Origin of the sequence: Nonomuraea sp. NPDC049625 (genome assembly GCF_040675285.1) — a bacterium.
Lineage (GTDB): Bacteria > Actinomycetota > Actinomycetes > Streptosporangiales > Streptosporangiaceae > Nonomuraea > Nonomuraea angiospora_A.
In genome coordinates this window covers 57,672-115,342 of sequence record NZ_JBFAOQ010000017.1, presented here as the reverse complement: position 1 = coordinate 115,342, position 57,671 = coordinate 57,672, and the positions used below count along the sequence as shown (strand labels likewise).

Genomic DNA, 57,671 nt, shown 5'->3' with positions numbered 1-57,671 from the left:
CAGGTCGGCGGCCACCAGGATCAGGTTGGTGAAGTCCGCGACGAGGTGGGCCACGTCCGGATGCACGGTCTCGTCCCGGTCGAACAGCGGCAGGTTGAGGAGGAAGCGCTTCTCGCCGCTCCACGCGGCGAGCACCTCGGCGTAGGCGGTGGCCAGCACCATGGCGGGGGTCAGCCCGTACGCGCGGGCCTGCTCCTGGATCCGCCGCCACGAGTCGAGGGACAGCCACCTCTCGCGCCGGACGAACCGGGGCCGGGCGATCCGGCCGGGCTCCACGGCGAGGGGCAGCTGGGGCGCGCCGGGGAGCTCGTCCAGGCGGCCGCGCCAGTACTCCTGGTCCCGTGCGCGCCGCGCCGCGCGTTCGGCGTCGCGGGCCGCGAGATATCGGGGGAACGAGCAGGCCAGCTCAGGGAGCGGCCGGTCCGGGTCCAGGTAGAGCATGGCCAGGTCCCGCAGCAGGATCTGCAGCCCGAGCACGTCGGCGACCAGGAAGTCCACCTCGAAGTGCACCCTGGAGCGGCCGCCCGGCAGCAGCGACAGCCGCACGTCGAAGACCTCGCCCCTGGAGGCGTCGAAGCGGCGGTGCGACAGCCGTTCCCTGACGGCCTCGGCGGCCTCCTCCCCGAGCTCCGTCAGGTCGTGCACGGTCAGGCCGGGCCAGGGGCTGGTGTCCGTGATCTGCTGGGTGCCGTCGTCGTGGAAGATCGCGCGGAGCATGCCGTGCCGGTCGATCAGCGCGCGTACGGCCCGCTCCAGCCGCGCCGGGTCGATGCCGGAGCCGTCGAACTCCAGGTACGCGTGGCAGCCGACACCGCCGATGACCTGCCCGTCGCCACGCCCGATCCAGTACGCCAGCTGGACCGGGGTGAGCGGGAACGGCGCCGCCTCGTCCACGACCGGCTCCGGCGCGGGGACCTCCACGGCCGGGGACAGTCGCGAGCTGACCAGCGACCACCAGGCCGCGAGCGTGAACTCCGTCGCCAGCTCGCTGAACGCGATGCCGGCCCCGGCGCGCCGCCACCGTCCGGCCAGCCGCATCGCGCGGAGCGAGTCGAGCCCCAGGCTGATCAGGTCGGCGTGGTCGGTGACCGCCGAGGGGTCGAGGTCGAGCTGGCCCGCGATGTCCGCGCGCATCGAGTCGAGGGTCGGCGGAGAGGTGGAAGGGGCATGGGGAACGACGGCTTTGTCCGACACGAGAGAACCCGCCTATCGAGTAGTGCCTGCATCACGCCCGCGGCCGGGTGCGGACCCGGCCGCGGGTTCGTCAGAGGTTCGCGCCGGCCGCCTGCAGCCTCCGGGCGAGGCCGGCCGGCGTCGGCTCCTCGAAGATGTCCTTGAGCTTGAGCCGGATCTGGGTCTCCCGCTTGATCTCCTGCAGCAGCTTGACCGCCAGCAGCGAGTGCCCGCCGAGCGCGAAGAAGTGGCTGTTGGGGCCGAGATCGGTGCGGTTGAGCATGACCTTCCAGAGCGCCACCAGGGAGTCGACCAGCTCGTCCCCGCTCTCGGACGGGAGTTCCTCCTCCACACTGTTCTCGGCGTCGCGCAGCTCCGTGGCCAGGCAGCGCAGGGCGGGGTAGTCGACCTTGTCGTTGCCCGTCATCGGGAACGCGTCCACGGTCACGTACTCCTGGGGGGTCGCGGCGTACGGAAGGGAGGCGCTGGCGTGCTCCCACAGCTCCGAGGTGACCTCGGGGCGCTCCGGCGCCACCACGAAGGCCCACAGGACGGCGTCGGCGCTGGGGTCGCCGACGACCACGACCGCGGCGGCCCTGACGTCCGGGTGGGTCAGCAGTACCCCCTCGACCTCGGCGAGCTCGATCCGGTTGCCGCGCAGTTTGATCTGGCGGTCGAGCCTGCCGAGGATCTCCAGCCGGCCGTCGGACGTCCACTGGGCCAGGTCGCCCGTGCGGTAGGACCGGCCGTACTGGGGGTGCTCGCCGAACCGCTCGGCGGTCAGCTCCGGGCGGTTGTGGTAGCCGATGGCCACCCCGTCGCCGGCGATGCAGAGCTCGCCCCGGGTCCCGATCGGCAGCGGGCGGCCGTCGGGGGCGGAGACGTACACCTTGGTGTTCGCGATGGGCACGCCCACGTCGACGCGGTCGGCGACCGGGTCGATGCGGCCGGAGGTGGACCAGATCGTGGTCTCCGTGGGGCCGTACACGTTGTAGAGCTCGCACCCGGTCGCGGACAGCCGTTTGGCCAGGACGGCGGGCATCGGCTCGCCGCCGCAGAGCACGCGGCGGCCGGCCAGCTGCCCGGCCACCTGGTCGATGACCAGACGCCAGGTGGTCGGCGTGGCCTGGGCGACGGTGACCTCGTAGCGTCGGAGCGCCTCCGCGAGGGGTTCGCCCTGGGTGCGGGCGTCGTCCGGCGCGACGGCCAGCCGCGCGCCCGTCGTCAGGGGCAGGAACAGCTCCAGAGCGGAGATGTCGAAGCTGAACGTGGTCAGCCAGAGCACGGTGTCCTCCGCGCTCACGGCCAACTGGTGCGCGAAGTGCGCGATCAGGTTGGCGAGGCTGTAGTGGTCGATCAGCGTGCCCTTGGGGAGCCCGGTGGAGCCGCTGGTGTAGATGAGGTACGCGCAGTCCTCCGGCCTGACGCTGCTGAACGCCGTCACCGTGCCGGAGACCGGGGTCACCGAGTCGACGGGCACGAGCGGCAGGACCGTACGGTCGCCGGAGACGACGATCCCCTCGCCCGCGAGGACCACGGCGGCGCCCGCGTCGTCGAGCTGGTAGTCGAGCCGCTGCTGCGGGTGGTCGGGTTCGAGCGGCAGGTACGCCGCCCCGGCGAGCCACACGCCGACGGCGGCCGCGGCCAGCTCGGGACCGCGCCGCGCGAGCAGCGCGACGACGTCGCCCCTGCCCACGCCGGCGGCCCGCAGCTCGTCGCGGGTGGCCTCGGCTGCGGCCCACAGGCGGCGTAACCCGACGCGGCGCTCGCCGTCGAGCACCGCGTCGGTGTCCTCCGGCGGCGCGGCGGAGACCTGGCGGGCGATCTTGTCCAGTACGGTCGCCGGCGTCACGGCGCGCTCGGTGGCGTTGGCCAGCTCGATGGCCGCCCGGTCCTGGTAGCACCAGACGGGCAGGTCCGCGAGCGGCGTGTCGGGCTGCTCCGCGAGCGTGACGAGCAGCTCGTCGAAGCGGGCCAGCAGCAGCTCCACGTCGGCCCGGTCCAGGACGTCCACGCAGAACGCGGTCCTGATCCTGATCGCCTCGGGGGTGGAGGTGACGAAGAACTCCAGGTCGAACTTGCTGAAGCCGTTCTCGATCACCACCTGCCCGGCCCGCAGCCCGCCCAGCATGAACTCGGCGGACAGGTCGGCGGGCACGTAGTTGAAGGTGTGCCGGAAGAGGTTGTTGCGCCAGCCGTCGCGCGGAACGATCTCCAGCAGGTCGTCCACCGGGTGGTCGGCGTGCGACATGGCCTCCATGAACGTGCGGCGGGTGAGCCGCGTGTACGTGCGGAAGTTGTTCGCCCATTGCACGCGGGTGCGCAGGGTGAGCACGTTGATGTGGTAGCCGAGCCGGGTGGCGGCCTCGGGCGTCCGCACGCTGATGGGCGAGCCGATGGTGAGATCGGGGCCGGCGCCGTGGGCGGCGAGCAGCACGCCGTACGCGGCCATGAGGACGACCGACTCCGGCGCCCGCAGCTCGCGCTGCATCCGCCGCGCCGCGTCGCGAGCGGCGGGGGACAGCTCCCAGTTGACCACGTCGCCCAGGAGGGTGACCTGCGAGGCTTCCGGCTGCTCGCACCACAGGTCCAGCTCGTCGGCGCGGAACCCGTCCAGCTTGTCGTGCCAGAACTCCCGGCTGCGCGGGTCGGAGGCCGGCTCCTCCCAGGCCGGCACGGTGTCGCGCGGCGGCGACTCGCCCGCCGCGAGGGCGTTGTAGGTCGCGGCGAGCTCGTTCATCAGCAGCGCGGACGACAGCCCGTCGAAGATCGAGTGGTGGATCGCCAGGCAGTAGACCTCGCCCGCCTCCTCCTCCAGGACGGCGGCGCGCACCAGGAGCTCGCCGTCCGGCCGGAACGGCCGGGCCACGAACTCCGTCAGCCACTCGCGCGTGGCTCCCCGGCCGCCCTCCTCGAAGCGCAGCTCGGCGTACTCGGGCGGCAGGACCTCCCGCGTCATGCCCTCGGCCTCGATCCCGAAGACCGTGCGCAGGATCTCGTGCCGGCGCAGGACGTGGTTGATCGCGTCCAGCATGAGGGTGCGGCTCGGCAGCCGCGCCACGCTGAACGCCACGCCCAGGTTGTTCACCCCGGTACCGGGGACCAGCTCTTCCAGCATCCACAGCGCCTGCTCCTTGCGCGAGGCGCGCTGACCCAGCATCTGCTCCATGATCATCTCTCCAGCAGCTTGGTGACGGCCCTGGCGACCTCGTCCGAGGTGAGCAGCACGTCGTGGCCCTCCTCGAACCTGAGCTCCTCGGCCACGACGGTGCGACCGGAGTCACGCAGCCGGTTCAGGCCGTTCCGCGGGTTGGACGAGCTCACCGCGATGGCGCGCAGCCACCCCTCCCAGGGGTCCAGGTGGTCGGCGTAGGTGAGGAAGGCCAGGAAGGCGCTGAACGTCTCCCACATCTCCTCGGAGTACTCCGGGTCGAACCCGGCCCTTTCGAACGCGCGGTGCCCGACCTCGCGGAAGGTGGCATACAGCTGGGCGGCGTAGCCCTCGACCGTGATCCCCTCGACCTGGAGCGTCGTGTCCATGGTCTCCCGGAGCTGGGCGACGTCCTCCTCGTTCAGGATCGAGGAGAGGATGCCGAAGACCTTGCCGAACTGGAAGTAGACGTTCTCCAGGCTCGTTGGCTCCGGGTCGAAGAGGATCAGCTCGGGCGTCGAGCCCTGCAGCTCGGCCAGCCGGTCGACGAGCTCGGTCGCGTAGACGGCGCCCACGCAGTAGCCCATGACCGCGTGGACCTTCCTGCCGCTCTCCTTGATGGGCTCCACCCAGGAACGGACATAGGCGGCACCGTCGATCCCGCAACCGGGCGCCACGGCGGGCGGGCGCACGTGCCAGAAGGTCGCGTCATAGTCAATGTTCGCCACCAGCTCGGGGAAGCCCGCCTCCGCGCGGCCGGTCTCCGTGAAGTCGACGCAGAGGACGAGGTCCGCCGAGTTGGATGCTTTGAGCGTCGTCCAAGTGGTTACCAGGGTCATGATCATTCCTTTGATCGGAGTTCTGCCTAGGAACTCCCGCCTTCAAGGGCGAGCTGAATCAGGAGGTCGGCGTCCATGCTGTCGATCTCCTCGGTCCTGCCGTTCGGCTCTCCGTCCTCCTCCGGGCCGGCTAGGCGGAACAGGCTGTCCAGCAGCCCGGCCTCACGTAGCCGTGAGATCGGGATGGTCGTCAGGAGCTGCCGCACCTCGGCGTCGCTCCGGACCGCGGCGGGCCCGGCCGTCCTGGCCGCGGCGGCCGGGAAGAGCTGCTCCAGTACGAATCGCGTCAGGTCGTGGGGAGTCGGGTAGTCGAAGATGAGCGTGGCCGGGAGCTGCAGTCCGGTGGCCGCGTTGAGCTGGTTGCGGAGTTCGACCGCGGTCAGGGAGTCGAAGCCGAGATCCTGGAACTGGCGCCCCGGCTCGATCGCCGACCCGTCGGCGAACCCGAGCACCGCCGCGACCTGGCCTCTGACGAGTTCCGCCAGGGTGTCCTGCAGCTGGTCCGGCTCCATCGTGGCCAGCCGTTCCGCCAGTCCCTGGGCCGGGCGGACACGGCGTGGCCGGGTACGGGTCCCGGCCTTGGTGAACTTCGCGGGGACCAGCGCGGCGCGGCCGGAGCGGACGCCGACGTCGAAGAGTTCCAATCCCTCCTCAGTGGTCAGGGGCTGCACGCCCGCGCGTTCCATGCGGCGCAGGTCGGTCTCCGTCAGCTCGCCCGCCATGCCGCTGGTCGTCCAGAGGCCCCAGGCGAGGGAGGTCGCCGGGAGACCCTGGGCTCTGCGGTGGTGCGCCAGGGCGTCCAGGTACGCGTTGGCGGCGGCGTAGTTGCCCTGGCCCGCGCTGCCCAGCACGCCGGCCAGCGAGGAGAACAGCACGAACGCGGTCAGATCGAGCCCTCGCGTGAGCTCGTGCAGGTGCCAGGCGGCGTCGGCCTTGGGCCGCAGCACCGCGTCCAGCCGCTCGCCCGACAGGGAGGTGATCACGCCGTCGTCCAGGACACCGGCCGTGTGCACCACCCCGGTCAGCGAGTCCGCCACCGAGGCCACCACCCCGAACAGCGCCTCGCGGTCGGCCACGTCGCAGGCCGCCACCTCCACCTCGGCACCGAGTTCCGAGAGCTCGGCGACCAGCTCGGCCGCGCCCGGCGCCTCCGGGCCGCGACGGCTCACCAGCAGCAGGCGTCTGACCTCGTGTTCGGTGACGAGATGGCGGGCCACCAATGCGCCCAGCCCGCCCGTGCCACCGGTGACCAGCACCGTGCCCTCCGGCCCGAACACCGGGTCCTGATCTTCCAGATCCGTGGCGCTGCCCAGGCGTGGCACCCATAGCTCGCCCGCCCGCACCGCGAGCTGCGACTCGCCCGACGCCAGCGCCCGGCCGATCACGTCTTCAGGTGTGTCGCCGTCCAGGTCCAGCAGCACGAACCGGCCCGGCTGCTCGGCCTGCGCGGCCCGTACCAGACCCCAGACCGCCGCCTGCGCCGCATCCGGTACGTCGTCCGCGGTCGCGGCCACCGCGCCGTGGGTGACGACGACCAGCCGGGACGAGGCCAGGCGGTCGTCGGCGAGCCACTCCTGGACCAGCTCCAGCGTCGCGTGGGTCGTGGCGTGCACGTTCTGGCCGGCGCCCGGGCACGCGACCAGGACCGCCTCCACCGGCTGAATCGAGGCCAGGTCGGGATACGTCTGCGCGCCGGTTCCGAAGTCGTCGGGACCCAGCACGGCCCACCGAGGTGCTTGCGAGCCGGCCGCGGGCGGGATCGCGATCCAGTCGAGCTGGTGCAGCGAGCTTCGGTTCTCGGTGGTGGACAGGGCACGCAGGGCCAGGGTGCCTATCTCTGCCACCGGCGCGCCGCTCTCGTCGGCGATGCTCAACGTGATGCTCGCCTCGCCAGTCGCGCTCACCTTGACGCGCAGGCCGCTCGCGCCGGCCGCGTGCAGCGACACCCCGCTCCAGGCGAACGGGAGATACGGGCGTCCTGCCTCCGGTCTCGGCACCACGTCGCCCAGCGCGGCCGCGTGCAAGGACGCGTCCAGCAAGGCCGGGTGCAAACCGAACCGGCCCGCCTCGGCGTGCGCCTGCTCCGGCAGCGTGATCTCGGCGAACACCGTGCTTCCTTGCCGCCAGGCCGCAGTCAGTCCCTGGAACAGCGGCCCGTACTCCAACCCGTCCGCGGCCAGGCCGTCATACAGCTGCTCGACATCAACCGGAGCCGCACCGGCCGGAGGCCATTGAGCGAGGTCGAACACCGGCTCCTCGGCCTGGTCGGCGAGCAGGCCTTGGGCGTGCTGCACCCACTCCGCGGCCTGGCTGCTGCGGGAATGGATGCTTATGGGGCGGGCGCCTGACTCGTCGCATGGTCCGGCGACCAGCTGGATGTGCACGCCTCCCTCGGCCGGCACCAGCAACGGCGCCTGGATGGTCAGCTCCCGCAGTTGCGGGCAGTCCAGCTCATGCCCGGCCCGCACCGCCAGCTCCACCAGCGCCGCACCCGGCACCACCACCCGGCCGTTGACCTGGTGATCGGCCAGCCAGGGCTGGGAGGTGAGGGACAGGCGGCCGGTGAAGATGACCGACGCGCCACCGGCCACCTCGGTCATCGCACTCCACATCGGATGCTCGATGGCTCCCAGCCCGGCGGCGTCCACATCACCGGACTCCAGACTGGCCGGCACCCAGTACCGCTGGTGCTGGAAGGCATAGGTGGGCAGATCGACATGCTTGGCCGGGGTCAGCACCGCTGTCCAGTCCACGGCGATGCCGTGGGTGTGCAATCGGCCGAGCGCCTCCATCAGCGCGCGGACCTCGTCGCGGTCCTTGCGGGTGGCGGGGATGAACACCCCGTCGGAGATGCTCTGCTGGGCCAGCCCGGTCAGCACCCCATCGGGGCCGACCTCCAGGAAGCAACCGGCCTCCGCAGCCGCAACCCCGTCGGCGAACCGCACCGCCTGGCGCACGTGCTCCACCCAATAGCTCGGAGTGGTCAGCTGGCCCGGCTCGGCCAGGCGGCCGGTGAGGTTGGAAACGATCGCGACCGTCGGCTCGTGGTAGGTCAGACCGGAGATGGCCTGCTCGAAGTCGGCGAGCATCGGCTCCATCAGCGGCGAGTGGAAGGCATGGGAGACCCGCAGCCTGCGTGTCCGAACGCTGACCCGCTCCTCGATCTCAGCGATTGCTTGGGCGTCGCCGGAGATCACCACGGCTGCGGGGCCGTTGACCGCTGCGATCCCGACCTGGCCCTCCAACAGGGGCAGAACCTCCGCCTCGGGTGCCGCGATCGCGAGCATCGCACCACCGGTCGGCAAGGCCTGCATCAACCGAGCCCGAGCCGCCACCAGCGCACACGCATCGGCCAGCGAGAACACTCCGGCCACATGCGCGGCGGCAATCTCCCCGATCGAATGACCGACCAGCACATCCGCGCGGATGCCGAAGGACTCCAGCAGCCGATACAGAGCCACCTCGAAGGCGAACAACGCCGGCTGCGTCATGCCCGTCTCGTTCAACACCCCATCCGGGTCGTCGAACATGACCTCACGGATCGGCAGGAGCTGGTTGATCTCTTCGAGGGTCTCGGCGAACACCGGGAACGCCTCAGCGAGCTGCCGACCCATCCCGACCCGCTGACTTCCTTGACCGGCGAACAGCAACGCCAGCCTGCCTCCAGCCGCCACCTCCGGGGAACCCTCGGCCAGCGCCCGCAACCCGGCCAGCAGCTCGTCACGGTCAGCGCCCACCACGACCGCACGCTGATCCAACACGGCCCGGCCCGTGGCCAACGACCACGCGGCATCGGCCGTCTTCAGCTCCGGCCGCTCCTCCAGCCATGACGCCAGTCGAGACGCCTGAGCCTGAAGGGCCTCGCGACTTCTCGCGGAGACCAGCCATGGCACCACCCGTGGCTCCGCGCCACCGGTCTCGATTGTCGGCGCGGGAGGCTCCTCCAGCACGACATGGGCGTTCGTACCGCTGATCCCGAACGAGGAGACCGCCGCACGACGGGCGTGCCCGTTCTGCTCCCACGGCTGCGCGTCGGTGAGCAGCCGCACCGCGCCCGCCGTCCAGTCCACGTGCGGCGACGGCTCGTCCGCATGCAAGGTCTGCGGCAGCACCCCGTTCCGCATGGCCATGACCATTTTGATCACGCCACCCACACCGGCTGCAGCCTGCGTGTGACCGATGTTGGACTTCAGCGAACCGAGCCACAGCGGCTGGTCCCGTTCCTGGCCGTAGGTCGCGAGGAGCGCCTGGGCCTCGATCGGGTCGCCGAGCTTGGTGCCTGTGCCGTGCGCTTCGACCACGTCCACATCGGCGGCCGACAACCCGGCGTTGGCCAGCGCCTGGCGGATCACCCGCTGCTGGGAAGGACCGTTCGGGGCTGTGATCCCGTTGCTCGCGCCGTCCTGGTTGATCGCCGACCCCTTGAGGACCGCCAGCACCTGATGACCGTTGCGCTGAGCGTCCGACAGCCGCTCCACCAGCAGCACACCGACACCCTCACCCCAGCCCGTACCATCCGCCGAGGCCGAGAACGCCTTGCACCGCCCATCCGCCGCCAGCCCCCGCTGCCGCGAAAACTCGATAAACATCCCCGGCGTCGACATCACCGTCACACCACCGGCCAGCGCCAGATCACACTCCCCCGACCGCAACGCCTGCGCAGCCCAATGCAACGCCACCAACGACGACGAGCAAGCGGTGTCCACGGTCACCGCCGGACCCTCCAACCCCAACGTGTAAGAGACCCGACCCGACACCAAACTCCCGCCACTGGTGTTCGCCGGAGTGCCCAGCCCGTAGTCGTGGTACATCACCCCGGCGAACACACCCGTCCGGCTGCCACGCAACCCCGTCGGATCGATCCCCGCCCGCTCAACCGCCTCCCAAGAGGTCTCCAGCAACAACCGCTGCTGCGGATCCATCGCCAACGCCTCACGCGGCGAAATCCCGAAGAACACAGGGTCGAACTCGGCGGCGTCGTACAGGAACCCGCCCAGGCGCGTGTAAGTCTTGCCCGGCGTGCCGGGCTCCGGCCCGTACACCCCTTCCACATCCCAGCCGCGATCGGTCGGGAAGTCTCCGATCGCGTCCCGGGCCTGCGCCACCAGCTCCCAGAGGCCCTCCGGCGAGGTCACGCCACCTGGGTACCGGCACGCCATGCCGACGATCGCGATCGGCTCGTCCGTCGCCGTCGTGGTGGCCGCCACGGCCTGCGAGGTCTGCCCGCCGACCAGCTCACCCGCCAGGAACTCCGCCACCGCCTCAGCGGTCGGGTAGTCGAAGATGAGGGTGGCCGGGAGCTGAAGTCCGGTGGCCGCGTTGAGTTGGTTGCGGAACTCGACCGCGGTCAGCGAGTCGAAGCCGAGATCCTGGAACTGGCGTTGCCGGTCGACGGCGGACCCGTCTGCGAACCCGAGTACCGTGGCCGCGCTGCCGCGGACCAGGTCTGTCAGCATCGCTCGGCGTTCGGCCGGGTCCAGCGCGGTCAGACGCTGGGCGAGGCCGTTGGCGCTGCCGGCACGACGCACCGGGGTGCGCCCGTTGGTCCGGGTTTGTACGAACCGTGCGGGGATCAGCAGCGCCTGCCCGGACGACACTGCGGTGTCGAAGAGTGCGAGCCCGTCGTCGATGGACAGCGGCTTCACGCCTGCGCGTTCCATGCGGCGTAGGTCGGACTCCTTGAGCTCGCCGGCCATACCGTCGGTGGCCCAGACACCCCAGGCCAGCGAGGTGGCCGGGAGACCCTGCGCTCTGCGGTTGTGCGCCAGCGCATCCAAATATGCGTTGGCCGCGCCGTAGTTGCCCTGGCCCGCGCTGCCCAGCACCCCGGCGACCGAGGAGAACAACACGAACGCGGTCAGATCGAGGTCCCGTGTGAGCTCGTGCAGGTGCCACGCCGCGTTGGCCTTCGGCCGCAGGACGGCGTCGATGCGCTCCGGCGTGAGGGAGGCGATGACACCGTCATCCAGAACACCTGCCGTGTGGACGACACCCGTCAGCGGGTGCTCGGCGGGGATCGAGGTGATCAGGCGGGCGAGGGCGTCTCGGTCGGCGACGTCGCAGGCGGCCACCGACACGTTCGCGCCGTGCTCGGCCAGCTCGACCACGAGTGCGGCGGCACCGGGCGCCTCCAGGCCCCGGCGGCTGACCAGCAGCAGGTTCCTGACCCCGTGCGTGATCACCAGGTGCCGGGCGACCAACGCGCCCAACCCGCCGGTGCCACCGGTGACCAGTACAGTCCCCTCGGCCTCGAACAGCGGCCCGCTGAGCTGCTCCGGCCCCGAAGCCGGGCCTGCTGCCCGCTTGAGGCGCGGGGCCAGCAGTTGACCGGCTCGGACGGCCAGTTGGGCCTCGCCCGTGGCCAGGACCTGATCGATCGTCTCTGCGCGCAGCGGCTCCGCGTCCAGATCCAGCAGCGTGAACCGGCCGGGCTGCTCGGCCTGCGCGGCCCGTACCAGACCCCACACCGCCGCCTGGGCCGGATCCGGCACATCCTCCGGACCGGCCGCCACCGCGTCACGTGTGACGACGACCAGCCGGGACGAGGTCAAGCGGTCGTCGGCGAGCCACTCCTGGACCAGCTCCAGCGTCGCGTGGGTCGTGGCGTGCACATCCTGGCCGACGGCCGGGCACGCGACCAGGACCGCCTCGGGCGGCTGAACGGAGGCCAGATCCGACCGGGTCTCGGTCCCCGTGCCCAGGTCATCGGACCCCAGCACTACCCACCGGTGCGCCTCTTGCGCCGGAGCTGTCGGGACCACCTCCCAGTCGAGCTGATGCAGCAAGCCCTGGGTCTCGGACGCGCTGAGTTCGGTGGCGGACGGAGCTCGCAGGGTGAGCGCATTGACCTCGGCCACCGGCGCGCCGCTCTCGTCGGCGATGCTCAACGTGATGCTCGCCTCGCCAGTCGCGCTCACCTTGACGCGCAGGCCGCTCGCGCCGGCCGCATGTAGCGACACCCCGCTCCAAGCGAACGGCAGATACGGCCGCCCGGCTTCCGCTCTCGGCACCACGTCACCCAACGCGGCAGCGTGCAGGGACGCGTCCAGCAAGGCCGGGTGCAAACCGAACCGGCCCGCCTCGGCGTGCGCCTGGTCCGGCAGCGTGATCTCGGCGAACACCGAGCTTCCCTGCTGCCAGGCGGCGGTCAAGCCCTGGAAGAGCGGCCCGTACTCCAGTCCGCTCGCGGTCAGGTCGTCGTACAGCTGCTCGACGTCAATCGCAGTTGCTCCGGCCGGGGGCCATTGAGCGAGGTCGAACACCGGCTCCTCGGCCTGGTCGGCGAGCAGGCCTTGCGCGTGCTGCACCCACTCCCCCGCCTGGTTGCTGCGGGAATGGATGCTCACCGGACGAGCGCCTGTCTCATCGGATGGCCCGGCGACCAGTTGGATGTGCACGCCTCCCTCGGCAGGCACCAGCAACGGCGCCTGGATGGTCAGCTCCCGCAACTGCGGGCAGTCCAGCTCATGCCCGGCCCGCACCGCCAGCTCCACCAGCGCCGCACCCGGCACCACCACCCGGCCGTTGACCTGGTGATCGGCCAGCCAGGGCTGCGTTGTCAGCGACAACCGACCCGTGAAGGTGTGAGTGTCGGAGTCCGGCGCCGAGATGGCGGCACGGAGTACGGGGTGATCGATGGCACCCAGCCCGGCGGCGTCCACATCGCCGGTGTCCTGTGCGGCGGGCACCCAGTACCGCTCCCGCTGGAAGGCGTAGGTGGGCAGGTCTACGTGCCTGGCCGGGGTCAGCACCGCCGTCCAGTCCACGGCGATGCCGTGGGTGTGCAACCGGCCGAGCGCCTCGACCAGCGCGCGAACCTCGTCCCGGTCCTTGCGGGTGGCGGGAACGAACACGCCGTCGGCGATGCTCTGCTGAGCCAGCCCCGTCAGCACCCCATCCGGGCCGACCTCCAGGAAGTGGCTCGCCCCGGCAGCTGTCACTCCGTCGGCGAACCGCACGGCCTGCCGCACGTGCTCCACCCAGTAACCAGGACGGGTGAGCTGCCCCGGCTCGGCCAGCCGACCGGTGAGGTTGGAGACGATCGCGAGAGTGGGCTCGTGGTAGGTCAGACCGGAGATGGCCTGCTCGAAGTCGGCGAGCATCGGCTCCATCAACGGCGAGTGGAAAGCGTGCGAGACCCGCAACCTGCGCGTCCGAACACTCACCCGCCCCTCGATCTCCGCGATCGCCTCGGCATCTCCGGAGACCACCACCGCAGCCGGGCCATTGACCGCCGCGATCCCCACCCGGTCTCCCAGCAGCGGCAGAACCTCCGCCTCGGGTGCCGCGATCGCGAGCATCGCACCGCCGGTCGGGAGAGCCTGCATCAACCGGGCTCGGGCCGCCACCAAGGCGCACGCATCGGCCAGCGAGAACACTCCGGCCACGTGAGCGGCTGCGATCTCGCCGATCGAATGCCCGACCAGCACATCCGCGCGGACCCCGAAGGACTCCAGCAGCCGATACAGCGCCACCTCGAAGGCGAACAACGCCGGCTGAGTCATCCCCGTCTCGTTCAACACCCCATCCGGGTCGTCGAACATGACCTCACGGATCGGCAGGAGCAGGTTGATCTCTTCGAGGGTCTCGGCGAAGACCGGGAACGCCTCAGCCAACTGCCGGCCCATGCCGACCCGCTGGCTGCCTTGACCGGCGAACAGCAACGCCAGCCTGCCCCCGGCCGCCACCTCCGGGGAACCCTCGGCCAGCGCCCGCAACCCGGCCAACAACTCGTCACGATCCGCACCCACCACGACCGCACGCTGCTCCAACACGGCCCGCCCCGTGGCCAACGACCAAGCAGCGTCCGACACCGAGAGCGACGGCCGCGCCGACAGCCACGACTCCAGTTGAGCCGCCTGAGCCTGAAGCGCCTGCGGGTCCTTGGCCGACACCAGCCACGGCACCACCGGCAACTCCGCGCCACCGGTCTCGGTTGTCGAAGCGGGAGGCTCCTCCAGCACGACATGGGCGTTCGTACCGCTGATCCCGAACGAAGAGATCGCCGCACGACGCGCATGCCCGTTCTCCTGCCACGGCCGCGCCTCGGTCAGCAGCTCAACGGCACCGGCCGACCAGTCCACATGCGGCGACGGCTCGTCCACGTGCAACGTCTGCGGCAGAACCCCGTTCCGCATGGCCATGACCATCTTGATCACGCCCGCGACGCCCGCCGCGGCCTGCGCGTGGCCGATGTTCGACTTGATCGACCCCAGCCAGAGAGGCTGGTCCCGTTCCTGGCCATAGGTGGCGAGCAGCGCCTGGGCCTCGATCGGGTCCCCCAGAGCGGTTCCGGTGCCATGTGCCTCGACCACGTCCACGTCCCCGGCCGACAGCCCGGCGTTCGCCAGCGCCTGGCGGATCACCCGCTGCTGGGAAGGGCCGTTCGGCGCGGTCAGGCCGTTGCTGGCGCCGTCCTGGTTGATTGCCGAGCCCCGAACCACCGCCAACACCCGGTGACCGTTGCGCTGGGCATCCGACAGCCGCTCCACCAGCAGCATGCCGACACCCTCACCCCAGCCGGTGCCATCAGCGGCGGCCGAGAACGCCTTGCAGCGCCCGTCCGGCGACAGGCCCCGTTGCCGGGAGAACTCGATGAAGGTGCTCGGTGTGGCCATCACGGTGACGCCGCCGGCCAGCGCCAGGTCGCATTCACCCGATCGCAGGGCCTGTACCGCCAGGTGCAGCGCCACCAGGGAGGAGGAGCATGCCGTGTCCACGGTCACGGCCGGACCTTCCAGGCCCAGGGTGTAGCTCACCCGGCCGGAGGCGATGCTGCCGGAGCTGCCGGTGCCGATGAGCCCTTCCAGCTCGCCGGGCACGGCCGAGAGCTGGGGCGCGTAGTCGTGGTACATGACCCCGGCGAACACACCCGTCCGACTCCCCCGCAACCCGTGAGGATCGATCCCCGCCCGCTCAACCGCCTCCCAAGAGGTCTCCAGCAACAACCGCTGCTGCGGATCCATCGCCAACGCCTCACGCGGCGAAATCCCGAAAAATCCCGAATCGAACTCCGCCGCGTCATACAAGAACCCGCCATGCCGCGCATACGACGTCCCACGGCTGTCCGGATCCGGGTCATACAACCTCTCCAGATCCCAACCCCGATCAACCGGGAACTCCCCAACCGCATCCCGACCCGAGAACACCAACTCCCACAAACCCTCCGGCGAGACCACACCCCCCGGATACCGGCACGCCATCCCCACAATCGCGATCGGCTCATCCACCACCGAGGCGGCGGTCACCACGGCCTGCGAGGTCTGCCCACCGCCCAACTCACTCGCCAGGAACTCCGCCACCGCCTCAGCCGTCGGGAAGTCGAACACCAACGTCGCCGGCAACCGCAGCCCGGTCGCGGCGTTGAGCTGGTTGCGGAACTCCACGGCGGTCAGCGAGTCGAAGCCCAGCTCCTGGAACCGTTTGGTCGGCTCCACCGCGTCGCCGCTCTGGAACCCGAGCGCCGTGGCCACCTGGCTTCGGACCAGTTGCAGGAGATCGGCCGGGTTCGCGCTGGTGGTGGTCGTGCTGGTACGGCGGGCAGGCACGCGGACCAGCCCGTGAAGGAGCGCGGGCAGCGTGCCCGCCTGCGCCTGGGCCTGCAGCGCCGGCATGCTCAGCGCAGCCGGGACCAGGTCGGCGCGGTCGCCGTTGACCGCAGCGTCGAACAGAGCCAGCCCGTCGGCGATGGGCAGGGGTGTGATGCCGCCGCGTTCGAGGCGGCGCAGGTCGGACTCGTCCAGCTCGCCCGCCATGCCGCCGGTGGCCCACAGGCCCCAGGCCAGCGAGGTCGCCGGAAGGCCCTGCGCTCTGCGCCGCTGGGCCAGGGCGTCCAGGTACGTGTTCGCGGCGGCGTAGTTGCCCTGGCCCGCGCTGCCCAGCACCCCGGACAGGGAGGAGAACAGCACGAAAGCGGTCAGATCGAGATCCTGCGTGAGCTCGTGCAGATGCCACGCTGCGTCGGCCTTCGGCCGCAGGACGGCGTCGATGCGCTCCGGCGTGAGGGAGGCGATGACACCGTCATCCAGAACACCTGCCGTGTGGACGACACCCGTCAGCGGGCGGTCGGCGGGAATCGAGACGATCAGGCGGGCGAGGGCCCCGCGGTCCGCCACGTCACAGGCGGCCACGTCCACCTCGGCGCCCAGGTCGGAGAGCTCGGACACCAGCTCGGCCGCGCCCGGCGCCTCCAGACCGCGACGGCTGACCAGCAGCAGGTGCCTGACCCCGTGCGCCACCACCAGATGCCGAGCCACCAACGCGCCCAACCCGCCGGTGCCACCGGTGACCAGCACGGTCCCCTCGGACCCGAACTGCTCTGGTCCCGAAAGCGGCCCCGAAACCGGCCCTGCTGCCCGCTTGAGGCGCGGGGTCAGCAGCCGGCCGGCCCGTACCACCACCTGGGGCTCACCGGTGGCCAGCGCCTGGGAGACCGGCTCCGTCGAGTCGTCGTCCACGTCCAGGAGCAGGAACCGGTCCGGCTGCTCGGCCTGCGCGGCGCGTACCAGACCCCACACCGCCGCCTGCGCCGGGTCCGGCACGTCGTCCGGGGTCGCCGCGACCGCGCCGTGCGTGACGACCACCACGCGCGCGGGCGTCTCCTGCACCGCCGCCAGCGCGGCATGGGTGGCGTGCCTGATCGCCTCCGGGGTTCCCGCCTCGGTCACGGGTACGTCGAAGATCTCGTACTGGAGGTCGTTCTGCGAGGTACGGCCACCAGCCGGCACCCAGTCGATCTGGAACAGGCTGTTGGAACCGGTCGTCCGCTGGTCGGCGGAGCTCGGGCGCAGCGTGAGCGAGCCGACCTCCATGACGGGCACGCCGGCGGCGTCCGCCATGGTCAGGGCGACCACACCGGGGCCGGACGTGGGCGCGATCCTGACCCGTAGCACCGTCGCACCGTCGGCGTGCAGCGCCACCTGGCTCCAGGCGAAGGGGATGTACGGTCGTCCCGGTTCGGCCTGCGGCAGCAGCCCGGACATGGGGATGGCGTGCAGGGAGGCATCGAGCAGCGCCGGGTGCAGGCCGAACCGCCGGGTCTCGGTGTGCTCCGGCAGCGCGATCTCGGCGTAGACGGCGTCGTCGCTCTTCCAGACGGCCCTGAGGCATTGGAAGGCGCCGCCGTACTCCATGCCGGTCGCGGCGAGGTCTTCATAGACGCTGCCCACGTCGAGAGACTGCGCGCCGGGCGGCGGCCACTGCGTGAGATCGAAGCCGGGTACGGCGGCGGCCGGGGCCAGCGTTCCCTGGGCGTTCTGGCTCCAGTCCGTGGCGTCCTCGGCCCTCGAGTAGATCGTCACCGACCGGCGTCCCGACTCGTCGGCGGCTCCGACCACCACCTGGAGATGGAGGGTGCCCCGCTCGGGCAGGACCATCGGGGTCTGGTGGGTGAGCTCGTCGAGCACCGGGCAACCGGCCTCGTCCCCGGCCCTTACCGCCAGCTCCACCTGTGCCGAGCCAGGCACGACCACCCGGCCGCCCACCACGTGGTCGGCCAGCCATGGCTGCGTGGCCGGTGACAGGCGGCCGATGAGGGTGAGGGTGTCCGTCCCCGGAGAGGGGACGGTCGCGGTCAGGAGCGGGTGTTCGACAGCCGCCAGCCCACCGCCCGAGGCGACGTCACCGGTGGCGTATCCGGCGTCGAGCCAGTACCGCCGGCGCTGGAAGGCGTAGGTGGGCAGGTCGACGTGCCGGGCGGGGACGGAGGCGAAGTAGGCGTCCCAGTCCACGATGATGCCGTGGGTGTGCAGTCGGCCGAGCGCTTCGACCAGCGCGCGAACCTCGTCCCGGTCCTTGCGCGTGGCGGGGATGAACACACCATCGGCGATGCTCTGCTGAGCCAGTCCCGTCAGCACTCCATCCGGGCCGACCTCCAGGAAGCAGTCAGCCTCCGCAGCCTCCACTCCGTCGGCGAACCGCACGGCCTGCCGCACGTGCTCCACCCAGTAGCTCGGGCTGGTCAGCTGCCCCGGCTCGGCCAGTCGGCCGGTGAGGTTGGAGACGATCGCAAGAGTGGGCTCGTGGTAGGTCAGGCCAGAGATTGCCTGCTCGAAGGAAGCCAGCATCGGCTCCATCAGCGGCGAGTGGAAGGCGTGCGAGACCCGCAGCCTGCGCGTCCGAACGCTCACGCGCTCCTCGATCTGCGCGATCGCCTCGGCGTCGCCGGAGATCACCACCGCAGCCGGACCGTTGACCGCCGCGATCCCCACCCGACCCTCCAGCAGGGGCAGAACCTCCGCCTCCGGTGCCGCAATCGCGAGCATCGCACCGCCGGCCGGCAAGGCCTGCATCAGCCGGGCTCGGGCCGCCACTAGCGCGCATGCATCAGCCAGCGAGAAGACTCCGGCCACGTGCGCGGCGGCGATCTCGCCGATCGAATGCCCGACCAGCACATCCGCCTGGATACCTAAGGACTCCAACAGCCGATACAGCGCGACCTCGAAGGCGAAAAGCGCCGGCTGGGTCATCCCGGTCTCGTTCAACACCCCATCCGGGTCGTCGAACATGACCTCGCGGATCGGCAGGAGCTGGTTGATCTCCTCCAGCGCCTCGTCGAAGACTGGGAACGTCTCGGCGAGTTGCCGGCCCATCCCGACTCGCTGGCTGCCCTGGCCGGCGAACAACAAAGCCAGCCTGCCCCCAGCCACCACCTCCGAGGAACCCTCGGCCAGCGCCCGCAACCCAGCCAGCAGCTCGTCACGATCAGCGCCAACCACGACCGCACGCCGCTCCAGCACCGCTCTCGTGGAGACAAGCGCCTTACCGACTCCGGCAAGCGATACGTCATCCCTCGATGCCCAGTCCGCGAGCCTGCCCGCCTGCTCCCGTAGCGCTGCGGTGTCGTTGGCCGAGATGAGCCACGGCACGGCGGGCATCGACGGGTCGTCCTCGCCGACGGGCTCGACGGCGGCCGGGCCCTGCTCGACGATCACGTGGGCGTTGGTGCCGCTGACGCCGAAGGACGAGACTCCGGCCCGGCGCGGGCGGTCCTGGAGGTCCCACGGGCGGTCCGAGGTCAGCAGTTCGACCGCCCCCGCAGACCAGTCCACGTGCGGCGACGGCTCGTCCACGTGCAGGGTCCGGGGCATGAGGCCATGCCGCATCGCCATGACCATCTTGATCACGCCACCCACCCCGGCGGCGGCCTGCGTGTGACCGATGTTCGACTTCAGCGACCCCAGCCACAACGGCCGGTCCCGCTCCTGCCCATAGGTCGCGATGATGGCCTGCGCCTCGATCGGGTCGCCCAGCGTCGTACCGGTGCCGTGGGCCTCGACCACGTCCACGTCCGAGGTCGTCAGACCGGCGTTGGCCAGCGCCTGGCGGATCACGCGCTCCTGGGAGGGGCCGTTCGGGGCGGTCAGGCCGTTGCTGGCGCCGTCCTGGTTGATCGCGGTGCCCCGGACGAGAGCGAGGATCTGGTGGCCGTTGCGCTGGGCGTCCGACAGCCGCTCCACCAGCAGCATGCCCGCGCCCTCGGCCCAGCCGGTGCCGTCGGCGGAGGCGGAGAAAGCCTTGCACCGGCCGTCCGCGGCGAGCCCGCGCTGCCGGGAGAACTCGATGAAGACGTTGGGCGTGGCCATCACCGTCACCCCGCCGGCCAGGGCGAGATCGCACTCGCCGGACCGCAGGGACTGGGCCGCCAGGTGCAGCGCCACCAGCGACGACGAGCACGCCGTGTCCACCGTTACGGCCGGGCCTTCCAGCCCGAACGTGTAGGCGACCCGGCCCGAGGCGATGCTGCCCGCGCTGCCGTTGAGCACGAACCCCTCGAACCCCTCGGGCGCCTGCGGCAGGCGCGTGCCGTAGTCGTGGTACATCACGCCCGCGAACACGCCGGTACGGCTCCCGCGCATCGCCTTGGGGCTGATCCCGGCTCGCTCGATCGCCTCCCACGAGGTTTCGAGGAGCAGCCGCTGCTGCGGGTCCATCGCGGTGGCCTCGCGCGGCGAGATCCCGAAGAGCGCGGGGTCGAAGAGGTCGGCGTCGTGCAAGAACCCGCCCTCTCGGGCGTAGCTGGTGCCCGCGTGGGCGGGGTCGGGGTCGTACAGCCGTTCCAGGTCCCAGCCCCGGTTGCCGGGGAAGGTGGTGATCGCGTCGGCGCCCTGGGTGAGGAGCCGCCAGAGGTCCTCGGGCGAGACCACGTCGCCGGGGTAGCGGCAGGCCATGCCGACGATCGCGATGGGCTCGTCGGCGGTCCCGGTCTGGGCGGCCACCTGGTCGGCCCGCGAGGATCCGGTGAGCTCGGCGCGCAGGTGCTCGGCGAGTTCGTCGGGAGTGGGGAAGTTGAACAGGAGCGTGGCGGGCAGCCGCAGGCCGGTGGCGGCGTTGAGCCGGTTACGCAGCTCGATGGAGCTCAGCGAGTCGAACCCGAGGTCCTTGAACGCGGTCCCGATGTCCACGGCGTCGGCGTCGGCGTGGCCGAGCACCTGCGCGACGCTCGTACGGATGAGCGACAGCAGCGCGCCCTTGTCGGCCCGCGCCCTCGCCTGCCTGGGGGCCGCAGGCTTGCGCGCCGGGGCCTTGACCAGGGAACGGAAGACGGCGGGGATCTCGTCCTGGCGGCGCAGGGCGGTTGTGTCGAGGCGGGCGAGTATCTGCACTCCCCTGTCGAGCGCGAGCCCCGCGTCGAACAGGGCCATGCCCTCGGCCACGGGCAGCGGCGCGAGCCCGACCCTGTTGAGCCGGGCGACGTCGACCTGGCTCAGCGCGCCGGCCATACCGCTGTCCGACTCCCACAGCCCCCACTGGAAGGAGGCGGCGGGCAGGCCCTGCGCCCGCCGGTGCAGGGCCAGGGCGTCCAGGTACGTGTTCGCGGCGGCGTAGTTCGCCTGGCCGGCGCTGCCGACCGTGGCCGCGACGGACGAGTACATCACGAAGAACGACAGGTCCTCGGTGAGCTCGTGCAGATGCCAGGCGGCGTCCGCCTTCGGGCCGAAGACGCGGTCGATCCGCTCGGGGGTCAGCGAGGTCACGGCGCCGTCGTCCACGACCCCGGCCAGGTGCACGACACCCTGCAGCGGCCGGTCCGCGGGGATGCCGGCCAGCAGGGCGGCCAGTTCGGCGCGGTCGGTGACGTCACAGGCCGCCACGGTGACCTGCGCGCCCAGCGAGGTCAGCTCGTCCAGCAGCGCCTGCGCGCCGGGCGCCGCGGCACCGCGGCGGCCGGCCAGCAGCAGGTGCCGGACGCCGTGCCCGGTGACGAGCCGCCGCGCGGCCAGGGCCCCCAACTCGCCCGTGCCACCGGTCAGCAGCACGGTCCCGTCCACCGTCATCGACGCGGTCGCGGGCGCGGTCTGGGTCACGGGAACGATGCGCGGCACGCGGAGCTCGCCCTGCCGCAGGGCGACCTGCGGCTCGCCGGACGCGCAGGCGCGCAGCAGCGCGGCCGCGGAGTCGGGATGGTCGTCGGTGTCGACGATGACGAACCGCCCGGCGTGCTCGGACTGGACGGACCGCATCAGGCCCCAGACGGGCGCGGTGGACAGATCCGGCACCTCGCCCTCGACCGCGCTGACCGCCCCACCGGTCACCAGCGCCAGCCTGGCCTGCGCGAACCGCTCGTCCGCGAGCCACAGCTGGACGAGCGCCAGCACCTCGTACGTCCTGGTACGTCCTTCACCGGCCGGGACCCGGGCAAGCACCAGGTCCGGGACCGCCTCCACGTCACCCAGCGAGGCCAGGCCGTCGAGCTCCACCACGCGCTCGGGCTCCGGCCCGGTGGTGGCGGGCGCGGTCACCCAGTCCAGCGCGTACGGCGTGCTCCCGGGCGACAGCTCGGCCGTCACGGGCCTGACCACCAGGGAGTCCACGGTGAGGATCGGCGCGCCGGTGTCGTCCGCGACGCTCAGCGACAGCTCACCCTGGCCCTTCGCCGTCGTACGGACCCGCGCCATGGTCCCGCCCACCGCGTGCGGCGAGATGCCGGACCAGGCGAAGGGCAGGAACGGCTGCCCCGGCTCGGTACGCGGCAGGAGGTCGCCGAGCGTGATGGAGTGCAGCACCGCGTCCAGGAGGGCGGGGTGGAACCCGAACCGCTCCGCGCCCGTCAGCGCCTGGTCGGGCAGCACGATCTCGGCGTAGACCGCGCCGTCGCGCTGCCAGGCGCTCACCAGCCCCTGGAAGGCTTCGCCGTACTCCAGGCCCGAGACGGCCAGGTCGTCGTACAGGTGGTCGATGTCGATGGGCTGGGCCCCGGCCGGCGGCCATTGCGCGAGGTCGAAGCCGGGTCCGGCGGCGGCGGGGCCGAGCGTGCCCTGGGCGTGCCGCTGCCAGGAGTCGCCGCCTTCGGGGCGGGAGTACACGGCGATGCCACGCCGGCCGCCGTCGTCCGGCCCGTCGATGGCCACCTGGAGCTGTACGGGGTGCTCGTGCGTGATCACGAGAGGAGCTTGGATGGCCAGTTCGGAGACCGCCTCGCAGTCCTCGGTCTCCGCCGCGGCCCGCAGCGCGATCTCGAGGAAGCCCGTGCCGGGAAGGATCACGGTGCCGTTGACCGCGTGGTCGGCGAGCCAGGGCAGCGTGGCCAGGGACAGCCGCCCGGTGAGCGTGAGGGTGTCGGAGTCGGGGGCGGGCACGGCCGCGCTGAGTATCGGGTGCTCCACGGCGCTCAGCCCGGCGGCGGTCACGTCGCTGACGGCTCTGCCCGACTCCAGCCAGTACCGCTGGTGCTGGAAGGCATAGGTGGGCAGATCGACCTGCCTGCCCGGAGCCAGCACCGCCGTCCAGTCCACGGCGATCCCCTGGGTGTGCAGCCGGCCAAGCGCCTCCATCAAGGCACGGACTTCATCCCGGTCCTTACGGGTCGCGGGAACGAACACCCCATCGGCGATGCTCTGCTGAGCCAGCCCCGTCAACACCCCATCGGGGCCGACCTCCAGGAAGCAGTCAGCCTCCGCAGCCGTCACCCCGTCGGCGAACCGCACGGCCTGCCGCACGTGCTCCACCCAGTAACCGGGACGGGTGAGCTGCCCCGGCTCGGCCAGCCGACCCGTGAGGTTGGAAACGATCGCAAGAGTGGGCTCGTGATAGGTCAACCCGGAGATGGCCTCCTCGAAGGAAGCCAGCATCGGCTCCATCAGCGGCGAGTGGAAGGCGTGCGAGACCCGCAACCTGCGTGTCCGAACGCTCACGCGCTCCTCGATCTCCGCGATCGCCTCGGCATCTCCGGAGACCACCACCGCAGCCGGACCGTTGACCGCCGCGATCCCGACCCGGTCCCCCAGCAGCGGCAGAACCTCCGCCTCGGGTGCCGCGATCGCGAGCATCGCACCGCCGGTCGGGAGAGCCTGCATCAACCGGGCTCGGGCCGCCACCAAGGCGCACGCATCGGCCAGCGAGAACACTCCGGCCACGTGCGCGGCGGCGATCTCGCCGATCGAATGCCCGACCAGCACATCCGCGCGGACCCCGAAGGACTCCAGCAGCCGATACAGAGCCACCTCGAAGGCGAACAACGCGGGCTGTGTCATGCCCGTCTCGTTCAACACCCCATCCGGGTCGTCGAACATCACCTCACGGACCGGCAGGAACTGGTTGATCTCCTCCAGCGCCTCGGCGAACACCGGGAACACCTCAGCGAGCCGCTTGCCCATCCCGACCCGCTGACTGCCCTGACCAGCGAACAGCAGCGCCAGCCTGCCACCCGAGCCGCTCCCGGAAACCCCATCCGAAGCAAGCGCCCGCAACCCAGCCAGCAGCTCATCACGATCAGCACCCACCACGACCGCACGCTGCTCCAGCGCAGAACGCCCCGTCGCCAACGACCAAGCGGCGTCCGGCACCGAGAGCGACGGCCGCGCCGACACCCACGACGCCAACCGCCCGGCCTGCTGCACCAGCGCCTCGCGGCTCTTCGCCGAGAGCACCCATGGCACCACCGGCGAGCCCACGACCTCGTCAGAAGCCGGTTCGACCGGATCCCCCTGCTCAAGGATCACGTGAGCGTTGGTGCCGCTCACCCCGAACGACGAGACGGCGGCGCGGCGCGGATGATCCAGAACGTCCCACGACCGGGCCTCGGTCAGCAGCTCAACAGCACCGGCAGACCAGTCCACGTGCGGCGACGGCTCATCCACGTGCAAGGTCCGGGGCATGAGCCCGTGCCGCATGGCCATCACCATCTTGATGACCCCGGCCACGCCGGCGGCGGCCTGCGTGTGACCGATGTTGGACTTCAGCGACCCCAGCCACAACGGCCGATCCCGCTCCTGGCCATACGTCGCGATCAACGCCTGCGCCTCGATCGGGTCACCCAAGCTGGTCCCGGTCCCGTGCGCCTCGACCACGTCCACCTCAGCGGCCGACAATCCAGCGTTCGCCAGCGCCTGGCGGATCACCCGCTGCTGCGAAGGACCGTTCGGAGCCGCGAGGCCGTTGCTCGCCCCGTCCTGGTTGATCGCCGACCCCTTGATGACCCCCAGCACCTGGTGCCCGTTGCGGCGGGCGTCCGACAGCCGCTCCACCAGCAGCACGCCGACACCCTCACTCCACCCCGTGCCGTCGGCAGAGGCCGAGAACGCCTTGCACCGCCCGTCCGCCGACAACCCCCGCTGCCGGGAGAACTCCACGAACGTGCCGGGCGACGCCATCACCATCGCGCCGCCCGCCAGGGCCATGTCGCACTCGCCCGTCCGGAGGGCCTGAGCCGCCAGGTGCAGCGCGACCAGGGACGACGAGCACGCGGTGTCCACGGTCACCGCCGGGCCCTCGAACCCGAACGTGTACGACACCCGCCCGGACGCCACGCTGGCCAGCTGCCCGGTGAGGAGGTATCCCTCGACCGCGTCGGAGCCCTCGGAGCGCCGTGGCCCGTACTCCATCGGCGCGATGCCGGTGAAGACCCCGGTCTGGCTGCCGTGCAGCGTGGCCGGGTCGATGTTGGCGTGTTCGAAGACCTCCCACGAGGCCTCCAGGAGCAGCCGCTGCTGCGGGTCCATGCCCAGGGCCTCGCGCGGCGAGATGCCGAAGAAGGCCGCGTCGAAGTCGGCGGCGTCGTACAGGAAGCCGCCCTGCCGGGTGTAGGAGGTGCCCCGGTTGCCGGGGTCGGGGTCGAACAGCCGGTCCAGGTCCCATCCGCGGTCGGTGGGGAACTCGCCCACCGCGTCCCGGCCCTGCGCGACCAGTTCCCACAGGTCGTCCGGCGACAGCACGCCGCCGGGGAAGCGGCAGGCCATGCCCACGATCGCGATCGGCTCGTCGTGCCCGGCCGACCGCACCGCGGTGGCGGGCGTGGCGGAGCCGCCGAGCAGTTCGGTACGCAGGTGGTCGGTCAGCGCCTTGGGCGACGGGTAGTCGAACAGCAGCGAGCTGGGCAGCTGCAGCCCGGTGGCGGCGTTGAGCCGGTTCCTGAGCTCGACCGCGGTGAGCGAGTCGAACCCGGCGTCCTTGAACGCTCCGGTGGCGCTGATGACGTTCGGCGTCACGTGCCCGAGCACGAGGGCGGCCTGGCCGCGTACCAGGTCGAGCAGGGTGCGTTCCTGCTCGTCCGGGCTCAGCCCGCGCAGGGACTGCGCCAGCGATGCCTCGCCGGAAGCGGAGCCGGAGCCGCCGGCCGCGCGGCGCTCGACGGGCTTGCGCAGCATCCCGCGCAGCATCGCCGGTACGGGGTCCGCGACCTTGGCCAGGCTCAGCCGGGCGGGCAGCGTCGTCACGGCGCCACCCGCGAGAGCGGAGTCGAAGAGCTCCAGCGCCTCGTCGCGCGGCAGCGGGGCGACGCCGAGCCGGGCCCAGCGCGCCAGGTCGGCCGTGGCGAGCGTGCCCGCCATGCCGCCGAATTCGGAGGAGTTGTCCCACAGGCCCCAGTCCAGGGCCATGGCGGGCAGGCCGAGCGAGTGGCGGTGGCGGGCGAGGGCGTCGAGGAAGGCGTTGGCGGCGGCGTAGTTGGCCTGGCCGGCGCTGCCGAGCGTGGCCGCGCACGACGAGAACAGCACGAACGCCGACAGTTCGCGCTCGCGGGTCAGCTCGTGCAGGAGCCAGGCGGTCTCGGCCTTGGTCCGCCACACGGTGTCGAGCCGCGCGGGGGTCAGCGCCGGGACGACGCCGTCGTCGAGCACGCCGGCGATGTGCACGACGCCGGTGAGGTCGCGGCAGGAGTCGATGAGCCCGGCCAGCGCTTCGCGGTCGGTGACGTCGCAGGCGACCAGCTCGGCGTGCGCGCCGAGCTCGGCCAGCTCGGCCGCGATCGCGACGGCCCCGGCCGAGTGCGGGTCGCGGGTGACGAGGACGAGGTTCCGTACGCCGTGCCGGGTGGCGAGGTGCCGGGTGACCGTGCGTCCCAGCGCGCCGGTGCCGCCGGTGACCAGCACGGTCCCCTCGGGATCCCAGGGCCGGTCCGCCGCCGGCCGGCCGCGCCGCGCCAGCCTCGGGACGTAGATCTTGCCGGACCTGATCGCCAGCTGGGGTTCGTCGTAGGCGAGGGCGGCGGCGACGGCGTCCTCGGCGCTGCCGTCGTCGTCGAGCAGCACGAACCGGTCCGGGTACTCCGTCTGCGCCGATCGGACCAGGCCCCACACGGCGGCGCCGGCCAGGTCGGGCACCTCGTCGGTCGCTCCCCTGGTGACGATCACCAGCCGGGCCGACGCGGGCTGCTCGCCGTCGAGCCAGTCCTGGACGGCGGAGAGCACGCGGAGCACGGCCGCGCGCGCCCGGCCCGGGCCGTCCCCTTCGTCCTCTTCGTGCCAGGGTAGGAGCACGTCGCCGGGCGCGATGGTGGCATCGCCCGTGGCGGGTACGGGCATCCAGTCCACCTCGAACAGCCCGACGTGCTCGGTGGGCAGGTCCACGGGACCGCGTGCCTCCAGCCAGAACCGCTGACGTTGGAAGGCGTAGGTGGGCAGGTCGACGTGGAGCGCGGGGGCGGGCCCGAAGTAGGCGTTCCAGTCGATGGTGACGCCGCAGGCGTGGAGCTGTCCGAGGGCCTGGACGAAGGTGTCGATCTCGTCGCGGTCCTTGCGTACGGCGGGGATGAAGACGCCGTCCGAGAGCATCTGCTGGGCCAGCCCGGTGAGGACGCCGTCAGGCCCCACCTCCAGGAAGAGCGCGGCGTCCGCGGCGGCGATGCCGTCCGCGAAACGGACGGGCCGCCGTACGTGGTCGACCCAGTAGCGGGGGCTGGTGAGCAGGCCGGGCTCGGCGAGCCCGCCGGTGACGTTGGAGATCACCGGGATCGTGGGCTCGTGGTAGGTCAGCCCCGCGATGGCCTCCTCGAAGGGTGCCAGCATCGGCTCCATCAGCGGTGAGTGCGCGGCCTGGGAGATCCGCAGCCGTCGCTTGCGTGCCGTGACGTTCCCCGCGATCTCCTCGATGGCGGCCTCCGCGCCGGAGATGACCACCGAGGTCGGGGTGTTGACGGCCGCGATGGCGACCCGGTCCTCGTACCCGTCGAGCAGCGGCAGGACGTCGGCCTCGGACGCGGCGATGGCGAGCATCGCGCCGCCCGGAGGCAGCATGTGCATGAGCCGGGCCCGTACGGCGATCAAGGTGCAGGCGTCGGCGAGGGAGAACACCCCGGCCACGTGGGCGGCGGCGATCTCGCCGACGGAGTGCCCGACCACCACGTCCGCCCGTACGCCGAGGGATTCGAGCAGCCGGTACAGGGCGACCTCGAAGGCGAACAGCGCCGGCTGGGTCATGCCGGTCTCGTTGAGCACCCCGTCGGGGTCGCTGAACATCACCTCGCGCAGCGGGTGCGGCAGGTGGGGGTCCAGCAGCGCGCAGATCTGCTCCAGCGCCTCGTCGAAGACGGGGAAGGCGGCGGCCAGCTCGCGGCCCATGCCGAGCCGCTGGCTGCCCTGCCCGGTGAACAGCAGGGCGAGCCGGCCCGCGGGTCCGCTGCCGGTCAGCACGCCGGGCGCGGCGGGGCCGCCGGCCAGTGCCCGCAGGCCGGCCAGCAGGTCGTCACGCTCGCGGCCGACGATCACCGCGCGGTGTTCGAGCACTGACCGCTCGGCGGCCAGCGCGGCGCCGGCGGCGGCGACGGGGATCTCGGGCGTCGCCTCGGAAGCCCAGGACGCGAGCCGCTCGGCCTGCCCGGCCAGCGCCTCGGGCGTCCTCGCCGAGATGAGCCAGGGGACGGCGGGGAGGTTCGCGTCGTCGCGGGGGGCCGGGACGGCCGGGTCGCCCTGCTCGATGATGACGTGGGCGTTGGTGCCGCTGATGCCGAAGGAGGAGACGGCGGCGCGGCGCGGGCGGTCCCGGAGCTCCCACGGCCGGGCCTCGGTGAGTAGTTCGACGGCACCCGCGGACCAGTCCACGTGCGGGGACGGTTCGTCCGCGTGCAGGGTCTGCGGCAGCACCTCGTGGCGCAAGGCCATGACCATCTTGATCACGCCGCCCACGCCGGCGGCGGCCTGGGAGTGGCCGATGTTCGACTTCAGCGAGCCCAGCCACAGCGGCTGGTCCCGCTCCTGGCCGTAGGTCGCGAGAAGCGCCTGCGCCTCGATCGGGTCGCCGAGCACGGTGCCGGTGCCGTGTGCCTCGACCGCGTCCACGTCCCCGGCCGACAGCCCGGCGTTGGCCAGGGCCTGGCGGATCACCCGCTGCTGCGAGGGGCCGTTCGGGGCGGTCAGGCCGTTGCTGGCGCCGTCCTGGTTGATCGCCGAGCCCTTGATGACGGCCAGCACCTTGTGACCGTTGCGCCGGGCGTCCGACAGGCGCTCCACCAGCAGCATGCCGACACCCTCGGCCCAGCCGGTGCCGTCGGCGGAGGCCGAGAACGCCTTGCAGCGCCCGTCCGGCGACAGCCCGCGCTGCCGCGAGAACTCCACGAACATGCCGGGGGACGCCATCACGGTCGCGCCACCGGCCAGCGCCAGGTCGCACTCCCCCGACCGCAGCGACTGCGCGGCCAGGTGCAGGGCCACCAGCGACGACGAACAGGCCGTGTCCACCGTCACCGCCGGGCCCTCGAACCCGAACGAGAACGCGACCCGGCCGGAGATCACGCTGGCGGAGGTGCCGGTCAGCACGTAGCCCTCCGCAGCGCCGGTAGCCTCGTGCAGGCGCGGGCCGTAGTCCTGGGCCATCGCGCCCGCGAACACGCCGGTACGGCTGCCGCGCAGCCCGGCCGGATCCACACCGGCCCGCTCGATCGCCTCCCACGACGCCTCCAGCAGCAACCGCTGCTGCGGATCCATCGCCAACGCCTCACGCGGCGAAATCCCGAAAAATCCGGGATCGAACTCCCCCGCGTCATACAGGAAGCCGCCGTGCCGCGCATACGACGTCCCACGGCTGTCCGGATCCGGGTCGTACAGGGCCGCCAGATCCCAGCCGCGATCGACGGGGAACTCCCCGATGGCGTCCGTACCGGAGATCACCAGGTTCCACAGGTCGTCCGGGGAGCGCACCCCGCCGGGGAAGCGGCAGGCCATGCCCACGATCGCGATCGGCTCGTCCGCCACCGAGGCGGCGGTCACCACGGCCTGGGCGGCCTGCCCGCCCGTCAGCTCCGCGCGCAGGAACGCGGCCAGCGCCTGCGGCGAGGGGTAGTCGAACAGCAGCGAGCTGGGGAGCTGGAGCCCGGTGGCGGCGTTGAGCCGGTTCCTGAGCTCGACGGCGCTGAAGGAGTCGAAGCCGAGCGCCTTGAAGGCGGTGGCGGTGTCCACGGTCGCGGCGTTGGCGTGGCCGAGGACGAGCGCGATGCAGGTCCGTACGAGCTCCAGGAGCAGTTGCTCCTGCTCCGGCCCCGGCAGGCCGTGCAGCCGGTCGGCGAGCGGCTGCGTCCCGTCGCCGGTGGCCGCCGGCTCCGGGGGCGCGGGTGGGGGCGGCGCCGCGCCGTCCGGCTCGGGAAGCCAGTGGTACGTGCGCTGGAAGGCGTAGGTGGGCAGCGGGACGCGCCGCGCGCCTGGGTAGAGGGCGTCCCAGGCGGGCGCGGTGCCGCGTACCTGCAGCTCGGCCAGGGCAAGGGCGGCGCTGTGGCATTCGCCCCGGTTGTCCCGCAGCGTGGCGACGAACCGGGTGCCGGGGTCGGCGGGCAGGCAGTGCTGGCCCATGGCGGCCAGCACCGAGCCGGGGCCGACCTCGACGAACGTGGTCACGCCCGTGTCGGCCAGCGCGCGGATGCCGTCGCTGAAGCGCACGGCCTCGCGGACGTGCCACACCCAGTGGCCGGGCGAGCACAGGTCCTCGCCGGACGCGACGGCCCCGGTGAGGTTGGAGACGATCGGGATGGCCGGCTCGCGGTAGGTGAGCGACTCGGCCACCTGCCGGAACTCCGCGAGCATCGGGTCCATCAGCGGCGAGTGGAAGGCGTGGCTCACGCGCAGCCGGCGGGTCTTGCGGCCGCGGGCGCGGAACGCCTCGGCGATCTCCGTGACGCGCTCCTCCGCGCCGGAGACGACGACGGAGTCGGGGCCGTTGATCGCGGCGATGCTGACCGAGTCGTCGAGATGGGGGCGGAGCTCCGCCTCGGTGGCCTGGACGGCGATCATCGCGCCGCCTGTGGGCAGGGCCTGCATCAGCCTGCCGCGCGCCGCGACCAGGGTGCAGGCGTCGGCCAGGGACAGCACACCGGCGATGTGCGCGGCCGAGATCTCGCCGATGGAGTGGCCGATCAGCCGGTCGGGGCGGATGCCCCAGTGCTCGTACAGGCGGGTGAGCGCGACCTCGAAGGCGAAGAGCGCGGGCTGGGTCATCCCGGTCTCGTCCAACACCCCGTCGGGATCGTCGAACATCACCTCGAGCAGCGGCCTGGCGAGCTCGCCGTCGAAGCAGGCGGCGATCTCGTCGAGGGCCCGCGCGAAGGCGGGGTACGCGGCGTAGAGCTCGCGGCCCATGCCCGGGCGCTGGCTGCCCTGGCCCGAGTAGAGGAAGGCGACGTCGCCGTCGCTCGGCCGGCCGGTCACGATCTCGGCGGCGGCCTCTCCCCTGGCGAGCCGGTCGAGCGCGGCGGCCAGTCCGGACGGCTCGTCGACGACGATCGCGGCGCGGCGGTCGAAGGCCGTGCGCGTCGTGGCCAGCGAGTAGGCCATGTCCACGGCGTCGGACACGGCTTCGGACACGGCTTCGGCTTCGGCGTGGCCGGCGGCGGCGGACACGGCGTCGGCGGGCTCGGCGAGCAGGTGGTCGCGCAGCCGGCCCGCCTGGGCGCGGAGCGCGGCCTCGCTCTGCCCGGCCAGCGGCAGGATCACCGGCCCGGCGGGACCGGGCGCCGGTCGCGGCGTCTCCTGAGGGTGCTCGGCGAGCACCACGTGGCAGTTGGCGCCCCCCATGCCGAACGAGCTGACGCCGGCGACCAGCGGTTCGCCGGCGCGCGGCCAGGCGGACAGCGCGGTGTTGACGCGCAGGTTCAGCTCGTCGAAGGGGATCAGCGGGCTGGGCGTCTCGAAGTTGAGTGACGCCGGCAGCTCGCGGTGCCGGATGGCCAGCACGGTCTTGAGCAGGCCGACGATTCCGGCGGCACCTTCCAGGTGGCCGATGTTGGTCTTGGCCGAGCCGACGAGCAGCGGCGTGCCCGCGTCCTTGGCGGTGCCGATGGCGGCGCCGAGAGCACGTGCCTCGATGGGGTCGCCGACCCGGGTTCCGGTGCCGTGCAGCTCGACGTACTGGACGTCGGCCGCCGGCACGCCGGCCCGCTCGCAGGCCAGCCGGATGACCTCTTCCTGGGCGTCCTGGTCGGGGACGGTGAGCCCGTCGCCGCCGCCGTCGTTGTTCACGGCGCTGCCGGCGATCACGCAGTGGACGTGGTCGCCGTCGGCGAGCGCGCGGGCCAGCGGCTTGAGCACGACGATGCCGCCGCCCTCGCCGCGGACGTAGCCGTTGGCGCGGGCGTCGAAGGTGAAGCACCTGCCGTCGGGCGACAGGGCGCCGAACCTGAGCGCGGCGAGCGTGCTGTCGGGGGTCAGGTTGAGGTTCACGCCGCCGACGATGGCCAGGCCCGACTCGCCGCTGCGCAGGCTCTCGCAGGCCAGGTGCACGGCGGTGAGCGAGGCCGACTGGGCGGAGTCCACGGTCATGCTGGGGCCGTTCAGCCCGAGCGTGTACGAGATCCGGTTGGCGAGCAGCGCCCGGCTGATGCCCGTGAGGCTGTGCCGGGTCAGCGCCGCGCGGCCGGTGCCCTGCAGCAACTGGGCGTAGTCGCCGGCCATGGCGCCGATGAAGACGCTGGTGCCGGTGCCCCGCAGGCTGTCCGGGACGATGCCGGCGTCTTCGAGCGCCTCCCAGCTCAGCTCCATGAGCAGCCGCTGCTGGGGGTCCATCATCGCGGCCTCGTTCGGCGAGATCCCGAAGAACTCGGCGTCGAACTCGGCTATGCCGGTGAGGAAGCCGCCGCGGAGCGATTCGGTCTCCGGGGAGTTCCACCGGCCGCTGGGAACGTCGGTGACGGCGTCGCCCCCGTCGCGCAGCAGCCGCCAGAAGGAGTCCGGGTCCGGGGCCTGAGGAAGGCGGCAGGAAATGCCGACGATCGCCACCGCGTCGTCGGAAAAACTACGAGAGGAGCGTTCGTAGGACATTGAACCAATCCAGTTTCCGACGGAGCGAGCAGAGGGCAGGGAAACGCTCTTGGGCCATCAGCTGATGACGTCGTACTTGCCGAATCCGGTGCCGACGGTGACCGGCTCGCGGAAGAGGTCGAGCGGGTCCTCGGGCCTGAACTTCCCGGAGTGCACATACGCCTCGAGCGTTCCGTCGGGGCGCAGGCCCAGCAGGTCGGGCCGGCCGTCCAGGTCGATGTCGGTGAGCGTCACGAGGCGCATGTCCTGCCAGCCGTGGGCGACGGTGTACCAGGTGCCCTCGGTGGTCGCGGCGGCCGGGGTGCCGGGCGGGGCCGCGAACTCGTACAGGTCGAGGTCGCCGTTCGCGCGGAGGACCAGCAGGTCCAGGTTGCCGTTGCCGGTGAAGTCGGCCATGGCGACGGGAAGGTCGTCGACGCCGACCTCGGTGAGCCGCACCGGGTCCTTGTCGTAGGTGTCGTTCCGCACGACCCCCAGGTCGCGGTGGGGGAAGACGTCCACGTTGCCGGCATCCTTGCCCTTGCCGAACGTGTCGTCGGGGCCGGTGCCGGTCACGTCGGCGAACCCGATCGTCTCCCATTCCCGGCCGTCGTCGCGCTTGCCGGACACGCGGATCGGCTCGGCAAACGGGCCGATCTCGCCGGGGCCGCCCAGGTTGCGCAGCAGGAAGAAGCCGTGCTCGCCGTTCTCGCCGGGGTTGATGCCGTACTCGCTGGCGCTGAACGCGCAGATGTCGGCGTGCCCGTCGCCGGTCGCGTCGACGGCGCGGACGAAGAAGAACCGCCACCAGCCGAAGCCGTCACCGATCTTCACCGGGTCGCCGTAGGTTTCGGTCCCGTTGAACTCGCCGCTGTGCGGATGGACGAACAATTCGCCGGTTTCCGTGTTGCGCACCAACAGGTCCGGCCGCCCGTCGCCGCGGAAGGAACGGCACTGGCCGTTCGCGAAACTCGACGCCATTGTTGAACGCCCCTCCCCGCCAGAATTTCCCGGTCAAGCGTCATCAGTATTCGCGAGCCGGGATAAGGCGGGTAACCCCTAGCGCCCATTAAAGAGGCCGCTCAAGCCCCACTTCGGGGCCGGACGGCACGCCGAATTCCCGGCGCGCGTGACGCGCGCCGGGAGCGGGGGAATCTCTCAGGTGTCGCGCGAGCGGAACAGCGCGAACGCCACGAACAGCAGGACCGCGGTGAACGCGGCCATCACGCCGAGCCCGGACCACGGGAGCATCCGATCCGGCAGCTGCACAGTGGTGGTGATCTGGAGGCCCGCCGAGATCGGCCAGTACGTCGTCACCCAGTCGCCGACCGCGTCGGGCAGCAGCCTGGGCGTGATGACGGGGATGATGAAGTTGATCGCCACCACCACGGTCGTGGCGCTCATCGTGGCCCGCAGCAGGCCGCCGACCGCCACGCCGACCAGGCCGACGAGCGCCCAGATCAGGCCCATGCCGACGATGGCGCGCAGCACGCCCGGCTGGCCGAGCGAGGCGGTGGGCGCGCCGGCCGCCCCGATCACCCGCTGCCCGAGGAAGTACGCGCCGAAGCCCGCCACCAGGCCCATCAGCAGGGCGATCAGCCCGAACGTGGCCACTTTGGCGGCCAGCAGCCGGCCGCGCCGCGGGACCACGGTCACGCTGGTGCGGATCAGGCCGGTGGCGTACTCGTGGGTCACCACGAGCACGCCCAGCGCGCCCACGGTGATCTGGGCGAACAGGAACCCGCCGTACATGCTGATGTAGGTGGGGTCGAACATCGCCCGGCCGGTCGCGGAGGCCGCCAGGTAGCCCTCGGCCGCGCCGTTGGCGGTGGCCGCGCCCAGGCCGACCATGAGCGCCACGGCGGTGAGGATCGTGGGGATGTTGGACGGTATCGTGCGGAACTTGGTCCACTCGGAGCGGATCGTGTCCGCGATGGCCACGCTCATGCCACACTCGCCTGGAACTCGATGCTGTCACGGGTCAGATCCATGTAGGCCTGCTCCAGGGAGCGCTGCGGCGTCAGCTCCGTCAGCACCACCCCGGCGGCCAGCGCCGCCTTGCCGATCTCCCTGGGCTCCAGCCCGGTGACGATGAGGGCGCCGTCGGCGCCCGGGTGGACGGTGGCGCCGGCCTCGGTCAGGAGCGGGACGAGCAGCTCGTGCTCCTCGGCCCGCACCAGCACGTTGGAGCCCTGCCGGACGAACTCGCTGATGCCGATGTCCGCGATCAGCTTTCCCCTGCCGATCACGATGAGATGGTCGGCGGTCTGCGCCATCTCGCTCATCAGGTGGCTGGAGACCAGCACGGTACGGCCTTCCGCGGCCAGTCCCCGCATCAGCTCGCGGATCCACTTGATGCCCTCGGGGTCGAGGCCGTTGACGGGCTCGTCGAATAACAGCACCTTCGGGTCGCCGAGCAGCGCCACCGCGATGCCGAGCCGCTGCCCCATGCCCAGCGAGAAGCCGCCGGCGCGCTTGCCCGCCACCGACTCCAGCCCGACCAGGCGCAGGACCTCGTCCACCCGACGGGCGGGGATGGCGTTGGTCTGGGCGATGCAGAGCAGGTGGTTGCGGGCCGTGCGCCTGGGGTGCACGGCGCGGGCGTCCAGCAGGGCACCCACCTCGCGCATCGGCCGGGGCAGGCCCGCGTAGGCGCGCCCGTTGACCGTCACACTTCCCCCGTCGAGGCGGTCGAGGCCGAGAATGGCCCTCATCGTGGTGGATTTGCCCGCGCCGTTGGGGCCGAGAAATCCGGTGACCCGCCCGGGGTGGACGCCGAACGTCAATCCGTCGACCGCGGTTTTATTGCCGTAGCGTTTCGTCAAGCCGGTTATTTCAATCATTTCCAGCCCCTCCAGAGACCGGTCGTTTCCAAGATCTTCTCATCGGGACTGTCTATATGGTGCCCTTTCCGACAACGGAATCGCCAGCGCATTTAGCATGGGCCGGAACTTGAGCCGGGTCTCCTCCAGCTCGGCCTCCGGGTCGGAGCCCGCCACGATGCCGCATCCGGCGTACAGGGTCGCGGTCTCGTCCTGCACGTGCGCCGAGCGGATCGCCACCGCGAACTCGCCCTCCTGCTCGTCGTTCATCCACCCGACGGGGCCCGCGTACCAGCCGCGGTCGAAGGGCTCGGCGTCGCGCACCCACTCGAGCGCGGCCTGGCGCGGATGGCCGCCGACGGCGGGTGACGGGTGCAGCCGCTCCACCAGGTCGAGGACGCTGGCGGTCTCCGGGTCGGCGATCTCGCCGACGATGCGGGTGTGCAGGTGCCGCAGGTTCGGCAGGTCGAGCACGTGCGGCTCGTCCGGCACCGTGACCGTGCGGCACACCTGGTCGAACGCGTGGCGCAGCGTCGCGGTGACGATCCGCTGCTCGCGCCGGCTCTTGTCGTCCTGCAGCAGGGCGGAGCGCAGGCACGCGTCCTCGGCGGGCGTCGCGCCGCGCGGCATGGACGCCGCCAGGCTCATCGACTCGGCCCGCCCACCGCGCAGGCCGACCAGCCGCTCCGGGGTGGCGCCCACGAAGGCGTGCCCGTACGCGGCCACGGCGAAGACGGTGCTCCCCGGTTGCGTGTCGCGCAGGGAGCCCAGCACGGAGGCCAGGTCGTACCCCCACGGGGAGGTGATCCGCAGCTGGCGGGCCAGCACGGCCTTGTCGAACCTGCCGCGGGCGATCTGCTCGGTGGTGTGCGCGACCAGCGCCTTCCATTCCGACGCGGAGGGGACCTCGATCATGGTCGTGCCCGGGAGCAGCGGGCTGGGGCAGGGACGGATCCCGCCGGACGAAATCAGGGCGAAGGCGTCCGCGACCGTGCGCGCGGGCCCGTCCGTCGTGGTGGGCCGGGGGTCGACGCTGACGCTGAGCGCGAGCGAGGTCGTGCCGTCGGGGTCCCGCGAGATCAGCACCCTGGGCACCCACATCAGCGCCTCGGGCAGCGGCCCGGGGCGCGGCGCGAAGGCGAACCCGCCGACCAGCGACGGCATGGCGCGCGGCCCCGGCCCGCCGGAGACCGCGGTCCCGGCCGCCCGTTCCCAGCCTCGCCGGATGCCGGCGAACCTGTCGTGACCGGTGTGCGTGAAGTCCGTCGCGCTGCCCATCGCTATGACGCTGGCATGCGGCGACATCCAGACGAAGGTCCGCGTGGACCGCTCGAACAGCGGTCTCAGCAGCCCGACCGGGTCCACGGGCGGGATTTCCTGGCGCCAGGTCGCCAGCGCCGGGCAGGCGTTGTTGCGCGCCTCGATGGTGGCCTTGGCGTGCACTTCCAGGAAGCCGGGCAAGTCGATGTCTGCGACGTGCATCGGGTACATCCTCTGCGAGCGTGGGTTAGCTGAACATCCCGGCGAGCGCCTTCTTGCTGACCTTGCCGAGCGGGGTGACCGGGAGCTCCTGGACGATCTCCAGGCGGTCGGGGAACTTGAAGGCCGCCACCCCGCGCTCTCGCAGGAACGCGGTCAGGTCGCCGAGCGCCGGCGGCGTGCCGCGGGGCACGACGCACGCGCACGCCCGCTCGCCGAGCACCTCGTCGGGCAGGCCCACCAGGGCGACCTCCCTGACGCCCGGGTGCGCGAGCAGGTGGTTCTCCACCTCCTCGGCCGCGATCTTCTCGGCGCCCCGGTTGATCTGGTCCTTGACCCTGCCCTCGAAGACGACGTGCCCGGCCGGCAGCAGCCGTACGAGGTCGCCGGTCCGGTAGTAGCCGTCGGCGGTGAACGTCCTGGCGTTGTGCTCGGGCGCCCGGTAGTAGCCGCGTACCGTGTACGGGCCGCGCGCCAGGAGCTGCCCCACCTCGCCCGGCGCGACGTCGCGGTCGTCCTCGTCGACGACCCGCACCTCGTCGTCCGGGGAGACGGGGAGCCCCTGGCTGACCAGGACCACGTCCTCCGGGTCGTCCCACCGGTGGAACCCGCACAATCCCTCGGCCATGCCGAAGGCCTGCTGGAGCCGGCAGCCGAGCGCGGGCTGGACCCGGCGGGCCAGCTCGTTCTGGAGCTTCGACCCGCCGATCGTGACGCGGCGCAGGCTGGACAGGTCGTATTCGTCCCACTCGGCGGCCTCCATCCACAGCAGGGCCGCGCCGGGGATCAGGCCGGTCTCGGTCACCCCTTCCCGCTCGATGAGCGGGAAGGTCTCGTCCGGGCTGGGGACGGGCGCCAGCACGAGCGTGCCGGCGACGTGGAAGGTGGCCAGCAGCCCGTGGGTCAGCGGCCAGTTGTGGCACAGCGGCAGACTCACCAGGTGGACGGTCTCCTCGCCGTAGTCGCACGCCTCGGCGACCGCGCGCCCGCTGTAGGCCCACTCCTGGTGCGCGCGGGGCACGAGCTTGGGCACGCCGGTCGTACCGCCCGACAGCAGGAAGAGCGCCACGCCGGCGGGGTCGGGCCGGGGCAGGCCGGTCGCCCCGGCGTCCGCGTAGTCCAGCCGGGTGAAGCCGCCCGGGTCGCCCGCGACGAGCACGTGCTTGAGCGTGGGCACCCGCGCGGCCACGTCGGCGGCCAGATCCCGGTAGTCGAACCCGGCGTGCACGTCCGGGATGACGTACGCGGCCGCCTCCGTGAACTCGCAGAAGTACGTGATCTCGCTGCCGCGGTGGGCAGGCAGCGCCATGACCGGCAGAGCGCCGATCCTGAACAGGGCGAACAGCAGCGCGACGAGCTCCGGGACGTTGGGGAGCTGCACGACGACCCGGTCCCCCGGGCCGATGCCGATCTCGCGCAGCCGCGCCGCCATGCGGTCGGCCCGGCTGTCCAGCTCGGCGTAGCTCCACCGGTGGTCGCCTGCCACGAGTGCGAGCTTGTCCGGGTGGGAGCGCGCCCGCGCGCCGAGGATCTCGCCCAACGTCTCGTCGCGCCAGTGACCGGCCGAGCGGTAGCGCTCGGCGAACTCCTCCGGCCAGGGCGTGCAGCCATCCAGCATGGGTGCGTCCTTTCTCAGGTGGGGTCCGCGAGGGGTGGGGCCGCGAGGGTGGGTACGCGAGCTCAGCTCACGGCCTCCGCGAGCAGGTGCTCGGCCAGCTCGGCGGGGGTCGGGTAGTCGTAGATCGCGTCGGCCGCCACCTCGATGCCGGTCAGCTCGACGAGCCTGTTGCGCAGCTCCACCGCGGCCATCGAGGAGAAGCCCAGCTCGAAGAACTCCGCGTCCCGCTCCACCGCGTCGGGCAGCGGCAGCTGCAGGATCGCGGCGGCCTGGCCGCGTACCACGTCGAGCACGATGCCGTGGTGCTCGTCGGCCGGGCTGTCGGACAGCAGGCGGCGGAAGGCGGCGATGCCGTCCACCACGTCGTCCGGACCGTCCTGCCGGGCCGCCGCCTGCGGGATCTCCCCCAGCAGCCGGGCGGGCCCGGCCGCGGCGAGCGCGGCCCAGTCCGGGTCGGCGACGACGAGCGCCCTGTCCCCCTGGCGCAGGGCCTGGCGGACGGCGGAGACCGCGTCCGCGGGCTCCTTGAGGCCCGCCGCGACGGCCAGCGCGGGCTGCCCGGACGCGAGCCGCTCGTCGGCGAGCGCGGTGAAGTACTCGTACGTGCCGGCTCCGTCCCCGCCCCAGGCCGCGTGCGCCGGGGCCAGCATGAGGAAGACGGGCACGTCCGCGGCGCGGGCGGGCTTGTCGAGCGCGTACGCCGCCTCGGCGGTCGTGCAGACGACGGCGGTCACCCGGCCCGCGGGCAGCCGCCCGCCGACGGCCCGGACCACCACGCCCGGCTCGCTTTCGAGCTCGGCGTGCGGCTGGGTCAGGACGACCTCGTCCGCGCCGTTGCGCGCGGCCCATCTGGCCAGCTCGGCGGCGGTCTCGTCGAGCGGACCCGCCACCAGGACCGTGCCGCCGGGACGCCATTCGCGGCCGGCCGGGGCGCCGCGCGGCGGTGCCGGGCGCAGCCTGCGGGCGAAGGCCCCGCCGGAGCGCACCGCCACCTCGTTCTCGCCGGTCCGCCCGGACAGCACCCCGCACAGCCGGCGCATGACCTGCTCGTCCAACCGGTCCGGAAGGTCGATCAGCCCGCCGCGCCCCTGACCGGCCGTGGCCCGCAGGTCGCCCCAGTCGCGGGCGGCCTGCGGCCCGGCCAGCGGGTCGGACGGCGCCACCTGGATCGCTCCCCGCGTGAGGAACCAGACCGGCGCCGATCCCGCCGGAAGGTCCGGAGCGGTCGCGCCTTCCGGCAGCAGGCACACGACGCCCGCCACGCCGCCGTCGGAGTCCGGCATCGCGGACAGCCGTACGGTGTCCGCGCCGTGCGCCGCGAGCCCGGCCACCAGCGCCTGGCCCGATGCGGTGCCGACCGGCGTCCCGTCCGGGCCGGCGCCGTCGGGCGCGACCACCAGCCAGGTGCCGCGGAGCGCGGGTGCGGGCAGATCCGTCAGGGGCTGCCAGCCGAGCTGGTAGCGCACGTCCGCGTGGTCGGCGCCGTCCTGGCCGCGCAATCTGGCCAGCGCGGGCAGCAGCTCGTCGAGCGTCGCCCCGCCGCGCAGGCCGAGCACCGCGAGCAGGCCGTCGCGGTCGCCCCGGGCGACGGCGTCCCACAACTCCCGGTCGGGCCCCGCGGCCTCCTCGTGCCGGGGCGCTTCCGGCCAGTAGCGCTGCCGCTGGAAGGGATAGGTCGGCAGCGGTACGGGCGTGCCCGTGCCGATCACCGCGCCCCAGTCGACGCCGACGCCGTTCGCGTGCCCCCGGGCCAGGGCCTCGACCAGCGTGGTGGCCTCGGCCCGGTCGCGGCGCAGCACCGGCGCGGCGACGCCGCTCCAGCCGTCCAGGCAGTCCTCGACCATGGCCGACAGCACGGCGTCCGGCCCGAGCTCCAGGAACGTGGACACGCCCTGGTCCCGCAGGGTCCGCACGCCGTCGCAGAAGCGCACGGCCTGCCGCAGGTGGCGGGCCCAGTACTCGGGCGAGGTCAGCTCGTCGGCGGTGGCGAGCTCGCCGGTGACGTTGGAGACGATGGGGATGGCCGGCGGCCGGAAGGCCAGCCCCCGCGCCACGCTCACGAACTCCTCCAGCGCGGGCTCCATCAGCGGCGAGTGGAACGCGTGGCTGACGGTCAGCCGCTTCGTCTTGCAGCCGCGCCGGGCCAGCCGTTCGGCCAGCTCCAGCACGCTCGTCTCGTCGCCGGACAGGACCAGGGACGCCGGTCCGTTGAGCGAGGCGATGCCGACGCGCTCCTCGTACCCGGCGAGCAGCGGCAGGACCTCCTCCTCGGTGGCGCCGCGCACCGAGACCATCGCGCCGCCGGGCGGCAGCGCCTGCATGAGCCTGCCCCTGGCGGCGACGAGCGTCACCGCGTCGTCCAGCGACAGCACGCCGGCGACGTGCGCGGCGGCGATCTCGCCGATGGAGTGGCCGGCCAGGTAGTCGGGCCGCACGCCCCACGCCTCCAGGACCCGGAACAGGGCGACCTCGACGGCGAACAGCGCCGCCTGGGTGTACCGCGTCTGCTTGAGCAGCTCGGCGTCGCCGGCGATGACCTCGCGCAGCGGCCGGTCGAGGTGCCGGTCGAACCTGGCGCAGACCGCGTCGAAGGCCTCGGCGTACTCGGGGTAGGCCGCGTACAGCTCCTCCCCCATGGCCGGGCGCTGGCTGCCCTGGCCGGTGAAGAGGTACGCCGTCCTGCCGCGGGCCGCCGATCCGGTGATCACGTTGTCCGCCGCGGTCCCCTCGATCGCCGCCTCCAGCCCGGCGGCGAGCTCGTCACGGGTGGCGCCCAGGACGACCAGCCGCCGCTTGAACGAGGACCGCGTGGTGGCGAGCGACCAGGCCAGGTCCGCCGCCGGGCGGGCGGGCCGGGCCGCCAGGTGCTCGCGCAGCCGGCGGGCCTGGGCCTTCAGCGCGTCCTGCGTCTTGGCCGACAGCACCCAGGGGATCACCGGCCGCCCGGTCTCCGCAGGCGGCGCGGCGGGCTCCTCCTGGACCTGCTCCACGATGACGTGCGCGTTGGTGCCGCTGATGCCGAAGGACGAGACGCCCGCGCGGCGCGGCCTGCCGGTCTCCGGCCACGGGGTGGCCTCGGTGAGCAGCCTGACGGCGCCGGCGTCCCACGCGACGTGCGTCGTCGGCTCGTCCACGTGCAGGGTCTTCGGCAGCACGCCGTGCCGCATGGCCATCACCATCTTGATGACGCCCGCCACTCCGGCCGCGGCCTGGGTGTGGCCGAGGTTCGACTTCACCGAGCCCAGGTAGAGCGGCCGGTCCTGCGGCCGGTCCTGGCCGTAGGTGGCGACGATGGCCTGCGCCTCGATCGGGTCGCCGAGGGTGGTGCCGGTGCCGTGGCCCTCGACGGCGTCGACGTCGGCGGCGCCCAGCCCCGCGTCGGCCAGCGTCTGCTCGATGAGCCGCTGCTGGGAAGGGCCGTTGGGCGCGGTGAGCCCGTAGCTGGCGCCGTCCTGGTTGATCGCGCTGCCGCGTACCACGGCCAGGATGGGGTGGCCGTTGCGGCGCGCGTCGGAGAGCCGCTCGACGAGCAGCATGCCCACGCCTTCCGCCCAGCCGGTGCCGTCGGCGGCCGCGGCGAACGACTTGCAGCGGCCGTTGGAGGCCAGGCCGCGCTGGCGGCTGAAGTCGACGAACACGGAGGGGGTGGACAGCACGGTGACGCCGCCGGCCAGGGCCAGCGAGCACTCGCCGCGCCGCAGCGCCTGGATCGCCATGTGCAGCGCCACCAGCGAGGAGGAGCAGGCGGTGTCGAGGGTGACCGACGGGCCCTCGAACCCGAAGGTGTACGACACCCGCCCGGAGGCGACGCCGGCCGAGATGCCGGTGCCGACCAGGCCCTCGAGGTCGCTCGCCGGTTGCTGCAGGTGCATCCCGTAGTCGTGGTACATCAGGCCGACGTACACGCCGGTCTTGCTGCCGCGCAGCCCGGCCGGGTCGATGCCGGCGTGCTCCAGCGCCTCCCACGAGCTCTCCAGCAGCAGGCGCTGCTGGGGGTCCATGGCCACGGCCTCCCTGGGCGAGATGCTGAAGAACGCCGGGTCGAACGCGGTGGCGTCGTAGACGAAGCCGCCCTCGCGGGCGTACGTGGTGCCGGGGTGCTCGGGGTCCGGGTGGTAGAGCTCGTCCAGGTTCCAGTTGCGGTCGGAGGGGAACATCGACATCGCGTCGCCGCCCTCGGCCACCAGGTTCCACAGCTCGTCGGGGTTGGTGACGCCGCCGGGGAGCCGGCAGCTCATGCCGACGATGACGATCGGCTCCTCCTCACCGGCCCGGGTCGTGGCGGAGACGGCCGTCTGGGGGCCGTCGAGCAGGCGGCCCCGGAGATACTGGACCAGCTGGACGGGTGTCGGGTAGTCGAAGATCAGCGTGGCGGGCAGCCGCAGCCCGGTGGCCGCGTTCATCCTGTTGCGGAACTCGACGGCGGTCAGCGAGTCGAACCCGGCCTCGTTGAACGGGCGGTCCTGCTCCACGGCGCCGGCATCGCGGTAGCCGAGCACGGTCGCCACCTGGCCGAGCACCAGGTCGAGCAGCACCCTGGCGTACTCGGCCTCGGGCATGCGGGCCAGGCGCTCGCGCAGCTCCGACGCGGCGGCCGGGTCGTTGCCCACCACCCGCCGCTTGGAGGTGGGGACGAGCTCCTGAAGGATCGTGGGCAGCGCCCCGAACTGGGCCGCCATCCGCAGCGCGGCGAACTCCAGCCGGATCGGCACCAGCGCCGCCCGGTCCGCGGCGCAGGCCGCGTCCAGCAGCGCGAGCCCGTCGGCGGTGGACAGCGGCGCGACCCCGGTGCGGGCCAGCCGCGCCCGGTCGGTCTCGCTGAGGGTGCCGGTCAGCCCGCTGTCCTGCTCCCACAGGCCCCAGGCCAGGGACAGGGCGGGCAGGCCGAGCCGCCCGCGCCACTGCGCGAGGGCGTCCACGAACGCGTTGGCGGCGGCGTAGTTGCCCTGGCCGGGGCCGCCGAAGACGCCGGCGGCCGACGAGAACAGCACGAACGCGGTCAGCGGCAGGTCCTTGGTCAGCTCGTGCAGGTTCAGGACGGCGTCGGCCTTGGCCCGCAGCACGCTGTCGATCCGCTCGGGCGTCAGCGCGGCCAGGACACCGTCGTCCAGCGCGCCGGCCGTGTGGACGACGCCGGTGAGCGGGTGCTCGTCCGGGATGGCGGCCAGCACGTCCGCCAGCGCCTGCCGGTCGGCGGCGTCGCAGGCGGTGACGGTCACGTCCGCGCCCAGCCCGGTCAGCTCGGTCATCAGGTCGGCCGCGCCGTCGGCGTTGGGGCCGCGCCGGCTGATCAGCACCAGCCGCCGGACCCCGTGCTCGGTCACCAGGTGACGGGCGACGATCCCGCCCAGGGTGCCGGTGCCGCCGGTGATCAGCACGGTCCCGTCGGGGGTCCACGTGCCGTGGCCGGCGGGTTCCGCGGCGCGGTGCCGGGCCAGCCGCGGGACCAGGGCCTCGCCTTCGACCAGCGCGAGCTGGGGTTCGCCCGCGGCGAGGGCGGCGGGGACCGCCTGCCAGGACGCGTCCGTGCCGTCCACGTCGAGGAGGACGAACCGGCCGGGGTTCTCCGACTGGGCCGATCGGATCAGCCCCCATACGGCGGCGCCCGGCAGGTCGTCGCCAGTGGCCCCCTGGGTGAGGACGACCAGGGGCACGTCGGCGTACCGCTCCTGTTCGAGCCAGGACTGGGCGGCGGCCAGCACCTCGCCGGTCGCGGCGCGGGCGCCGGCGGCCGGGTCGTCGCCCGCGTACGGGGTGCAGACCAGGATCGCCAGGTCCGGCACGGGGCCGTCCGGGTCGAGGGCGTCCACCGGCAGGCCGAGCCGGGAGGCGTCGCCACCGGCGAGCGCGTATCGGATGCCGTCCCGGGCGGGGGCGGGCTGCGCGGGCACCCATTCGAGGGCGAACAGCGCGTCCCGCAGCGGGTCCGCGGCGGCCTTGAGGTCGGCAGCGGCCATCGCGCGCACGACCAGCGAGTCCACGGAGGCGACGGGCGCGCCGGTGGCGTCGGCCACCTCGATGCGGACCGCGTTCGCTCCCGCCGGCGCCAGCCGGACCCGTAACGTGGCCGCGCCGGTGGCGGCCAGCCGCACGCCGGTCCAGGCGAAGGGCAGGACGGGCCCGGCGCCGTCCTGGGCGGGGAAGAAGTCGCCCACGGCGAGCGGCTGGATGGCCGCGTCGAGCAGCGCCGGGTGCAGCCCGAATCCGGCCAGGTCCGCGGTGGCCTCCTCGGGCAGGGCGACCTCGGCGAACAGCTCCCGGTCGCGCCGCCAGACGGCCCGCAGGCCGCGGAAGGCCGCGCCGTAGCCGACGCCGATGCCCGCGAGCAGCTCGTAGACGTCGTCGGCGCCGACGGCGGTCGCGCCCGCGGGCGGCCACGACGGCTCGCCGAACGCCACGGCGCCGGTGTCCTTGGCGAGGAAGCCGGTGGCGTGCCTGGTCCAGGGCTCGTCGTCGAGCCGGGCGTGAATGGTCAGCGCCCGCCGGCCGTCCTCGTCGGGCGCCCCCACGGCCACCTGCACCTGGACGCCGCCGCGCTCGGGCAGGATCAGCGGGGCCTGCAGGGTCAGCTCTTCGAGCAGGTCGCAGCCGGCCTCGTCACCGGCCCTGACGGCCAACTCCACGAACGCCGTGCCGGGCAGCAGCACCTGGCCGTTGACCTGGTGGTCGGCCAGCCACGGGTGGGTCTTCAGCGAGAGCCTGCCGGTCAGCAGCACACCTTCGCCGTCCGCGAGCGACACCGCCGCCGCCAGCAACGGGTGCCCGGCGGGGCCCATGCCGACCTGGGTGAGGTCGCCGTTGGACTGGACGGTCTTGGGCCAGTACGGCTCGCGCTCGAAGGCGTAGGTGGGCAGTTCGACCCGGTTCGGGCGGGCGGGCTCGTACACACCGGCCCAGTCGATCTCCGCGCCGCGTACCCACAGCTCGGCGGCACTGGTCCACAGCCTGCGCAGGCCGCCGTCGTCGCGGCGCAGCGTGCCGCAGGCCACCACGTCCTCGACCGTCTCCTGCACCGCCATCATCAGCACCGGATGGGCACTGACCTCAACGAACACGCCATGTCCCTGCTCGGCCAGCGCCCGCACCGACGGCTCCAGCCACACCGTCCGCCGCAGGTTCTCGTACCAGTACGCGGCATCCACCTCGGTCCCGCTCAGCCAGCACTGCCGCACGGTCGAGTACCACGGCACCTCGCCCGTTTGCGGGGTCACCGGAGCCAGCAACCTCGCCAGCTCATCTTCGATCGCTTCAACATGGGCCGAATGCGAGGCGTAGTCCACCTCGATCCGCCGCGCCCGCACTCCCCGGGCCTCATAGTCGGCAATCAGTTCCTCAATGGCATCCGCGTCACCTGACACCACCGTCGAGGCAGGCCCGTTCACCGCCGCGATCGAGATCCGGTCACCTGAGATCACTTCCGCAGCCGGTAGCGGGATCGACGCCATACCGCCCCGACCGGCCAGCGCCACGATCGCCTGGCTCCGCAACGCGACCACCCGCGCGCCGTCCTCAAGCGACAACGCACCCGCCACGACCGCGGCGGCGATCTCACCCTGGGAGTGACCGACCACGGCGGCCGGGGCCACTCCGAGCGAGCGCCACACCTCGGCCAGGGACACCATCACGGCCCACAGCACCGGCTGCACCACATCGACCCGGTCCAGACCCTCCCCGCTACGCAACACCTCTGTGAGGGACCAGTCCACGAACTCCGACAGCGCCGCCTCACACTCCGCCATCCGCGCCGCGAACACCGGCGAGTCATCCAGCAACTCGACGCCCATACCGAGCCACTGCGACCCCTGACCAGGAAAGACGAACACCGTCTTGCCACCCGGCCCGGCCACACCCCGCACCGCGCCCTCGTCCAGACCGGCCAGCAGTTCCTCCCGATCCGCGCCGATCACCACCGCACGGTGGTCGAACGCCGAGCGGCCGAGCAACGACCAGCCGACGTCCACCGCGCCCAGCTCGGGATGCGACCGGGTCCACAAGGCCAGCCGTCCGGCCTGCCGCTCCAGCGCCTCGCCCGTCCTGGCCGAGAGCGTCCACGGCACGACGGGCAGCTCCCCGCCGGGCTCCGCCGGGGTCTCGGCGGGCGCCTCCTCCAGCACCACGTGGGCGTTCGTGCCGCTCATGCCGAACGACGACACGCCGGCCCGGCGCGGCTCGCCGCCCGCGGGCCAGGGGCGGGCCTCGGTGAGCAGCTCGACCGCGCCCGCCGACCAGTCGATGTGCGGCGAGCGCTCCTCGGCGTGCAGCGTCGCGGGCAGGACGCCGTTGCGCATCGCCATGACCATCTTGATGACGCCCGCCGCGCCGGCGGCCGCCTGGGCGTGGCCGATGTTCGACTTGATCGACCCCAGCCACAACGGCTGGTCCCGCTCCTGGCCATAGGTCGCGAGCAGCGCCTGGGCCTCGATCGGATCCCCCAGCGGGGTCCCCGTGCCGTGCGCCTCGACCGCGTCGACCTGGACGGGCGCGAGCCTGGCGTCGGCGAGCGCCTGGCGGATCACCCGCTGCTGGGAAGGGCCGTTCGGCGCGGTCAGGCCGTTGCTGGCGCCGTCCTGGTTGACCGCCGAACCGCGGACGACCGCCAGCACCGGGTGGCCGTTGCGGCGAGCGTCCGACAGCCGCTCGACCAGGAGGATGCCGACTCCCTCGGCGAGCCCCATGCCGTCCGCCTCGGCGGAGAACGCCTTGGAGCGGCCGTCCCTGGCCAGCCCGCGTACCCGGCTGAAGCCGATGAAGGTGCCCGGCGTGGACAGGACGGTCACGGCCCCGGCCAGCGCCAGCGAGCAGTCCCCGTTGCGCAGCGCCCGTACCGCGAGGTGCAGCGCCACCAGGGACGAGGAGCAGGCCGTGTCGATCGTGACGGCCGGTCCCTCCAGGCCCAGGGTGTAGGAGACGCGGCCCGACACCACGCTCGGGGCGACGCCGGTCATCAGGTAGCCCTGCAGCTCCGGCGGCGCCTGCATCATCATCGTGAGGAATTCGGGGCTGTTGGCGCCCACGAAGACGCCGGTCCGGCTGCCGCGCAGCGCGTCCGGGTCGATGCCGGCCCGCTCGATCGCCTCCCAGGAGGTTTCGAGCAGCAGCCGCTGCTGCGGGTCCATGGCCACGGCCTCGCGCGGCGAGACGCCGAAGAACGCGGCGTCGAAGGCGGTGGCGTCTCGCATGAAGCCGCCGTCCCGGACGTACGAGGTGCCGACCGCGTCGGGATCGGGGTTGTACATCGACTCCAGGTCCCAGCCGCGGTCGTCCGGCATCCCGGCGATGGCGTCGGTACGGCCGGACACGACCCGCCACAGGTCCTCGGGACTCGCGATGTCGCCGGGGTAGCGGCAGCCGATGCCGATGATGGCGATGGGCTCGTGGTCCTTGTCCTCGGCCGCCTGCAGCCGCTTCTTGCTGTCGTGGAGCTCGGTCGTCACGCGCTTGAGGTATTCGACGAGCTGCTCTTCTGTCGCCATGTGTGCTGCCTTCCTAGCCTTCGGTGACGCCTGCTCAGGAGAGTCCGAACTCGCTGTCGATGAAACTGATGATCTCGTCGGCCGTGGCCGAGCTGAGCTGATCGGCCACGTCCTCGACGGTGGCTCCGGATTCTTGGTGCCGTTCCTTCCAGGAGAAGACCAGCTGTTCGAGCCGGGCGGTGATCTCCCCGGCGGTGGCGCATTCGGCCGCCATGACGGCCAGCCTGGCCTCGATCCGGTCGAGCTCGGCCAGGACCTGCTGTTCGGCGCTGTGCGCGGGTGGCGCCAGCTCCTCCAGCAGGTGCCCGGCCAGCGCGGCGGCGTTGGGGTAGTCGAAGATCAGGGAGACGGGCAGCCGCAGTCCCGTGATCGCCTTGAGCCGGTTGCGCAGCTCCACGGCGGTCAGCGAGTCGAAGCCGAGGTCCTTGAACGCCCGTCCCGGTTCGACGGACTCCGGCCCGGCGAAGCCGAGCACGGCGGCCACGTGGCCGCGTACCAGGTCGAGGAGCATCGGGGCCCGCTCCGCCTCCGGCAGGGCGGCCAGCCGGTCGGTGAGCGACTCGCCCATGGGCGTCTCCGCCGCGAGCACGCGGCGCGTGGAGATGCGTACCAGGCCGCGGAAGAGCGGGTGGCCGAACCCCTTGGCCGCGCCCGCGCGCAGCGTGGCGAGATCCAGGTGGATCGGCACGAGCGCCGCCTCGTCCACGCTCAGCGCCCGGTCGAACAGGCCGAGGCCCTCGTCGAGGCCGAGCGCGCCCATGCCGGACCGGCTCAGCCTGCTCAGGTCGGCCTCGTCCAGGTGGCCGGTCATACCGCTGCCGCTCTGCGGCGACCACAGGCCCCAGGCCAGGGAGGTCGCCGCCAGCCCGCGGGCGCGGCGGTGCTGGGCGAGCGCGTCCAGGAACGTGTTCGCCGCGGCGTAGTTGCCCTGGCCGGGGCTGCCGAGGATGCCCGCGGCGCCCGAATACAGGATGAACTGCGCCAGGTCGAGATCGGCGGTCAGCTCGTGCAGGTTGGCGGCAGCGGTCACCTTCGGGCGCATGACGGCCTCGACGCGTTCCGGGGTGAGCGAGGAGATCATCCCGTCGTCGAGCACGCCCGCCGTGCTGACGACCCCGGTCAGCGGGTGCTCGGCGGGGATGCTCGCGAGCAGCGCGGCGAGGGCGTCGCGGTCGGCGGCGTCGCAGGCGGCGACCGTCACGGTGGCGCCGAGCCCGGTCAGCTCCGCCTCCAGCGCCGCCGCGCCGTCGGCGGCGGGGCCGCGCCGGCTGGCCAGGACCAGGTGCCGCACTCCGTGCTCGGTGACCAGGCGCCTGGCGGCGAGGGCGCCGAGCGCGCCGGTGCCGCCGGTGACGAGCACGGTGCCCTCGGGGTCGAGGGCGGGCGGTGCCGTCAGGACGACCTTGCCGATGTGGCGGGCCTGGGCGACGTACCGGAACGCGTCGGGGGCGCGGCGGACGTCCCACGTGCTGATCGGCGGGAGCCGGAGCGCGCCGCGCGCGAACAGGGCGGCGATCTCGGCCAGGATCTCGCCGGTGCGGGCCGGGCCGAGCAGGGTGAGGTCGAAGTTCTGGTAGCGGACCGAGGGCAGCTCGGCCGGGTCCCGTACGTCCGTCTTGCCCATCTCGATGAAGCGTCCGCCCGGTCGCAGCAGGCCCAGCGAGGCGTCCACGAACTCGCCCGCGAGGGAGTTGAGCACGACGTCCACGCCCGAGGCGAAGGTCTGCGCGAACTCCAGCGTCCGGGACGAGGCGATGCGCTCGGCGGGGACGCCCAGCTCGCGTACCGCGTCCCATTTGCTCTCGCTGGCGGTGCCGTAGACCTCGGCGCCCAGGTGGTGCGCGAGTTGCACGGCGGCCGTGCCCACGCCGCCCGCGGCGGCGTGCACGAGCAGCGCCTCGCCTGCCTGGAGCCCGGCGAGGTCCACCAGGGCGTGGTAGGCGGTGACGAAGGCGATCGGCACGGACGCCGCCTGGGCGAACGTCCAGTCGTCCGGGATGCGGGCGAGCAGCCGGTGGTCGGTGACCGCCTCCCGGGCGAAGCCGTCGACGATGCCCATCACCCGGTCGCCGGGCGCGAGCGTGGTGACGTCGTCGGCCACCTCGATGACGACGCCGGCGCCCTCGCCGCCCATCGGCGCGTCGCCCGGGTACATGTCCAGGGCGATCAGCACGTCGCGGAAGTTCAGGCCCATGGCCTTGGTGCCGATGCGGACCTCGCCGGGCGCGAGCGGCGCCGACGGGGTGGGAAGCAGCGCGAGGTCGTCGAGCGTGCCGCGGGCGGTGACGTCCAGCCGCCAGTTCGCGGCATCGGCCGGCGGGGTCAGCGCGCCGTCGGCTCCGGGCCGGGCCAGGCGGGGCGCGTACGCCGTGCCCTTCCTGATCGCGAGCTGCGCCTCGCCTGTCGCGAGCGCGGCGGGCAGCGCCCGACAGGAGTCCGCGTCACGGTCGAGGTCGAGGACGACGACCCGTTCGGGGCTCTCCGACTGCGCGGACCTGACGAGGCCCCAGACCCCGGCGTTGACCAGGTCCGGCACCTCCTCTTCCGCCGTGGTCGCGACCGCGCCCCGGGTGAGGAGGACAAGCTTGGAGGCGGGGAAGCCCTCCTCGGCCAGCCAGGTCTGCAGCAGCTCCAGCACCTGGCAGGTCCGGTCGGCGACCGTCGCGGCCAGATCGGGCTCCGGTTCGCCGTCCAGCGGGACGACCACCCATTCGGGCACGGATCCGGTGGCCACGAGTTCGGCCAGGCCGGCGTGCGCGGCCGCGTCGATCCCGGCGGCTGCCAGTTCTGACGGGTCGCCGATGACCGCCCATCGCTGCTCGCCCGCGGGTTCGCCGGCAGGTACCGGCGCCCATTCGAGCGTGTAGAGCGAGTCCTCTCCGGTGGCGCGCTGCTCGGCGCCGAGGTCGGCGGGCAGCGGGCGCAGGATCAGCGAGTCCACGTGCGCGACGGGCACGCCGGTCGTGTCGGTGACGGCGAGCGTCACGTCGTCGGTGCCGCGGGGGGTGAGCCGGACGCGGATCGAGGTCGCGCCGGTCGCGTGCAGCCGTACGCCGGTCCAGGCGAACGGCATCCGCGGCCCGTCCTCGGCGGTGGCCGCGTTGAGCGCGACGCTGTGCAGCGCGGCGTCGAGCAGCGCCGGGTGCAGCCCGAATCCGCCGGTCTCGGTACCTTCCGGCAGCGCCACCTCGGCGAACAGCTCCTGGTCGCGCCGCCAGGCCGCCTTCAGACCCTGGAACGTGGGTCCGTAGCCCAGGCCGACCGCGCCGAGCCAGTCGTACAGGCCGGTCATCGGGAGCGGCTGCGCGCCCTCGGGCGGCCAGGCGGCCGTCTCCTGGGCGGGCGGCGCGGCGGCCTCCGGCGCGAGCACGCCGGTGGCGTGGCAGGTCCACGGGTCGTCGGCGGCTCCGCCGTCGGGCCGGGTGTGGACGGTGAGCTGCCGCCGCCCGTCCTCGTAGGGGGCGCCGACGGCCAGCTGGAGCTGGATCGCGCCGCGTTCCGGCACGATGAGCGGGGCCTGCAGGGTGAGCTCTTCGAGCAGGTCGCAGCCGGCCTCGTCGCCGGCCCTGACGGCCAGCTCCACGAACGCCGTGCCGGGCAGCAGCACCTGGCCGTTGACCTGGTGGTCGGCCAGCCACGGGTGGGTCTTCAGCGAGAGCCTGCCGGTCAGCAGCACGCCGTCGGAGTCGGCCAGCGAGACGGCGGCGGCCAGGAGGGGATGCCCGGCCGCCCCGAGCCCGGCGGCTCCGACGTCACCCGCGCTCGCGGTGCGCTCCTCCAGCCAGAAGTGCTGGTGCTGGAAGGCGTAGGTGGGCAGGTCGACCATCCGGGGGGCGGCGGGCTCCAGGGCCTGGGCCCAATCGACGTTCACCCCGCGTACCCACAGCTCGGCGGCGCTCGTCCACAACCTGCGCAGACCACCGTCGTCGCGGCGCAGCGTGCCACACGCCACCACGTCCTCGACCGTCTCCTGCACCGCCATCATCAGCACCGGATGGGCACTGACCTCAACGAACACGCCATGTCCCTGCTCGGCCAGCGCCCGCACCGACGGCTCCAGCCACACCGTCCGCCGCAGGTTCTCGTACCAGTACGCGGCATCCACCTCGGTCCCGGCCAACCAGCACTGCCGGACGGTCGAATACCACGGCACCTCGCCCGTTTGCGGGGTCACCGGGGCCAGCAGTCGCGCCAGCTCGTCCTCGATCGCCTCGACATGCGCCGAATGCGAGGCGTAGTCCACCTCGATCCGCCGCGCCCGCACCGCGTCGTGCCGAGCCAGGAATTCCTCAATGGCATCCGCATCGCCTGACACCACCGTCGAGGCAGGCCCGTTCACCGCCGCGATGGAGATCCGGTCGTCTACCGCCACCTCCGAAGCGGGCAGCGGGATCGACGCCATACCGCCCCGACCGGCCAGCGCCACGATCGCCTGGCTCCGCAACGCCACCACCCGGGCACCGTCCTGAAGCGACAACGCACCAGCCACGACTGCGGCGGCGATCTCACCCTGGGAGTGACCGACCACGGCGGCCGGTGACACTCCGAGCGAGCGCCACACCTCGGCCAGCGACACCATCACGGCCCACAGCACCGGCTGCACCACATCGACCCGGTCCAAGCCCTCCCCGCTACGCAACACCTCTGTGAGGGACCAGTCCACGAACTCCGACAGCGCCGCCTCACACTCCGCCATCCGCGCCGCGAACACCGGCGAGTCATCCAGCAACTCGACGCCCATACCGAGCCACTGCGACCCCTGACCAGGAAAGACGAACACCGTCTTGCCACATGGCCCGGCCACACCCCGCACCGCGCCCTCGTCCAGACCGGCCAGCAGCTCCTCCCGATCCGCACCGATCACCACCGCGCGGTGGTCGAACGCCGACCGCGAAGCCACCAGCGAATGCGCCACATCCACCGGCCGGACCCCGGCCACCGCATCGGCCAACCGGCCCGCCTGGGCCCGCAACGCCTCCGCGCTGCGACCCGAAAGCACCCACGGCACCACCGGCGGCTCGTCGACGGGCTCGGGCTCCTCGTCCGTGCCCGGCACCTGCTCGATGATCACGTGGGCGTTGGTGCCGCTGATGCCGAAGGAGGAGACGGCGGCGCGGCGCGGATGATCCTGCACGTCCCACGGCCGGGCCTCGGTGAGCAGCTCGACGGCCCCGGCCGACCAGTCCACGTGCGGCGACGGCTCGTCCACGTGCAGCGTCTGCGGCAGCATCCCGTGCCGCATCGCCATGACCATCTTGATGACCCCGGCGACACCGGCGGCGGCCTGGGTGTGGCCGATGTTCGACTTGACCGAGCCGAGCCACAGCGGCTGGTCCCGGTCCTGGCCATAGGTGGCGATCAGCGCCTGGGCCTCGATCGGGTCGCCCAGCGTCGTGCCCGTCCCGTGTGCCTCGACCACGTCCACGTCGGCGCCCGACAGCCCGGCGTTGGCCAGGGCCTGGCGGATCACCCGCTGCTGGGAAGGGCCGTTCGGCGCGGTCAGGCCGTTGCTGGCCCCGTCCTGGTTGATGGCCGAGCCCTTGACGACCGCCAGCACCGGGTGGCCGTTGCGGCGGGCGTCCGACAGCCGCTCCACCAGCAGCATGCCGACGCCCTCCGACAGCGCGAACCCGTCCGCCGCGCCGGCGAAGGGCTTGCACCTGCCGTCCCGGGCGAGCGCGCCCTGGAGGCTGAAGCCGATGAATCCGAGCGGGGTGCACATCACCGTGACGCCGCCGGCCAGGGCCAGGTCACAGTCGCCGTTCCGCAGCGCCTGCGCCGCCAGGTGCAGCGCCACCAGCGACGACGAGCACGCCGTGTCCACCGTCACCGCGGGCCCTTCGAGCCCCAGCGCGTACGCGACCCGGCCGGACGCGATGCTGCTCAGCGTGCCGGTGACCAGGTGCCCCACGGATTCCAGCGGGACCTGGTCGGAGTGGCGGCCGTACTCCTCGTAGGCCGCGCCGACGAAGACGCCGGTACGGGTGCCGCGCAGCGAGCCGGGCTCGATCCGGCCGTGCTCGATCGCCTCCCACGAGGCTTCGAGCAGGACCCGCTGCTGCGGGTCCATGGCCAGGGCCTCGCGCGGGCTGATGCCGAAGAACTCGGGGTCGAACTCGGCCGCGTCACGCAGGAAGCCGCCGTCCCGTACGTACGAGGCGAGCTGCGCCTCGGGGTCCGGGTCGTAGATCCCCTCGACGTCCCAGCCGCGATCGTCCGGGAGGGCCGAGATCGCGTCCCCACCCTCGGCGACCAGCCGCCAGAGGTCGTCGGCGTTGGTCACGCCGCCGGGCATCCGGCAGCTCATCCCGACGATCACGATCGGGTCGTCGGAGACCGGCCCGCGGGTCTCGCCGGTGAACCCGGCCTCCGTCCGGGTGCCCAGGATCTCGCCGCGGACCAGGCCCGCGAGCGCCTTGACGTTCGGGTAGTCGAAGACCACGGTCGCCGGGAGCCGCACGCCCAGCGCGGCGTTGAGCCTGCCGCGCAGCTCGACCGCGGTGACCGAGTCGAAGCCGAGGTCTCGGAAGGCCCGGTCCACCTCCACCTCGCCGGGGGCGTACCCGAGCACGGCGGCCACCTGCTCGCGCACCTGCGCGACCAGCAGCCGGTCCTGCTCGTCCTCGCTCAGCGGGAGGAGTTTCGCGCGCAGCTCGGAGGACTCGGAGTCGGCTACCGCCTCCTTCTGGAACACCGCCACGGCCTCGGGAACGCCGTCGAGAAGGGGCCGCCGCCGGGCGGCGGTGAAGATGGGGAAGAACCGTTCCCAGTCGACGTCGGCGACGACCAGGTTGGTCTCGCCGTCGTCCAGGGCCTGCCGCAGGGCGTCGATGGCCAGGCCGGCGTCCATGTAGCGGACGCCGGTCCTGCGGGCGTCCTCCTCGTCGAGGAGCGTGGTCATGCCGCCGCCCGCGGCGTCCCAGAAGCCCCAGGCGACGGCCGTGGCGGCGAGGCCGCGGGCGCGGCGGTGCGCGGCCAGCGCGTCGAGGTAGGCGTTGCCGGCGGCGTACGCGCCGTTCAGGGCGCCGCCCCAGACACCGGCGCCGGACGAGAACAGCACGAACGCGTCGAGCGGTCCGTCGAAGGCCGCGTCCAGGTTGGCGGCTCCGACGATCTTGGCTTGGGTGGCCTCGGCCAGCTCGTCCCGTCCGAGCCGGGTGAGGGGCTGCATGTGGGGCACGCCCGCGGTGTGGAAGACCGATCGGACGGGGGCGTCGGCCTCGATCTCGCGGACCAGGGCCGCGAGCGCGTCGCGGTCGGCCACGTCGCACTTGGACACCGTCACCCGCGCGCCGAGTTCCTGGAGCTCGGCCACGAGCGTGGCGGCGCCGGGGGCGTCGGCGCCGCGCCGGCTGGTGAGCACGAGGTGCTCGGCGCCGTCGCGGGCCAGCCACCGCGCGACGTTCGCGCCCAGGCCGCCGGTGCCGCCGGTGATCAGTACGGTGCCGCGGGCCCGCCAGTGCTCGGCCGGTTCGGTCCGCGCCCTTGGCGCCCTGGACAGGCGGCGGGCGAAGATCCCCGAGGCGCGGACGGCGAGCTGGTCCTCTTCCCCGATCCCGGCGAGCACGGTGACCAGGCGGGTCAGGACGCGCTGGTCGAGCGTCTCCGGCAGGTCCACGAGGCCGCCCCAGCGGGCGGGGTGCTCCAGGCCGAAGACCCGGCCGAGCCCGGAGACCGCGGCCTGCTCCGGGTCGCGGACCGGGTCGGCCCGGCTGACGCTCTCGGCTCCGTCGGTGGCGATCCAGAGCGGCGCCGCCACGCCGGCGTCGTCCATGGCCTGGATCAGCGTGACCGTCCGGGCCAGGTCGCAGTGGAGGGCGAGCACGCCGGCCGGCGTCTCGTCCCCGCCCAGCAGCGCGGCGAGGTCGTCCCTCCCGGAGTCGCTGGTGACCTCCAGGAGCTCGCACCGGGCTCCGTGCCGTTCGAGCGCCCCGGTGACGGAGGCCGCCGCGTCGCCGCCGGCCCGGTCCGCCGGGACGACGACGCGCCAGGTGCCCGACAGCGCGGGCGGCTTCCCGCCGGGTGCGCCGACGGGCGTCCAGGTGACGCGGTACCGCCAGGAGTCGAGCACGTCCTGGTCGCGCCGCCGGCGCCGCCAGGACGACAGCGCCGGCAGGATGGCCGCCAGCGGGGAGCCGTCCTCGATGCCGAGGGTGGCGGCGAGCGCGGCCACGTCCTCGCGTTCGACCGCGGCCCAGAACTCGGGGTCGACGGAGCCTTCGGGCGCCTGCTCGGCCGGGGTCGCGCCGGGCATGAACCAGAAGCGCTTGCGCTGGAAGGCGTACGTGGGCAGCTCGACGCGCTGGGGGACGGCGTCGGCGAAGTACGCGTCCCAGTCGACGGCGACGCCCCGGCAGTGCAGCCGGCCGAGGGCCTCGACGAAGGCGCGGGCCTCGTCGCGGTCCTTGCGCGTGGCGCTGACGAAGAACGCGGCGTCGTCGCCGTCGAGCGTCTGCCTGGCCAGGCTGGTCAGCACCCCGTCCGGGCCGATCTCCACGAACACGGTGGCGCCGGCGGCCCTGGCGGTGGTGACGGCGTCGCCGAAGCGCACCGCCCGGCGGACGTGGTCCACCCAGTAGCCGGGGTCGGTGAGCTGCCCGGGCTGCGCCTTCTGCCCGGTCACGTCGGAGATGATCGGAATGGCGGGCTCGCCGTACGTCAAGGACTCCGCGACCTGCCGGAACTCCTCCAGCATCGGCTCGACGAGCGGCGAGTGGAAGGCGTGGGAGACGCGCAGCCGGCGGGTGCGTACCTGCCCCGCCTCGAGTGCCTGCGCGATCTCGTCGATGTCGCCGGCGGCGCCGGAGACGACGACCGCGCCCGGCGCGTTGACCGCGGCGATCCCGGCCCGGTCCGCGCGGCCGGCCAGCAGCGGGAGCACCTGCTCCTCCGGGGCGGCGACGGCGAGCATGGCGCCGCCCGCGGGCAGCGCCTGCATCAGCCGGGCCCGCGCGGCGACCAGCGCGCAGGCGTCGCCGATCGAGAGCACCCCCGCGACGTGGGCGGCGGCGAGCTCGCCGACCGAGTGCCCGGCGAGCACGTCGGCCTCGATGCCCAGCGAGGTCAGCAGCCGGTACAGGGCGACCTCGAAGGCGAACAGGGCGGGCTGGGTCATGCCCGTCTCGTCCAGCACCCCGTCGGGGTCGGTGAACATGACGTCCCTGATGGGGTGCGGCAGCAGCGGGTCCAGCACCTTGCAGACGTCTTCGAGCGCGGCGGCGAACACCGGGAACGCCTGGGCGAGCGCGGCGCCCATGCCCACCCGCTGGCTGCCCTGGCCGGCGAACAGGAAGGCGATCCTGCCTCCCGCCCCGGAACCCGTGACGGCGGTGGCGCCGTCGGCGAGCGACCGGAGACCGGCCAGGAGCTCGTCCCGGGTCTCCCCCACGATCACGGCGCGCTGGTCGAGCGCCGCCCGGCCGGTCGCGAGCGACCAGCCGACGTCCTCGACGCGCAGGTCCGGCCGCGTGGCCGCCCACGTACTGAGCCGGTCGGCCTGCGCGGCCAGCGCCTGCGCGTCCCTGGCGGAGACCGTCCAGGGCACCAGCGGCAGGTTCAGCCCGGCCTGCTCGGCGGTGTCGTCCTGCTCGGCCGGCGTCTCTTCGAGGATCAGGTGGGCGTTGGTGCCGCTGAAGCCGAAGGCCGAGACGGCGGCGCGGCGGGGCGCCTCGCCGGACTCCCACGA

At 72.9% G+C, this 57,671-nt stretch carries 11 protein-coding genes (2 of these 11 cut by a window edge); all 11 read right to left on the bottom strand.

What is annotated here, in order from left to right; translation table 11 throughout:
* Positions 1 to 1,134: the start of an amino acid adenylation domain-containing protein gene (locus AB0J87_RS49815; RefSeq protein WP_363979394.1), read on the bottom strand. The gene continues 5,151 nt to the left of window position 1, outside the view; 1,134 of the gene's 6,285 nt are visible here — the first part of the coding sequence; its start codon is at positions 1,132 to 1,134; its stop codon lies beyond the left edge, outside the window.
* Between the two features lie 130 nt (positions 1,135 to 1,264).
* Positions 1,265 to 4,342: an amino acid adenylation domain-containing protein gene (locus AB0J87_RS49810; RefSeq protein WP_363979391.1), complete on the bottom strand. Its 3,078-nt coding sequence runs from the start codon at positions 4,340 to 4,342 to the stop codon at positions 1,265 to 1,267.
* A gap of 2 nt (positions 4,343 to 4,344) precedes the next feature.
* Positions 4,345 to 5,163, bottom strand: a complete 819-nt coding sequence (locus AB0J87_RS49805; protein ID WP_350742348.1) for a hypothetical protein — start codon at positions 5,161 to 5,163, stop codon at positions 4,345 to 4,347.
* 26 nt (positions 5,164 to 5,189) lie between these two features.
* On the bottom strand, positions 5,190 to 32,615 hold the full coding sequence (locus AB0J87_RS49800) for an SDR family NAD(P)-dependent oxidoreductase (RefSeq protein ID WP_363979387.1): 27,426 nt from the start codon (positions 32,613 to 32,615) through the stop codon (positions 5,190 to 5,192).
* Positions 32,616 to 32,672: 57 nt separating this feature from the next.
* On the bottom strand, positions 32,673 to 33,575 hold the full coding sequence (locus AB0J87_RS49795) for a VCBS repeat-containing protein (RefSeq protein ID WP_363979384.1): 903 nt from the start codon (positions 33,573 to 33,575) through the stop codon (positions 32,673 to 32,675).
* Positions 33,576 to 33,752: 177 nt separating this feature from the next.
* Positions 33,753 to 34,541 carry a hypothetical protein gene (locus AB0J87_RS49790; protein WP_350742342.1) on the bottom strand — a complete coding sequence of 263 codons (789 nt, stop codon included), beginning with the start codon at positions 34,539 to 34,541 and terminating at the stop codon, positions 33,753 to 33,755.
* The gene (locus AB0J87_RS49785; protein ID WP_363979381.1) at positions 34,538 to 35,437 is read right to left on the bottom strand and encodes an ATP-binding cassette domain-containing protein; all 900 of its coding nucleotides are present in this window, start codon (positions 35,435 to 35,437) and stop codon (positions 34,538 to 34,540) included. The genes AB0J87_RS49790 and AB0J87_RS49785 overlap by 4 nt, the downstream gene beginning before the upstream one ends.
* 39 nt (positions 35,438 to 35,476) lie before the next feature.
* Positions 35,477 to 36,898, bottom strand: a complete 1,422-nt coding sequence (locus tag AB0J87_RS49780; RefSeq protein WP_363979378.1) for an isochorismate synthase — start codon at positions 36,896 to 36,898, stop codon at positions 35,477 to 35,479.
* A 25-nt stretch (positions 36,899 to 36,923) separates the two neighbouring features.
* The gene (locus tag AB0J87_RS49775; protein ID WP_363979375.1) at positions 36,924 to 38,513 is read right to left on the bottom strand and encodes an AMP-binding protein; all 1,590 of its coding nucleotides are present in this window, start codon (positions 38,511 to 38,513) and stop codon (positions 36,924 to 36,926) included.
* 62 nt (positions 38,514 to 38,575) lie between these two features.
* Positions 38,576 to 47,986 (bottom strand): SDR family NAD(P)-dependent oxidoreductase, encoded by a 9,411-nt coding sequence (locus AB0J87_RS49770; RefSeq protein ID WP_363979372.1) that lies wholly within the window; start codon positions 47,984 to 47,986, stop codon positions 38,576 to 38,578.
* Positions 47,987 to 48,020: 34 nt separating this feature from the next.
* Positions 48,021 to 57,671: the 3' portion of a type I polyketide synthase gene (locus AB0J87_RS49765; RefSeq protein WP_363979369.1), read on the bottom strand. It continues 1,239 nt past the right edge of the window; the window shows 9,651 of its 10,890 coding nt (coding positions 1,240–10,890); the start codon falls outside the window, past its right edge; it ends in the stop codon at positions 48,021 to 48,023.

Excerpts from the sequence above, each read along its gene's own strand:
- AB0J87_RS49810 (WP_363979391.1), bottom strand. The coding sequence starts at position 4,342 with ATGGAGCAGATGCTGGGTCAGCGCGCCTCGCGCAAGGAGCAGGCGCTG.
- AB0J87_RS49805 (WP_350742348.1), bottom strand. The coding sequence starts at position 5,163 with ATGACCCTGGTAACCACTTGGACGACGCTCAAAGCATCCAACTCGGCG.
- AB0J87_RS49800 (WP_363979387.1), bottom strand. The coding sequence starts at position 32,615 with ATGTCCTACGAACGCTCCTCTCGTAGTTTTTCCGACGACGCGGTGGCG.
- AB0J87_RS49795 (WP_363979384.1), bottom strand. The coding sequence starts at position 33,575 with ATGGCGTCGAGTTTCGCGAACGGCCAGTGCCGTTCCTTCCGCGGCGAC.
- AB0J87_RS49790 (WP_350742342.1), bottom strand. The coding sequence starts at position 34,541 with ATGAGCGTGGCCATCGCGGACACGATCCGCTCCGAGTGGACCAAGTTC.
- AB0J87_RS49785 (WP_363979381.1), bottom strand. The coding sequence starts at position 35,437 with ATGATTGAAATAACCGGCTTGACGAAACGCTACGGCAATAAAACCGCG.
- AB0J87_RS49780 (WP_363979378.1), bottom strand. The coding sequence starts at position 36,898 with ATGCACGTCGCAGACATCGACTTGCCCGGCTTCCTGGAAGTGCACGCC.
- AB0J87_RS49775 (WP_363979375.1), bottom strand. The coding sequence starts at position 38,513 with ATGCTGGATGGCTGCACGCCCTGGCCGGAGGAGTTCGCCGAGCGCTAC.
- AB0J87_RS49770 (WP_363979372.1), bottom strand. The coding sequence starts at position 47,986 with ATGGCGACAGAAGAGCAGCTCGTCGAATACCTCAAGCGCGTGACGACC.